The organism is Synechococcus sp. A15-62, assembly GCF_014280075.1.
In the GTDB taxonomy this organism is placed as follows: domain Bacteria; phylum Cyanobacteriota; class Cyanobacteriia; order PCC-6307; family Cyanobiaceae; genus Parasynechococcus.
The window spans coordinates 1296268-1350790 of record NZ_CP047950.1; the positions used below are offsets into that span (position 1 = coordinate 1296268).

A 54523-nucleotide genomic window follows, 5' to 3' on the forward strand; every position below is an offset into this window, starting at 1 on the left:
TGCTCACTGCTGAAACCCATTTGAGTTGCTGCAACAAACCAGTTGTGGCTCAAACCGCTCCCGGTTTCAACTGGACACCAAATCACTGCAGTGCTTTGCCGTACGCCCTGTTCCCATGCCGTTCCCCACTGGGGTATCGAGAAATGGTTTCAGGCTTGAAACGATTTCTCTTGTTGATGCAGCCAAACTGCGAGTTCAACTCGATACATACAAACGGTATCTAGACGAACCCACATCAATAACCATCACGCATCTTGGGGGTTTTGATTTGTGCCCACTAGCGTCATGCGGCTTGAAAAGACTTGTGCCTCTCAGGACATATCCACTCTCAGGGCCCTTCCGTGTGACCAATCCCAAACCCAAACGGTGGAGAACCGCCATCAAAGCCCGAGAGAATCAGCTGCTAACGCTTGCCAAAGAAGCTTTGCAAGAGAAGAAGGAAAGAAGAGTGATTCATTTTCTGGACTACATCGATCAAGACGTGGCTGCATAGCCAGCTTTCCGAGTGCCGCAACCCTTGGCAGGAGGTTCTGTACCTGAGTCAGAGAGGAACAAAAAAAGCCCTGGAGATCTCACCTCCAGGGGCCAGTGTCCCTCGTTTGACGACCATTCCACTTTCCTCCTTACGACCCGCGGAAGGGAGTGGGAGAACCGTCAGAAAAAGTCGTGGACACCGGCCATTGTTCGGTCGGCCACAGGCACAAAAAAGGCGGCAGGGAATGCCGCCCATCAACAAGGGGACGAATGCGTCAAAGGTGCTGATGTTCCAGCAAAACTACCCTCTTCAATGAGTCTGCGGGGCCGTGAGCATCGTTTACAAACCGCCAAAAAAAGGGTGTGTTCTGAGGGTGTCGGCTCGAAGGGCAGCTCTGAGCTCGCCCCCGACAAGAACCGTTATGCCCTGACGCTCGCTCTACATGACGCCCTCAATGCATCGTGCACTTGCTTTGGGCTGCCACTCCTGGATCAGAATGGATTCAAGTGCCGATGTGGTTCGGTGACTGCCGTAGGTGGCCCAAACGATCACTAGGTAGGTGATGGGTTCCATTGCGGGTGGATGCAGCGATCCAAATCATGCCGCGACGGTCAGCACGACACTCAGCTCACAGTCCCCACGACACCTCACCTCGGTATGGCGATCCTGCATATCGGATCAATTCGGCCCACCACCTGCGACTGAGCTGATCAAGATGAAGTCGGTCTCAGGGGGGTGTGCCTTGTGCAGAACGAGCGCCCCTTTGTTTCCACCTCTCAGGCTTATCTCAGAAAGCTTTCAGCAGTTTTCAACCTTGGCTTCAGGCTCTGCTCAATAGTTTTCTCCTGAGCCTTTGGCTCTGAGAGAGAAGGGGGCAACAACCTCTATGAGCTGCGGGTTGTTGTCCTTTTCCTTGAGCAGATCGATCGGTCACTCCTTTGTTCCCACCTCGTTGGCCAATTCAGGTCCATCCACATAGCAAATCGTCTGGTTTGGCCACATCGCGTGGACGACTCGATAGGTACCCAAGGTTGAAATTGCCTTGCGTCGAGCACCAATCAATGCTTTGAACTCAGTTTTGAAGTTCAATTCCCTGACCCATTGACGGTCAGCCCCTCGGCGTTCGATGAAGTACATGCCAAGGATGAGTCTCAGAGTCAAATCGGAGGGTAGATAGGTGCAGCAGCTGTGCTTCTCTCTTTCATCGATTCAGAACATCTCTCTCTCAATAGGTGTCAGGTGATGCGTTCTGCTCTGTCAAAGCAGGGTTACGACAGAAAAGCTCCAGTTGATTTGCAGAGCCGGAGCAACGGAACCACCATCGCTTGGTCGACTTGCCGGTGGTTTCGTTCGCCAAGAAAACAGAGCCCCCCAGCTCTGATGAAGGGGCCCCATGTCTATCGACCTTCTCAGACTGGCAATTGACAGACGAGGGGACAAGGCCGGTCAGTGAGCCCTCACGCTGCCACAGCTGGACCACACGCTGACTCTTATGGACCCGTTAGACGATGTGGAGCATCAAATCAACTGGAGGGTGGAACGCCCAAGGTGATTGACGCTGGATCACAGCTGGTAGCTGCAGGTTGTTTGCCACTGATCACGACCGCCATAACCGTCGTTTTCCAAGTAAGTCAAACGAACATCGACACCGTTGATTTCGTTCGCAACGTACATGTGGTCTACAAAGACATAGCTCCCTGGATCCCAGAGAGAAGACTTGATTGCTCGCTCACAGTTTTGAACCAAGCCCTGACGCGAAGCTGCCTTCAACCTCTCGACAGGCTCCACATAAGACTTGAGCTCTTCGCATTTGAAATGCACATCTCCTGTGCCCGGTTCAGCCTTGTTGAGCTGGGCACGAGTCCAGTGGCACCTCTTGAAGTCAGAAATGATCCCTGCGCTCTTGAAATCCAAGTGAGTATTGCCCCGCTTGGCGGTTACTGCTGAAGAAGCAACATCATTTCCAGCCGACTCTGTTGGGAGGAATGCGTCTGCATGGCTGTAATAGCCCCGTGCACCAAGGCCACCCACAGTCACAAGCAGTGCCGAAGGAATCCAGTGTCGCCTTCTCATTGGCCTATTAAGGCCGGAGTCAGGGATCTCAGCAGTAGCGATTCAAACCCTCGGCACGATCAGGCTCAGTAGTGGTGTTTCGCAGCTGGTGCATCAGCTGACAGGCTGCGTGTGCAGTCACCAGCGTTAGCACCGCCAATGAAAACAGCGAGGTACATGACCACAACGATAACGCCTCCACCGATGTAAGCCGGACTCAGAAGTTTCATACTGAAGAAGCTAACGACGTTGTTAAGCCTCAGGCACGTCATTTGATACGAAGTCAGCGTTGAACCAGTTGATGACCGCGGTATCCACGTCCGCCATCCTCAAGTCGTTGCCGTCCTCAACGATCACGGTCATCCCCGCACGGGCGTGGAGGAAGATCGGATCCGTCTTGGACATGGCGACGCCGCTGGCATGGTCAACCGACAGCCCTCTTGAGCGTGTACAGGCGTACGAGGACGGGCTGGATTTTGCTTTCTACCGACGGCCGCCTTAGGCAGCCATGGAGTTGAAATCTTGCCGATTCTTCAAAACTTGAACATTGATGTGCATCAAAACATTGTCTGCTTCCTGAATAAATTTTTCCCGGCACCATTCGTCAGACACCCTTCCAGCTGCTTCCATCAGAGTGATGTATTGATCCTCAAGCGTCACAACCTTCAAGCGAATAATTGATCTTCGCAGGACTAACTCAGGCTGCAGTAGTTGCTGATACCTGAGACCCGATAGAAACAACAAATTCTCTTCATGTTTGGGGAGCCAAAAAAGCCCTCCGCCAAAGGCAGAGGGCTTGAAACAATCTCAAGGATGCAACCTTGTTTCCATCCCATGAGGTGTTGTCCTCACAAATGAATCGTGTCTGCAGGAGAGGAAATCGGGAAGCCCGTCATGGACAACCTGTGGATTGTCCCTCTGCCTGAACACCCATCGGAAGACGGTGAGTCAGAAGACGGTGGGGCGGTATCCCTACGCCCCAGACAATGTTCCAAGTTTCGAGGACAAACCGTGAGCGGTACCAAAAAAAAGCCCCGAGGTTTCGCGTGCATCTCGGCCGACCACCCTGTAGCAGGTGCACGTCCAAGCTTGGTTCGACAGGGCTACGACGGAAATGCCCCGGGACGGCCCGAACCACTCAGGGGCGGCGAAACCAACTTCGAGCGGTCATCTGACCGTTGGTTTCGCCTGAGATGGATCTGCAGAACCTCTTAGCTCCGGCCAACGGCCTCGGCAAGGGACTTCTCCATGCGGACATACAAGGGAAGGAGCTTCGAGGGGACCTGCTTGAGGAACTCCCGTTCGGCTTTAACCGTCGCCAACGCATGGATCACTTGTCCCTTCTGGTCTTCGTAGCTGAAGACCTCAAGCCCTACTGGTGAGACTTCAGCCCCAACCTTGCTCCCGTCCCTGAGCAGAAATCGCGCCACGTTCATCTGAAGCTGGAAGTGATTGTCTGATGGTTTTTCCCTTGCAGAGCGGCTGTCTGCATTCCGAGACTTGAGCTGCCTCGTTCAGCACCAGCAGGGGCTTCAGACCCTTGGAACGATGTGGGTCACAAAATCGGCGTTGACCCAGTTGATAACGCCGGTGTCGACATCGGCCACTTGGAACAACGTTGGAGTATTGGGGTTCCTGGCACCGCCATCGACCCACATCACATCGGCCATCCGCCAAGCCCCATCCGTGTCAGTGACGATCACGGTCATTCCCGACTTGACATGCAGAAAGACCGGATCCGACGTGGGCGCCGAAACGCCGCTCCCATGATCAACCGCCATTCCCGTTGCGCTAGTACACGAGTACTAGCACAAAACATCGGTCATTGCTGTCATCGCATCGGTGGTTTGCACCTCCGCAAGCCCGTTCTGAGCATGGGCCGGGTGTGAGGTACCCGGCGTTTATGTGCCTATTGCCCTGAGGGTGTTCAGAGGACTCCCAGAGGACCTTTCTTCTTCTTGCAGTAGCCAGCACCAATGTTCACCCAACCTGACAGGCAAGCTTTGCCATTGGTTGGGGCTACTTCGTAATAGATCGGAGAGACGCACGTCGTCCCAAGGGTATTCACGTAACCCAGAGGGCACTGATCATGACCTTCAGCCTTGGGGATCTCCTTCTGAGCCAAGGCAGGAACAGATGTGGAGGCAAGCAGTAGGCAGCTAGCGAGAAGAGCCTTCATCGCAATCAGGAGAAGAGAACATTGCCACCTGGGGTTAGCCGATGTTCAAAGGCTTGCCTACTGCTCTTGAATCACAGCAGCCACCAGCCCAACAGCAAGCCAAGAATCAGGCCCTTCAACCAGACCAAGGCAGCCATCTGGTACTCAGACAGCCCGAACTTCCCCTTGATCCAGAAGAAGACCTTTTGATCTGCGAACAAGAGAGCACGCACAGGCTTCCAAACAACAAGGCCATCACGTCGCCAGTTCATCAGCTCTCCTGAGCAGTGGAGTGCACCTGACAGGTTTAGGAAGAGAGGAATCAGATTTCAACAACATTGGTGCGACTCAGATCGCTTCAAAGGCCGATGGCGGCATTGCATCCGTTTTCGTTCAACGAAATGCAACTTCGCCTGTTAAGCCAACCAAGGTTTTGTAACGAGAAGAACCTTTTGTCTCGTTTTCCCTGGACGCGACTCAATTCACGACCTACCTGTTGGATTAGCAGGGTTTGGTCCATGAAAGCGACAAAACTCACCACCGCTCCAGAGGGCTTCGAGTACTACAGGATCTGCGACCGAGAAGGTGTCTGCCAAGTCGTCAGAGGCATGTGGGCAGCTCAGCACCTCACAGAGGACATCCGTGAGCTGAGCGCCACCAAGACAAAGTATTCAGAGGATTGGGTTTAGAGCACTGAACCACAACAATCCTTGGCGCAGGCAATCCCGCCGCCTGAGCGGGACCGGCTCACCATTGGGCATCTCCCGACAATTTTTAACGGATCAGCCGACTTGTATCAAAAAAATCAAAACCAGCTTTTTAGCATCAAGCTATACCTTCGCTATGTAAATACCTGAGGCTAAAGAATAGAAATAGCGATTAACTTCCTGGGCCACTCTTCTGCAGCTATGGCATTGGATCCCGCCGGGAAAGCACGTATCGTCACGTCAGAAGAGCTGTCGGCCTGGTTCAACGAGCGGGTAGATCAACTCACAAAGGACAAGCGCTGGCTGGACGCCAAAGCACTCGTCAGGGAGTTCTTTCTTCAAGGACCTTCATGACCCTGAGGCTCTCGGCTGAGAGACAGAGGCCACTTGAGGAAAACAAGGAACTTCGGTAGACCGCGCAAACCGTGAGCGCATGTTGACCCTGCAGGCCTAAGGGGGATCTGCACTGAGGAGTCGAGTGCCACAAGGGCTCTTCCCCGCACCATCCGTTTGGACAGTGTGGGCTAGCGGTTTATAGCTCAGTCGTGACTGCCTCGAGTGTTCCCCGCTCTCCAGACTCCAGCGATGCCTGATAAGGGTCGCACCACCACCATTCAGATGAGGTGCTTAGCCCTGGCTCTGTGGTGTATCCCCGTAGATGATTTGAGCCACAACCAGAACAAGGCCAGTGATTGGCAGCACCAAATGATCCATGACAAGTGGCCCACCAGAAGGTCGAGGAGTGAAACAACGCTGGTCTGACTCCCTGCATCGCCAGAAGGAAGTCAGTGCAGTGACCAGCGCCCAATGGTCAACGGAACAACCACTGGAAAGAAGGAGCCTTCGTATGCGCCTTCGTGTTCCACCATGGCTTCGCTGAAAGAGGCCAGCGGGCACCAATGACGCGATGAGGCGGCACAAATGATTGACCCCAATGTTGCGGCACTGAATCAAACAGTCAGAGCACAGTCATCTCGGTCTCCCCGTTACTCAGTGGCCTGCATCAACCGCACAGCGCCATAGACGAGAACCAACACACCAACAATGGCCAGGCAGGCTGCAGCAGTCAGGAACAGTGTGTTGAGCATCAAACCCTCCCTGCATCTGACCTTGGTCTAAAGCTGAGGCGCATCAATATGGAGAGGGTCAACCGACCTGTTTCGTTCGCTTTCCCGCCGGGATGAAGAGGACGAATGTTGCCTTCGGTCAAGCCCACATCGCCACAGGCAAGGCATCAACGGAGTGATGCCACATCACAATCAGGCTGACCGGCCGAGGGGCATGGCTTCAGATCCACCAAGGGCTCTGCCTTTAGTCGCCAAGTCGTACATCTCTTGGTGAATATTGTCTGATTCGTTGCTGAACCAATTGACCAACTCTGGCTGCTCAATTTTTTTGACGCCAAGATCAACGAACGAATACTCCAGGGTGATGAAGTCACCACCAACTGTGCGGCAACCAAGCTCAAGAAGCATCTGACCGCTTGCAGAGGGAAGTTCAACCTGTGCTTGCGTTGCCTTGAGGCTGAGCTCCACCAACTTGCTCGCGACAGTGCCGTCTCCGGAGGCATCCCTGATTCTGATCATCAACACTGATCCCTTGCTTTGCCTCAGCAAGAGCTGAGTTTGCTTGCTCAGAAGCCATTGACATGCAATGGCATTGGAGTGAACCGAGGTCTTAAAAAATGAGAGATCTTCCTTCAGATCCGGGGTGTTTTTGTGCTGCTTGAGTAAACCGAGTTTCGAGAGCAGCCACTTCATCACATCTTTTTCAAACGAGACCGTAGATAGCCCATTTTTGGGCTGGCGCGAGAGATTCTTTTTAACGCTTAACCTGAGTATCTGTTGTTACCAAGAAGCTTGAGCGAATGACATTGTCGAAGTGTGAGCGTTGTAACGACCAAACGAAATCTATGAAAGCCATGACAGGGGAGATTTGCCAGCACGCTCCATGGCTCAAGCAGACTTGATTGCCCAGACCCCGCGCGGTTCATCCATCCAAAAAGTCGAGGCCGGCAAATTCCTGGTGTGTGACAGCGAAAACGTGTGCTTCTTCACGCGGAGCCTCTACCTCGCCGAAGAACAGCTGGAGGAAATGGAGCTTGGCTACCGATTCCCCTACTCAACCAATTTCCGCAAAGCACACGTCTGACAAGTGGGCTATTTGAGTAGCGGATTTCGCTGAAACGTCTGGTTCCAATGGCTTATCTGTTACTCGTCCTGGTCTCATGCACCTGGCCCGGGACGCGGACCCATGTCAGCGGCAACTGCTGGGTCCGTCTGTCTAGCGAATTCAGCCGTTCTTCCGAGGCCAATTGAGCATTTCGGTCGTCCGTATCAGTCGCGACCATTGCCTGCATCTACCGGAATTTTTGGCGGATCAGCACATCTTCAGAAATTCCCAGACAAGCCTGCTGAATGGGCTCATCATGAGACCCTCAGTTGCCCGCACACCAGATGTGGTGCTGAGCAGCACGGGGAGAGCGACCCTGGGGCTGGCAGACGAGTTTCCCCGTTGAGAGCGATCAACGGGGAAATTCTCTGTGTCTTAAAGCTGTAGAAATTCAGTGCATCAGGCACAAATCAGTGTGACGCGGCGAACGTGTTTATGCGGATACTGCATCGCTCGGGGAGGACTCGCTTCTCCTCGCGGTTCCGTGGCTCCACATCGTTAAGTCGCAGCTTGGTTGCAGGTCAGCCATCGCGGCAGAGGGAGCTGCTCAAAACTCGGATCAAATCGCTCACATCATTCGATTTCATGAGAACTTGATGAGCGGATCATGAAAGAAAAATAATTACCTATTTGCGATATTTAAAGCTTTGAAATTAAACAAACAAGCAAGTGCTTAAGTCGTTCCGTTATTTCAAGGAGGACAGTATGCACAGTCAGAAGAACTCCCCGGCCTGCTTTTTGCGCTGGTCTGTGAGCAAAATTGCTGACAGGCTCTATGCGGTTGCGGCAACGGTTGACGGAAAGGACTACGACTTTGTCGGCAATTTCAAGAGCGTTCGAGAAGCGCAACAAGCAGGCCGCCGCTACGCCGAAGACCTGGTTCACAACTCGATGGCTGGTGGTCGCTTATCACTGAAGCAACAGCCTTTAACCGCTTGATCGTCCCCATTAGAACGAGACTTAAGACAAGCATGGGTTCCCCTGGAGAGTGCACCTCCAGGGTTTTACAACCTGAATCCATGGAACACTTGGGCACCGCACGAGAGCCCATGGCCAACTTCGACAACTCCACACCGTTCATGTTGCTGGCGCGAATCCACGTCAAGCCCGGTTGTGTCGACCAGTACCTGGAGCTCGCCCGTGTCACCGACGAAGCCGTTCAGGCTTCTGAGCCAGGCATGATTCATCACACCTTTGATCAGGACCCAAACGATCCCCAGGCGTTCGTTTGGTCAGAGGTCTACGCCAACGACGAGGCGTTCAGCGCCCATGTGTCTAACCCTCCCGTTCAGGAGTATCTGCAAAAGCATGCGGAGCTTGGCGATGGTTTCAGCGTTGAGGTCTACGGCACGGTCGGCGATGACTGCCGGCAGCTGATGGAGTCGTTTGGGCTTCCACTCAAGATCTTCGAAACCAAGCTCGGATACAGCAGGGTCTGAACAACCTGGCGGGAAACATCCCTCGAGTTGTGGCAATCACGCCTACGGGGGGCTGTTCAGTTCCTCCTTGAGCTTGTCGAGACGGGTTTTGAGTTGCTCGGCGCGACGGGTCGTAGGTTTGTCGTCATGGCCCTTCAGCGCTGATTTGATCACTGCGATCTCCTTCTCAAGCTTCCGTCTCTTGGTGAAGGAAAGCGCTTCCTGAGCAAGACCGATCAGGAAATCACCCCGCGGGGCATAACAAGGAGCATCTTCAGCTGACTCGTTGTGTGCGGGCCCGTCCTCAGGATCAATCATGATCTAAGGCTTTCTCGGCAACATCGGCCGCCACAAGAAACACATAGGAGAGTGCATTCATGTGACTGGCCATATCTTTGATCGATTCAATAATCTCCTTTCGCGATAAACCACTCTCCCGCTGAAGTCGAATGATCTCGTGCGTTAGACGAGTCACATGGTCGCGACCGTAGTTGTAAGCCGTCCCAAAACAATCGTCACTCTCCTCATCAGTCCTGCAGGCTGCGGCAAAGTCTGAGGCAATTTTCTGGGAAAAATCTTCAACCTGACGGCAGGGCATCGTTCTTTGGATTTGCCGAAATGTATGCGAGAAAAGAATGAAGCCCTAATAACTTTTTGAACTAATAAGTTGAATTTCGCATTCTTGCTTATCGATCATCAAAGAAACTTCATGTTTTTTCTTGGAGAAACAAAAAATTGCTCAAAATCCTTTCCCAAGACCTCGATCGATGCATCGACTCATGCAAAAGTGTCTTGCCTTGGTTGGACTGTGGTCGCAAGCCAAGGCCACCAGAAGCTTCTCTCAAGCCTCTTTTTGACTGAGACGAGCTTCCTTTCCTCGAGGACAACAACTCATCCATCGATATTCCGTCGGACTCGTGAGCATCGTTTAGGCCTGACCAGCGTCCTGCTCGATGTGCCTCACCGTTCAATAAGCGAATTTGCCATCGTGAAGCCGGGGCATCGCCTCGGCAGCAGATACTTTGCAGAGCTGTTCTCTGTTGCCGTCGCCCCACCCTTTGCCCCGTCACCGCGCCACGCACGAACCGCCGGAACAGCCAAGCGGAGAGGGCTGGCTGGTGAGCGCCGAGCAGCAGAAGGTGGTGCAGTTCAAGCCAGATGCATCCACCGCCCATGCTCAGTGGGTGGTGGTACGCAGCTACAGCTGGATTCCACCCAATCCACCGGTGCCCCAAACCCGGCGACGGATGCTGCGTCACAACGCCATCGAAGCCTGGAACACGATGCTCAAAACGGGCTGGCGGCGCTGTTCACCACCGGTGCGCTGATGGCATTCAAAAACTTGGCTTGGTCTTAGCCCTTTCCGTTGGACTCCTCAGTTGTGGCTCAGGTGTACAAGGGAAACCATGAGCGCCATGGCGCATTGACGAAAGGGCGATCAGGCGTGGAGAAAGAAGATTCAATCAGTCTCCACCCATCCCGACGTCGGGATCGAGGCCGACATCATCGATACAGGCTTGTTTGTCCACTTGGCACAACAGCTGCATCAGGTTCTTTCGATCAAGAGCTGACAACTCACCGTTGATTTCCCACTTCAGACAGGTTCTGCGCTGGCAGCTGCCGGTATGACCCTTGAGGACCTCAAACATGACAGCCTCCTTTGGGCTGATGATTTGATCCCTACGACGGATTGACCGGGTAATGCCAGAGCAGCAATACCTAACAAGCCTTGGCGCTCGACAAGGCCCTCCAACCTTGAGCTGATGAATGTCAGTGACGACTGCTGGACCCCTGACACCTCTTTCGCCAACGTGATCGAAGTTGCGATAAACCGATGAACAACGGATCCGGCACCTGGGCCAACAATCAGCCCCCCGCAGCAGCCGAAAAACTCTGGAGAGGCCTGGCTCTGGTGGGAGCCTTCCACATCGGAGGAATGCTGATCAACGTCATCTTCCAGATGATGGGCAACCACAGCCTTGATGGCATTCCCGCCAAATTCCTCGGCCTCTGAAGCGATCAGCCAAAACAATCAATTTCTTCAACCCCTCGCCCATGGCAGGGGTTTTTTATTGGCTACATGAGACGCGCCAAGCGCCGCCCAGGAGCCAGAACAATCAAGGCGAGACGCAATCATCTCGAACTGAGCACAATTACTCATTGTTAAGGGAGATTGCGCAGCATTAAGTTCTCTTCGCATGCACGAGTCGTTCCCGAGGAGTGGGCTCTTCGGGAACCTTTTTTTGAGTAAGTTCCCTACAGGTGAGTGATGTATCCAGTAGGTGGGCCTGCGGATACATCTCCTCCTATTCGATGTCCGCTTCTCGCTAACAGCCGAGAAGAGAGAAGCAGGCGAGGGAACCTGCTCCTTATTCCCTCCAGAAGCGTTTGGAGTGGTGCTCGCGCCGGCAGGGTCTTCGACCATGCGGGAAAGATTCTTATCCAGCAGTAATGCCTATTCCACCTCCTGAGAATTCCCTGAGAAACGCTCCGATCGCACCTCGAACGGCCCTCTGCTGATCCACTCTTGAAGCGAAGGCTGTGGTGCCTTCAATGCGTCAAGCAAGAGCGGGCTGAGGGGCCGGCTCTTTTTTTTTGGATCAGAAGGCCAGCAAAGGCCAGCAGTCCGCCTCACCAGCCACAAGACTGAAACCAGCTGATCCAACGCCGTGCTCCACAAGCTCAAAGCGTTGCTGCTGGCGCTGAGCCTGTGGAGCCCCCTCTCCGCAGCGGCAGCCCCGATCAGCCGCGACGATCCGGAATCCACCGACCCCGGCCGCAAGGGCATCTCAACCGCCCGCGGATCCGCCGTGGTGGTCACCGCAAATCCTCTTGCCAGCACGGCAGCACTGGCTGCGTTGAAGAACGGCGGCAGCGCCATCGATGCGCTGGTCACAGCCCAGGCGGTGCTGGCGGTGGTGGAACCCCAGAGCTCCGGCCTGGCAGGTGGCGGTTTTCTGCTGCACTGGCAGTCCAAACAACGTCAGCTTTCAGTGCTGGATGGCCGTGAAGTTGCCCCCGAACGCAGCCGCCCGGGCGACCTGCTCGACAGCGCGGGGGATCCCCTCCCCTGGCGACAGGCCACCAGCCAAGCCAACGCCATGGGCATTCCCGGCACCGTGGCCCTGCTCTGGGAGGCCCATCAAAACCACGGCCGTTTGCCCTGGGCACAAGCCCTACAACCGGCGATCCGCCTGGCCAGCGATGGCTTTCTGCCGAGCCCGCGGCTGTTGCGCTCCATTCGCCTGGTCCAGCGTTTCGGCGTGGCCCACAGTCCTGAGTTTCAAGCGCTTTACCTGCCCGGCGGCCAGCCACCAGCAGCGGATCAACCCTTCCGCAACCCTTCCCTGGTACGCACCCTGAGGCTGCTGGCCAGGGAAGGGGGACCAGCCTTTTATCAAGGGCCTCTGGCGCAGCAGATCCTGGGAGAGGTCAATGCCCTGCGGGCCAGCGAGCCGAACTTCCGCGGCTGGAGCTCCGCCGATCTGAGCAGCTATGCCGTAATGCGGCGCAACCCCCTCTGCAGCCAGCAGCTGCAGCACCGGATCTGCACAATGCCGCCCCCCAGCAGCGGTGGCTTGGCGCTGCTGCAAACCCTGGCGCTGCTGAACCAGACCAGCAACCTGACCAGCTCCAGCGCAGCTGAGCCGCAGGTGTGGCGGCAGCTGGCCCGAGCCCAGGCCTGGGCTGATGCCGACCGCCTCTACTGGGTGCACGACCCCATCGATGGAGCAGTGCCCAGCGCAGCCCTGCTGGATCCGGCCTACATCAACAGCCGGACCAGAGCCATGCAGCGCGCCAACGGCGAAAGGCCAACGCCAGGGCTACCACCAGGCATCGATCGTTATCCCTACGGCCGGCCGAATCGGGGCATCGAACAGGGCACCAGCCAGATCACCATCGTGGATGCCAGCGGCAACATCGCCTCCTACACCTCATCGGTGGAGACGATTTTTGGGAGTCGGCACCTGGTGGGAGGCATGGTGATGAACAATCAGCTCACCGATTTCGCCTTCAAGCCCAGCCTTGGCGGCAAACCGGTCGCCAACCGCCGGCTGCCTGGACGGCGGCCGATGTCATCCATGGCGCCGACAGTGGTGTTCCGCAACGGTGAGCCAGTGCTGGCCCTCGGCAGCCCCGGCGGCCGCAGCATTCCGCATCTACTCAGCCGGGTGCTGCTGGCGTCATTGGTCTGGAACGAACCGCCGGCACGGGCGGTGGGGCTGCCCCATCTCTCACGCCGGGGCACAACACTGGTGCTGGAAAGCGATCCGCCGCTGTCCTGGCCGTTTCCGCTGCAACAGCTCACAAGCGAAGCAAGCCCGCGGCGTCAGAGCATCGGCAGCGGCACTGCTCTGCTGCAAAAAATCGGTGCTGGCTGGCAGGGAGCCGCTGATCCGCGCCGCGAAGGAACGGCCCTGGCCTTGCCCTGATCCAGCCAACCAGCGATCAACCCTTGGAGCGCAGGTTCGTGAAGCTAGGAACACTATTGCCCCAGGCACGGGTGATGGCCAGGATCAACGCCCCGATCAGGGCCAGGTTCATCGCAAAGCCGCTGTCCACCGGGAAGGTGTGGAAGATCAGCGTGGTGGGCACCAGGAAGAGCAACAGCAGCGAGGCCCCCAGCACCGTGTTGCTTCCGAACACCAGCAGGATCGATCCGGCGATCAGCACCACAATCGCCGCCACCAACAACACAGAAGCCAGGGGTTCGGGGATGCCCTTGGAGGCGATGAAGCCGGCGGTTTCAGCAAAGTTGGAGAACTTGGCCGGCAGGGCATTCACAAACACGGCCGCCATCAGCACCCGGCCAAGGAAATCGAACAGCTTCGACGCAGTCATGGAGATCAGTAGCCCGCAGGGGCAGAGGAGTCGTGACCAGCACCCTAGAGAGCAACTGTTCACCAAGAACATTCACAGGCCACCAGAGGATGAGCTGATCCAGGGATGGAGATCAGCCGTCAAAGGCGGTAAGACGGAGTTCAGCAGGGTCGGGATGGGCCGAGCTCGATGCTGGAAATCAGACCCTTCACCCCCGCCGACCTCGAGGTGGTCACTGCCCTGGCCCGTGAGCAGGATTTCGCCCCAGGAATCGGCGACATCGAGATCTACGCCAACACTGATCGCCAGGGGGTCTGGCTCGCTTGGCACGACAACACACCGGTGGGCTGCATCGCGGCGGTCACCTACAACCCCGACTACGCCTTCATCGGTCTGTTCGTGGTGAAGCCGGAGCATCGGGGGCAGGGGATCGGCCGTCGGCTCTGGCACCACGCCTTAAAAACCCTCCGCGGCGTGCAGTGCATCGGCCTAGAGGCCGCGGTGCAGATGGTGGGCTTCTACGAACGAGCTGGATTTCAGAAGGACTGCATCACCACACGCCGGCAGATGCTGTTCCGCAGCGAGGCATCACTCGACGCAAGCCCGAGCCAGCGCAGCGACGTTGCCGTCGTGCCTTTGCGCGAGGTGTCGCTGGAGGCAATTCAGCGCTACGACGAACGCCATGAGATCAGTCCAAGACCTCACTTCCTTGAACTATGGCTCCGCCACAGAGCCGGAGATGTATTCGCGGCGAGGGATGCCGAGGGTGAATGCCATGGCTATGTGCGCATTCGGCCTTGCCTGCTGCCGATCGGCGAGGGATGGCGGGTGGGTCCCTGGCTTGCCGAAGACCCCGGCATGGCGTCGCTTTTGCTGAACAACGCCCTGGACCACCACAACGGTGTCGTGCTGATCGACACCCCCGGCCACAACCCGAGCGCCAAAACCATCCTCAGCGCCCGGGGCTTCAAACCGATGACGTCAACGGTGCGGATGTACAGGGGCGTGATCCCCAGGGGGCACGACCGCAACGTTTACGGCCTGGCCTGCCTCGAGCTGGGTTGATCACTGAGCGATCACTCCACCAGGAATTCGCTGCGCAAGGCCCGCGCATCCTGAATCCGCTGCCCCACCGCGAGCTGCCGCAGGCGGGTGTTCAACCAGGCGCGCAGTCGCGTGGACGACACCGACTTGTTCAGAAGACCGTCCGAAGGCTCAGGCGTGCCGAAGGGAATCGTCATCAGCCACGAACGGCGGTTCAGGCTAATCAGATCGCAGCCACGCCAGCCTCACTTTCAGCTGGTTCTGCCCTGAAAGGCAATGCGTGTTCGTGCTGATTGCCAGGGCCTTGTCCAGCCCCAAGACTGTGTGAATCGAGATCGGAGGCGTCCATGCGAGACGACGGTCCAACCGAGCAGACGTCAGAAGCCAGCTGACTTTCAGGCCCCTGCTCCAACAGTTTTCACACCTCTTGTTGGGTGCGCCCTTCGACAAGCCTTGTGCGAAAGGCCAGGCCGATCGGCACTCCATCTGCACCGTGCCAGGTGCCCAAAGGAGCTCCCATCACCCGACCCCTTGGAACATGGCCCCAGGCGCCATAAGCCAGACGCTTCGACCTTCCTTCAGCCACTTCTGATGGATTGCGTCATGCACAAACGAGCGAGTTAGGCCGCCTGTTCACCGGAACGGGACGGCCACATCAACCCTGAACACCATCGTTCAGACACAGACCCCCGGCCCCCTCCGTCACAGGGACCGGGGGTCTGCTGCTGGATCAGGCCTTGCGCTTCTGGTCGGCCTGCCGCAGCTGCTCGCGCAGGATGATCGGATCATCACAGTGGGATCTGCGGTAGAGCGCTTTGATCTTGCGTGACTCCTCATCGAGCAGCTCCAGCTCAACCGCGTCAGCCATTCCCACCGTGAAATCTTCGATCTGGCGGTCTTCAAACTGATTCTCCAGAGCCATCAACTCTTTCAACGAATCACTCATATACAGACAACTCGACGCCATCAATTTGAGGTTTTCCCGAATCTTGATGTCGGCCTGCTCACGCACATCCCGCGCCTTTTCCAGCGTGGCAATCAGATCACCACTGGCCGATTCTTCAAGCGTTGCCGCAGATACCGTCGAGGTTGTTGTACATCCCAGCACCAGCACCAGCAGCAACGCCAGAACGGATTGCAGAACCTTCATCGGAGCCCCAGAAGACAAGTCACGTTAAGGGGAGACATCAGACACCGTCCCCTCAGATGAGGGAGACATTGCTTTGAATCACCACCCCACAACCCCTCGAGTGAGTGATGTGTGGCCCACAGGTTTTGCCGATGCTGATGAAACACGAGGCGAGGAGCAGCCAAAACCATGACCAACACAACCGCGAAAGCTCAATTGCTCGATCTGCTGATCGAACCGCTGAAGGGATGCAAAGGGCTTTATGCCCACCGGCAGAACCTGATGCAACGGGTGATGCGCATGCCCGATCTGGAAGTGCGCGATCACCTCAATCGGCTCAGGGCCAGCCATTTCCCAGGCACCTGAGGCCTACAGGCCACGGGAGCGCAATTCTTAAGGAATGCTGAGAGAAGCAAAGAAAGCCAAACCCGTATCGGTTGTCGCAGCCCAGTCCAATCACGAATCCGTAGGACGGCTCGAGTTTCAAGCGTGATCCCATGGCCGAGACCCTGCGTCTGCCCTACTCCGTTCAAGGCAATGGAACTGTGGAATCCATCGGCAATCACCTGTATCGGGTCTGCGGACCAGCCGGATGCACCGTTGTGATGGGGCTCAGCAACGCCCTCTACCTGAGCCGCAACGTGCCTGAAGTGGAACACAACCACCGCTCGTGTCGGTGACAAAAAAAATTCGCCCCAACCAATGGAGCGAATCATCAAGCCGGAGCAATCCCCATCACCCGGCTCACAGCACCAGATCTTGATGCGTTGGCTGGATGATACTCATCAGGCTCCAGATCTAGGGGGAGCACTATCACTTATGCAGAGCTCCTTGATCACACATCTACGCTGCATGTGGTGGCCATCAGAGTTATGTTGAGATACCCCATCACCCGGCCCGCCCTTTCGGCGGGCTTTTTTATGGCAACACCCCAGATGTAGCGCCGGGGCAAGGAGTGCAATGGGAGTCCACAAAAAAGGAGGGTTCCCTAGTCCCCCCAGTTCGACGCAGTTTCCCCCTGTTCTGAGCTGGGGGTTACCTGTTCATTCTGTATCCCGAGGAACCAAACGGCATCGGTGATTGCACCTAGCGAACGGTCGCATCAGCGATCCAGCAGGCCGGCATCGATCTTGGCGTCGGGATTGAGCTTGATCAGCATCCAAAGCAACATGGCCGAGCAATCGCGATCACTCACGCCGTAGTCATATTTCCAGTCAGCCACCATTCCCTTGAGCTCATGCTGAGCCTGGGTGATGAACTCATCGTTCCATTCCTGCACCAATCGATTCAGTCCTCTTCGAGATCCTCTTCCCTGACATAGAAGGGTTCATCAGAGCCTGGCTGATCGTTTTCCAGCACGAGAACTTTGAGCGAATCATCACTCTCAAACACAAAGAGGCCATCTTCATCGGGATGCACCCCGTTCATTTCGGGATGCTGGTTGACGAGGCGCTTGAGGCGGCGCTTCTCCTTCCAGAACGTGGTTCCCTTTTCGACCAAATAAACCGTCAAAGCCAAGTTCACCAGCACAAGGGCGAGGAACTCCAAGGCCTGCATAGATCAAAACCGGGTTCAGACGACCCTAGCGAGAGAAGCGGGGAGCGCCATAACAAGCGATACCAAGCATTCAAAGGCAAGGAGAGGACAGGACAGAGCGTCGGCGACGGCTCATAATGAGAATGATTCTCGGATTTCGAGGAGGATGCGATGGGCCAGGTGTGCCTGATTTCAGGCCCCCCGGGGTGCGGGAAAACAACCTGGGCGCTTCAAAGGCTCCAGCAGCATCAAGGCCCCTGCGCTTACCTGCGGCTGGAGGGAGAGAAGGCAGCGGGGCTTGAACAGGGGGAAGACAGCGGAATCGACCTGACCTGGCTCAAGGACCAGGTGCCCAGGCTTGAGGAACCGGCAACAGCCAACGCGACGGACCTGAAACAGGACAACGATGTGCTGACCCTGATCGAAGTGCAGCAGTTCCATCCCCCCAGCAAGGAGGGAATTGGAGGGCTCGGAGACGACGTTCGCTCCAAGCTTGAGGCCTTGCAGCTGCACCCCGACCAACTCCTTCACTTCGGGCGAGACCCTGAATTGCCTGCGAAGGACACCTTGGAGTTCAGCAAGCTTGAGGCCTGGCACACCTCTCTTTCGGGTTGTGTTTGGGATCCCAACAGCCTGAGCAGCTTCTGGTTCGAGCTCGTGAACGGTGCCTACGGCGATGTGTACCGCGCCAAAGGCCTGATGAATCTTCCTGACGGTCGAGCATTTTTCTGCAACTGGATGGTGAGCCAGGAGTCATCCCAGTTCCTCCCCTTGGACACCACAGCACCACCGCAGGGGCGCCCCAGTCGAACCTCGGAGCTCGTTGTTCAGGGCAAGGCACTCAACCCTGAAGGCATGCAAACCACCATCAACGACTGTCTGCTCGCGGATGACGTGCTCGCCATGCAGCAACAACAGCTCCAACAACAACCCACATCGCAAGGCTGATTGACATGAACCACGCCGTCATCTCCTGTTTGCACGCCAACCTTGCCGCCGTAGAGGCGGTGCTCGATGACATCGACTCCCAGGGCATCCAAACCATCACCTGTCTTGGAGACCTTGTGGGCTATGGACCACAGCCCAATGAAGTGGTGGAACTGATGCGTCAGCGCAAGATTCCCACCTGCCAGGGGTGCTGGGACGAAGACATCATTGACGGTCTGAATGCCTGTGAATGCAGCTATCCCTCCCAGCTGGCGGAACGACGAGGCCATCGCGCCCATCACTGGACGGCCGAGCTGCTGACGGAGGAGAACAAGGCCTTTCTGGCTGAACTACCAATGACCCTGCGACGCGACAAGCTGTTGTTTGTGCATGGCAGTCCGAACAGTCAGCACGAATATCTGTTGCCTGACATGAACGCTTTTGCGGCCCTTGAACGGGTGGAAACAGCAGGGGCGGAAACCTTGTTCTGCGGCCATACCCACCAGCCCTATGTGCGCGAATTACGCCAGGGGTCCATTCGGGTGAAGGTGCAACAACACGATCAAGGCGCACCAACAGAACAGGAGATGGAACTGCCGATGCGGCGGATCGTTAACGCTGGATCCGTTGGGGAACCGCGTCATGGCAGCACCAAGGCCACCTACGTCATTCATGACGACAACACCGGAGAAGTGACGATACGAGAGGTCGACTACGACATCACCAAAACCTGTCGAGCGATCGTTGATGCGGGCTTACCGGAAGTGTTTGCCTGGAGACTCAGCCATGGCTTCGAATACGCCGAGCGAGCTGAAGACGCCAGCCACGTGTGTGAGCGCTGATGGAACGCTGGGCCCTGGTGAGTGGTCTCCAAGGAGACCTGGATCTGTACGAACAGATTCAGAAGGAGTTGAAGCAACAACGGGGTGTTGCCAATCTCTTCGTTCTCGGTGATCTGATCGGATCACAACGCAAGTGCAATGCACTGCTCGAGAGGCTGAGGCAGCCGAAGCGCGCTGATCTTCAGCCCGACTGCATCTACGGCTGGTGGGAAGAGCAGCTTCTGGCGGAGTGCGGTTACCGCGGCGAACGCAAGGCTGAAAGCCTCAGAGCAGAACAAGGCGAGGCGGCGGTTGGAGAACTTCTCGCTGCAGTAGACGCCGACCATCTCAACTGGCTTGCATCGCTGCAGTTCGGCTTCATCGAACTCGACTGCGCTTTGATTCATGGAAGCTCCGCTGACGTCGGCGACCGGCTAGCGGAAGACACCTCAGCCCTGGTGCTGCTGGATCGGCTGACGCGGCTGGATGTGAACCGACTGTTTACGGCTCGCTGTCAGCGTCAATTCCGACTGGAGCTTTCCGGTGGATCCATCCAATCCCACATTAAAGACCATGCCGGTGAACAGCAGAGCGAACAGGCTGTGCCCAAGCGAAGCGTGATCGGCATTGGAGGGGGGAGGCACTACACCCTCTACGACCCCGCAACGGATCACATCGAATTTCGAATTGCGGGAGAACCTTCCAACGCTTCGGGGCGGGGCTTTGGCTGACTGCCACGTCTCGAGATGTTGTGTCGCAGCAACTGCTGAGTGAGTTGCTCGCCTGATCACAAGACCGTCGTTTCACAACCTTTGATCCCAAAGATCACCTCTGTTTTTCAGACCCAATGACCACCGCACCAGCCACCGCCAACGTCCCCGTCACCATTCTCAGCGGCTTCCTCGGTGCGGGAAAAACCACGCTGCTGAATCACATCCTGAGCAATCAGCAGGGGGTGAAGACAGCGGTGCTGGTGAACGAGTTCGGTGAAATCGGCATCGACAACGATCTAATCGTCACCACCGATGAAGACATGGTGGAGCTGAGCAACGGTTGCATCTGCTGCTCGATTAACGGCGAGCTGATGGAGGCGGTGGAACGGGTGATTGAACGCCCAGAGCCGCTGGATTACATCGTCGTCGAAACCACCGGTCTGGCCGATCCCCTGCCGGTGGCCATGACCTTCCTGGGCAGTGAGCTGCGGGACCAAACCCGCCTGGATTCGATCATCACGTTGATCGATGCAGAAAACTTCGACGACGTCGTGCTCGACACGGAAGTTGGCCGGGCCCAGGTGATTTACGGCGACATTCTGTTGCTGAACAAGTGCGACCTCGTCTCCGAGGAGCGGCTTGAGGCCGTCGAACAGCAACTCAGAGAAGTCAAGAACGATGCGCGGATCCTGCGGTCGGTGAAAGGAGACGTGCCCCTTGCCCTATTGCTGAGCGTCGGACTGTTCGAATCCGACAAGGTGAGTTCAGCCGACGACGGTCGCAGCCATGGGCACGATCACAGCCATGACCACGATCACGGTCATGACCACGATCACAGCCATGGACACGATCACGGTCATGACCACAGCCATGGGCACGATCACACCCATGACCACAGCCATGGGGAGGGTCATGACCACGGACACCATCACCACAGCCACAACCACGGTGACCATCAGGACATCGAGGGATTTACCTCCATGTCCTTCCAAAGTGATGGCCCCTTCTCTCTGCGCAAGTTCCAGAACTTCCTCGACAACCAGATGCCCCAGGAGGTGTTCCGGGCCAAAGGAGTCTTGTGGTTCAACGAAAGCGAACGCCGCCATGTGTTCCATTTGGCAGGCAAACGCTTTTCCATTGACGACACCAACTGGACCGGTGATCGCAAGAATCAATTGGTGCTGATCGGCCGCGACATCGACCACACCACCCTGCGGAAGCAACTCAAGGCCTGTGTGGCTGATTGAGTCAAAGGAACCCGCAACCCCTCCCAAACTCGCGTTGTGGTGGTTCCGTCTTGGCGCTGGTTCTCGTAGGTCCCGTGACAACGGAATCGCCTTTGCTCAGCACCCAGAGCGGTCATTTTTCAGTAATGAGATCGAGCTCGCGATGCGCGCTGATCAAAACCTCCGCGTTCTTCTGCTGTAACGCCAGATCAGCAACGTTGCTCAAGGCCAATCAACGCGCAAGGCTGTCCATACGTTGAAAACACTCACAAGCGACGCATGGACGACCACAACCAACAAAAGCTCACGGCTCGCGAGATGGTGCGAGCCCACGCCTACCCCGTACTGGCTGCCGTCAGCAGCCTCAGCCTGCTCAGCATCGCGATTCTGCTGATCCCGCAAGCGGTCAAAACCCATCGCTACAACCGCTGCATTGATGCACAGATCACCATGCGGGCCAGCATCAATCCCAAGGGAGGCACAGATCCCGGCAAAATGAATTACCTCAAAGCCGTTGAACACTGCGAAGGCTTCTGAACCGATGCGCGCCATCCAACCGTTAACGGCACTCAACTTCTGCGTTTTGGCCCTGGTGCTGAACCAAGCACCAGGGATGGCCCACGGCAAGGGGATCTACGACACCGAAGCCGAAGCCCAGCAACGGGCCGCTGAGATCGGTTGCACCACCGTTCACGAGAACAACGGCCGCTGGATGCCTTGCGCTGATGAACGGCAGCTTCACCGACAGCTTCGCAAGCAATGAGGCCCTCCGGCACAACCAGCCGACAGGCGCGGCGCATTCATCGCTGGCTGGTGCCTATCGCCGCTGCGCCGCTGTTGATCACCGCTGGAACCGGCTCCCTTTACAGCTTGCTGCTGGAGCAGAACATTGATGCCTTTTGGCTGCTCAAACTGCACACAGGACAGTTCGGCTGGCTCAACCTTCAGCCCGTGTACCCAATCCTGCTGGGGGGTCTCACCATTGTTGTGACCGTGTCTGGGCTGACGATGCTGCTCAGGCCAGCCCGCACAAAAGGGAGTTGAGATCAATCAGCGCAAGTGCAGCCGCAGGAGCCACTGCCATGGCAGGGCTCGTGGTTGGGATGGCCGGTGGCACAGGCCTCTGAACAGAAACTCTGGCCATCGCGAACAACAACCTGGGACGCCTGAACCTCACAGGTGCAACGCGAACAGGCACAGGGAGTAGCAGGAGCCATCACAACAAATCAACCAACTGCTGTATAGGCCTAAAAAAGATGACCACAGAAGAAACACACCATTTCCACACACAATTCATGTGGAAAAATTGATAGTGATTCTCACATTACTGAGCGATCGACAAGCAAAGAGCCACTTCCAGCAACAACAACAAAAAAGAGGATTCACAAGAAAAGGCCAACAATCACAGCGCAACAGACCAAATAGCACAAGCAAAAGCAATTAAATCCGCCGCAATGCAATCAGGGGGCAGAAAAATAATGAGAACAGCAACTCAAAGCAAATGAATAAAAATAGTCAACTGAGAAGCAAGACGCTTAGCGAAATCAATGCATGGTGCTATCAAAGAGCGTCCCACCTTTCACTCACAGGTCACGACAAGGAGGCACAGGCCTTAACAGAGGAGCACATGGAGTCGCTCCAGAATGCTAAGCCCGAAGAAACACTCTGGGTCGGGCATTAACAGGCACAGCTTCTTTATCGCGGCGGCGCAATGTGTCATATCTCACTTCGAAGAAAGCAAATATCACGAGAAGAGACAAAACCAAGAAACCACATCGTGCTATAAGAGACATTAAACACGCACGAAATCTTGGAATACCCGTTCATAAATAGCTAATAGATTCCATCAGGAAAATTAGGCACGACCCGGCGTATCAAAAAGCACAAGCCAGCCCATCAATGAACACTGAGCACCAGCATCGAAAAAAGGGAGGGAGGCCCATATCCTTAAATTCGTACGAAACAGTCCGCCTTGAAAGGCCTCAAGCTGGAGAAAATATAGAAATAACAGTTAAGAATGGTGTTATAAGGATTGCGGGGAACCAATCGAACAATGCAAAAGACATAACTTTAGCTTTTGCATGCAGAGCAGATGCTTTCAAATTCCATTATCCAGAAGACCTAGAAATCACAATAGAAGCCATAACAGACACAACTTACATAGTTAAATCAATAGGCAAAAAAGGATCCGACACAAGCGATGCAATTATGGAATGGATCATTCAACTGCATATAGTGAGGAACGAGACAAATCTAGAAAACAGGCTGATGACATTTTTTAGATTACTGATAACAAGACTAGGGAAAAGAACATCAGAAGGGCTACTGCTCGAGCACACACTGCCTCATGCACGTATTGCTGAAATAGTTGGATCTACGAGGTCAACCGTATCAAGAACGATTAGCACTCTTAGGAAGACCCAACAAATTTATATTGATGAACTAAAGGGACAGATTATTTTACCTGTGGATTAGCTAACGCCCACAACGACATGTTCCACCCTTCCACTTGGAGCACTTAGATTTCTTGCAACCCTTTTTCTTATTTACTGCAAGTCGGTTTTCGGAAGACTCGGCCAAGACCCTAGAAAATGTTTCCTTCAACAATACCGTCACTAGCGGAAATGGATCTAGACATGGGGAGTGACAAAAAGCACAAAATCGCGAGTCATCTGATCCGAGTCAAGGCATACCCAAGGCCTAAGAGCGCTTGCCTCTATTGAGGAAAAAGGCAATACCAGTATCAAATAAACCCTAGCATGTATAGAAAGCTACTTTTAATTGAAGTAAACGAGTAACAGGCGACACAGCAGAGCAGCAAAATATGTTTGCCCAAATTGGGCTTTCCTGTGTGAGGAATTCAATGAAGCTTTTCCAGCAACTGCTGGTGGCTCCCGCCGCCCTTGGCCTTCTGGCCACCGGCGCCAATGCCGCCGAGCTGAACATCAACGGCGTTTCTGATTACGCGGCTTCCGCTGATCAGGTCACTAGCGTCACCCAGTTCTCCGACGTTTATCCCACTGACTGGGCCTATCAGGCTCTGGCCAACCTGGTGGAGACCTACGGCTGCGTCGCCGGCTACCCCAACGGCACCTTCCGTGGCAACCGGGCCATGACCCGCTATGAAGCGGCTGCCCTGCTGAACGCTTGCCTCGACCGCGTCACCGAAGTGACCGACGAGCTGCGTCGTCTGCTCAAGGAATTCGAAACCGAGCTGGCCATCCTCAAGGGTCGCGTTGACGGCCTCGAAGCCCGCGTTGGCGAACTGGAAGCCACCCAGTTCTCCAGCACAACCAAACTGAAAGGTCAAGCTGACTTTTTCATGGGTGGTGTGACCTATGACGACCGAGATGAGTGCGTTGAGGAAGGTGGCGCATGCGATGACGACGCTTTCTCGTTCTCATATCGCTATACCCTCAACCTGAACACCTCCTTCACTGGTAAGGATCGGCTGTACACCCGTCTGCGCACGGGCAACATGAAGAACGTCTGGACGAACAAAAACTCTTATCTGAGTGATGCTAAGTCAGGAGATAGCACTCTAAAGATTGACAAACTCTGGTACAGCTTCCCCGTTGGTGACTTCAAGTTCACCGTGGGTGCTTTGGTAGAGAACTACTACATGGTAGAAACACCAACCCGTTACAAGCCCATTCTTAAGGCTTTTAAATTGGGTGGTTATGGCTCAGTTATGGGCGCAAGCACCGGACAGGGTTTTGGTGTTCAGTGGCGTCAAAACGTTGCACCAGGCGAAGCAGCATTAAACATTGCAGCCAACTACGTGGCTGACGGTGGCGAAGGTGCAAAGTCTGATGATGGATTAGGCATGTTCGGTGATGACACCGATGGCCTTTTCTTGAGCCAAGTCGGTTATGGCAACCGCAAATGGTATCTGTCTGCCTTGTACGCCTACAAGCACGGTAAAGATGGATCCACGCCTGCAATGGGCTATTCCACTCCCGCAGCCTCTAGCTACGACGAAGGTCTCCACGCTTTCGGATTCCGCGGCTACTGGACTCCTGAGGAGTATGGCTTTATTCCAACCATCAGTGCAGGCATCGATTTCGGCTTCTCTGATGCAGATATTGCTGGCAGCACAGAGGAAGTGTTTGGTTGGATGGTTGGCCTGAACTGGAAAAATGCCTTCATTGATGGCAACAAACTGGGTATCGCCTTTGGCTCCTACTCCAGCTATGCCACTGAAGTGAAAGGTGACAGTGATCCCAATGATGGTAACTTTGCCGTCGAGGGCTATTATGACTTCCAGGTCACGGATAACATCACTGTGACTCCGGCAGTGTTCTATATCCAGAATGCTGATGGTGATTCATCGGTTGACGGTTCCGACACATTCGGTGGTCTTGTCAAGACAACCTTCAAATTCTGATCTTCACAGAACAAATAAACAGGCGCCCCTCAGGGCGCTTTTTTATTGGCATAAAAAAAGGGGGCATTTGCACCCTTGGAAAAATCAGAATGCTGTCACCAGCAGTTCTCGCCCTCTCCAATAGGAACACAAATATCTTCTTGCTCTGCCTTTTTCTTTAGAGCAGCAGCATCGGAATCCAACACACTTTCCTCATTCACATCTTGATCAGTATTCCATTCCTTAAGACCGCCAGCACTCTGTGCGTGAACAGAAGGGGCCGATGAAACAAGAAGAGACGTGGCAGCAACGAAAACTGAGATAGCAGAGGGCTTTGGCATTGGGATAGCTCAACTAATCCAATTGTAAGCAAGAGCTACACTACAAAAATCACGCCGAAGCTATCAAAAGCTACAAATCAGCTCGACAGGCGTCGGACAGCGTTCGTATAGCTTTGAAAAATCAGATCAAGTTCATCCGATCGTCCATGGCGGGCCAACAAACCCCGGGCACCAGCATCGATATTGAATAACATTGAGCGATCGTCAGCTGCCTTGACATAACTCTCAATCCAGCCGACACATACATAACGCTCACCGCTCAAAACCGGTGTAACACAATGAAGCGTGGACGACGGATAGATAACAACTTGGCCAGGTGACAAGCGAAATTCCTTCGTGTCCTCACCACCAGTTTGAATCATTAAGGATCCGCCCTCATAGGAATCTTCATCACTGAGAAAGCAGGTGAAAGACAAATCCCGACGACCATGGCGGGAGAAAGGATTATCAACATGCCATCCATAAGATTCTCCAGCACTAGATCTAGAAACCAACAAACTATGGACCTTACGAACAAGTGAAAAACTTTTGACCAGGGGGTCACTCGTTAATGCTGTAGAAATGCAATTGCTAATCGCAAGTGTGAGCTCAGCATTCGGATCAAGCTGGAAGTTTTTCTTCACCAATGCAGCCTGGTCCCCTGCAGTCAATCGACCATCTCGCCAGGGAAGGTTGGGAGCACTGAGGCGCTGCTGAAGGTCACGAACTTCAAGAAGAGGCAAAAGAGAATGCGTCAGGAAGTCCATCGTTCAGAGAATCTCAGGAATAAAAGCGATTGACAAATGCTACGAAACGGAGAGTCAAAAACAGCTGACAACTGGAATCACTGACCTAGCATAGATGAAACTATGTCTAAAAGCATGCGTAGGTTCTTTGCAGCTCTTGGCCTGGTGGCATCATTTGCTGCTCTACCTTCAGTGGAAGCCAAGGAAGTAAGGGTTTACTCAGGCCGGCATTACAACACTGATCGAGCTGCCTACAAACAATTCAGTGAAGAAACTGGGATCAAAGTCAGACTGATCGAGGCCACAGGGATATCACTAGTTGAGCGTCTTAAACGAGAGGGTAAAAATTCAAACGCTGATGTGATTCTATTGGTTGATGCTGCAAGGATTAACAACGCTGCAGAGGCAGGTCTTCTGCAGCCGGTCTCCTCGAAACAACTCCAATCGAATGTTCCTTCACGCTATCGTGATCCATCAAATCGATGGTTTGGTTTCACGAGGCGCGTCAGAGCCATCATTGTAAATCCCAATGTCGTTGATCCAAATACGATTAAGACTTATTCCGATCTTGCCAATCCAGTTCTAAAAGGAAAACTCTGTTTGCGCAAAAGGAAAAACGTATACAACCAATCACTTGTAGCCGATCAAATCATAGCGAAGGGTCAAAGCGCAGCCTCAACTTGGGTCAAGGGGATGATCAAAAATGTAACCCAGCCGTATTTCGGAGGTGATGTATCACTGATTCGTGCAGTCGGACAAGGTAAATGCGGAGTGAGCCTTGTTAATCATTACTATCTTGCACGAATGCAGGCAGGAGCAAGTGGCAAAAGCGATCAGAAAGTGACATCCAATATTAAATTAGTCATGCCAAATCCAGCCCATGTGAACATCAGTGCCGCAGGAGTTGCTAAGTCCGCAGAAAACAAAGCTGAAGCAGTTCAATTTATTGAGTTCATTTCGTCACCAAAAGGTAGTCGACTCATTGCAGGCCCAACCTTCGAATATCCACTAAAAAATCTTGGTACATCGAAAGAATTGAAAGCCTTTGGAAAATTTACCCCAGACAATGTTTCTATTAGTGCTTTAGGCGCAACTCAGAAAACCGCAATCAAAGTAATGGCAGATGCTGGCTGGCGTTGAACCAAATAACTCAACAATCGACTGAAAAATTCAAGATTTCAGATGCTTTTGATAATGACTCTCATTTAACTTGGTGCAAATAACACACCTTGCGAGCAATTTGACTTGCATGTGCGTATCATTTGGACATCAACAAGTAAAAAAATGCTGAGCACAACCAATTCAATCTCCGCTTCATCTATCGCTTGCGGACCATCAGGTCGTGCAATCGCAGAAGCGATTGACTCTGATCTTCTAAGCGCGATCCAAGCCCACCTCAACATGGAGAGGCAAGCCCATGCTTCCTATTTCGCTGCAGCAATCTGGTTTGCCGAACGGGAGTTGAGGGGATTTTCCCGATTCTTCCGAGACGAATCCAACAGCGAGCATGAGCATGCTGCAAAATTCGCGGAATACATCATTGCTCGAGGGCAAAGCGTTGCACTACAAGTGGTCGATGCTCCCTTGCAGAACTGGGCATCCCCTGCAGATGTGATGGCAACCGCATTTCAAATGGAGGTTGACGTCACAGCTTCGTTGCAACAGCTGTATTCAATGGCAGAGAGAGCGAGCGATACGCGTACCACGGTGTTTCTCGACCCGATGGTGGAAATGCAAACCCAGTCAGAACATGAATTTGCGCACCTTCTTGGACGGGTGAAGTTTGCAGATAATCAAGCAGCGGCTTTATTGCTCATCGACAACGAGCTAGACCAAGGAAATAACAAACCTGCATCTCTTCAGGGTTAATTCACTCACGACCAGAAAGTTGATTAACACACATCAACTTTCTGATGTCACATATTTAGGCCTTGTGGGTCGATTACGTAACATTTTATATCCCGCATTAATGATTTAGGCGATACTTCCAGATATTCAGAAATAAGCCGATGCGACCAGCCTTGGCTTCTTAATGCCATTGCAATCTTCAGTCGTTTTTTACGCCAACCGTTAGGAGACCCTAAATAGTGTGAAACTCTTGATGTTGAGATTGAATTCATGGCATAAGCCCTTTATTTGAGAGATGATACAAATAAAGCACGCGAATCAATCAAACAACAATTGAATGATGTCTGCCAACATCATATAAGCAAGACTGGTGTATAGCTAACATCAATCTAGAACGTAGCCAATGATGCTCAAGCGAGATACATATACGAGCAGAGGAAACTAATTGAAGTTATTGTATGATTTTAATTGGAGTGATGACCTCATTCAAGGTCGAATTAAGGATGCCTGATGGAGTCAAACACTTCGAATGCCCTGATGATGAATACGTTCTAGAGGCAGCAGAGCAGGCTGGGATTGATATGAGTTATTCATGCAGAGCTGGAGCATGCAGCACTTGTGTAGGGAAGATCATCGAAGGAACAGTTGATCAATCTGATCAAAGTTTTCTGGATGATGAACAAATGCAAGACGGCTATTCACTTCTATGCGTAGCTTATGCAACATCAGATTTGATCGTAAAGACTGATTGCGAAGAAGAGCTTTGGTGACAATGGATGGAGCGATAAGATCATCTCAGAATGAAAGTACTTAGGGAGAACGAGATTAGTTTGGTTGATCAGTATCTCAATGCATCCTGTTTCAACAAAATAAGCGACAGAACCTATCAGAACATGCTGCGTTACGAATCAAAGGCCGATGCAATCGAAAAAAAATTGATTAAAAGGATCAAAGAACAAGTAAGGCACGGAAAGGTTGTGCTTTCTTCTGAATCAAAGGTGAAAGCTTGATCAGCCTGGATGTGATAAAGAATACAGCCAGTCGTCTTCTCTGAGAGAAAACATAATCAAAAGCATCAGAAAATAAGAAAAATAAAATCAGATGAGCACCAGTCAGATACTTTGGATTGATCTCCAGCCATCACTGTATTGCCTTTTCAAGCGGACAGCGCAAAGCTTGGGTCAGCATTTTGAAGTCAAAAGATGGTCATTCGAACATGATCTTGATGAATCATGTGATGTTGAAGTCGTTCACAGCCTAATGAGGCACACGATAGAAAACTCTTCAATTCCAGTTCATCTTGTAGGCCACGGTATAAGCGGTACAATTGCATATTTATTTGCTCAAAAATATCCCAACAACATATCATCAGTTTCCGTGCTATCAGTAGATACTCACTCGACAAATCAATGGACTAGTCATTATCAGAGTATGCGGAGCCAATTACCCTGCTCAAGATTTCATATTTTAAGCTATCTAAGCCGACTATTGGTCGACAGACAAACTGAAAAAGTTGTCAATATTATGGCGCGACTGTTAGCAAAATGTTTGGATAATGATTTAGTGTATGGATCGATTGTCAATAGCCAACCAATCACAAATCTAAACAAAGCTGAGGTTCCAATACTGGTGATTAATGGTGAAAAAGACTTTGTTGTTGATGAGCAGTGTGATATCAGATGGAGACACTGCCTAAAACCTGGAGACTGCTACCAAAAAATTTCTAACGGACGCCATTTCTTCCCATTTACAGAGTGGAGTAAAACTGCAAAAATGATCGAATCATTTGTAAAGATGGTGCCTGAGCAACATCAGAACCAAGTCCCTAATAGCTGCAAGAATCTGAGTATTAGTAAAACCAACTCATGAATCAAATGAATACCTTTGACGTCATCATCATTGGTGGAGGACCAGCTGGATGTTCTTGTGCATTGTATACAGCAAGGTCAAATCTATCGACAATTATCCTTGACAAAAATCCAGCTGTTGGTGCACTTGCTATCACTCACAAAATTGCAAACTATCCGGGTGTGGAAGGAGACACATCAGGTGAGCAATTATTAAAAACAATGAGGGAACAAGCAATTAACTATGGAGCGGAATACAAGCAGGCTCAAGTTTATGGAATCAGCATGACTGATTCAGAGAAGACTGTATATACACCAGAGGGAACATTTGTAGGCAAAACATTGGTTCTTGCAACAGGTGCAATGGGTAGAGCATCAACACTTCCCGGTGAGAACGAATTTCTTGGTAAGGGGGTTAGTTATTGTGCGACTTGTGACGGAGCTTTTTATAAGAACCAAGAAGTAGCTGTCTATGGTTCAAATCATGAAGCCATTGATGAGGCACTTGTACTCGCAAAATTTGCATCAACAGTACATTGGATAACCAATAATAAACCAAACGCAAAATCACAAGCAGTAGAAATCCTTCTCAATTCAAAAAATGTGAAGCACTGGAAGCGCACTAGGCTCGCCTCCATCCATGGAGATGATCAGGGAGTTAATGCTGTCAAAGTGCAATCATCTGCTGATCGTGAAGAGCAGATGATCCAAGTTCAGGGTGCTTTTGTTTACTCCACAGGCTCGCTTCCGATCACCGATTATCTACAAGAACAAGTACCAGTCAACTCTAATGGTGGAATTCGAGTGAACAGCGACATGATGACAGATCTCGAAGGAGTCTGGGCAATCGGCGATATCCGCAATACACCCTTTAAACAGGCTGTTGTTGCTTGCTCTGATGGATGCATTGCAGCGATGGCAATTGACAAGTATTTGAATAAACGGAAGGACGTCCGGGTGGATTGGGTGCATCGATAAAAAAAGCGCCCTCTCGGGCGCCTACAATTCAGTGATAAATTACATTCAGGCCTCAGCGTTTATTTGCTGAACCCAGGCCTGCAAACGTTGATCTGTCAATTCCGACTCATTGTCTTCATCGATTGCAAGTCCGCAGAACTTACCATCAATAATGCTCTTTGAGTCGTCATAGGTATACCCTTCTGTGGAAACCTTACCAATCAACTTGGCACCAGATTGAAGAAAAGCCGTATACAGTTCCTCCATGGCATCACAGAAAAAATCCGAATAACCGGAGGAGTCACCAAGACCTACGATTGCGACTGATTTACCGGCAAAATCCTTGTCAGGAATTTCCTGAACCAGATCATCCCAGGCTGTTCCTGACCGTGCTTCATCAGCGCCTGTATTCCAGGTTGGAACACAACAAATTAACGACTCAGCCGCAACCAACTCATCAATTGAGTCGATGTTGTCAACATCCTTCGCTTCTGTTCCAGGAAGAAGCTCTTTGAGTCGATCAGCCACATCCTCAGTTTTACCAGTAGATGTGGCAAAGAAAATAGTGAAAGTCATGCAAAAGAAATCACCAATCAAGAATCGCAAATCATCGCTCTCCCGAATTAACGCTTGTTTCAACTGCAGGTGAAATCAGTTACATCCAGATACCTCATCCACCTCGTTCTGCCAGACAAATTCTTATCTAAGACTGTCTAAGACGATTCAAAGACTCACGATACTCCGATAATGCTTGATCAAATCCTGTCTCACGGATACGTTTGAGCCAACGGAGACGAACCAAGTCATCCTGTTCAATGTGGTCAATGAATTCTTCGAGTATGGCTGATCCAACAAGCATGACAAACTCTAAAGATCAATGCCAAACTTTAATTAATTCTTTGAACGGCGGTCAGTCAAATGATTCTTTTGACTCGGTCTTAAGCAATACTCAATAAGAGCAAATAAGAGAAAAGAATGAGGTCTTGATAAAATCCATCAAGGGAATTTCATTCTATTTGCAGTAAAAGCCAAGCGCAATAAGTTAATTAAATCAAGAAGGCAAGCAAATAGCCACAGGAGCAAAACTTTTAAAATAAATTAAAGTAATAAATAATTAAAGAGGCAAACGTCAAGCCAGACAAAAAATCGTAAAATCAGTTCAAGAAAGGTGATATGACAGCTGTGCTGCTGACAGGCAACGAGACAGCAATTCTTCTAACAAACATTTCTGCATAGATTGAGAATCAAGAGATTGACTAATCACAGTCAGAGAGTCTTTTATAGCCAAACATCTGACACGGTAAAAAGATATTTCCGCAACAAGCCGATTTTTAAGCTTGGGATGCTGACAATGCTGTATTGAACGACTCGCACATTTAAGTCGCCGCCGCATCCATTCAGCCTCTCTGCAGAGATCGCCAAGAACACCAAAGGAATTCACGATCTTCAAAATTGGAGTGGTGAAGAATTGATGAGGTCAGGTGCAATGCGCATGGTGACATCACCAGTCGACATGGCGATCATGTCAGCTTGACGCCATTTCGATAGAAGGCGGGTTGTGGTCACCCGGGTAGCACCGATCAACTCACCAAAACGATCATGGGTTAGACGGAAGGGAAGCTGATAAGCATCGCTGCAACGAAGTCCAAGCCGGTTAACCAGGAGCGCTAGAAGAGCGTGAAGCCGCTGTTCCGCTTGACCCAGATGACGGACTCTTAGGAGCTGCAAGGTCCACTCATTGACTGCGTCGATTCCGAATTCGTCCGCGGAGACGGAGTCACGACGAAACTTCAGGGCCGTAAGTGCCTCGACACAAGCGCCGTCACTGCACATGCGATCGGTGCGAAGCCTGTCGCCTGACTGCAAAAACGCCAAAGTCATTCCCTCGGTTTCCTCACAAGGGCAATACACCCGGCAAACACCTTCCAACACCTCAAGAACGGTGGCCTGATCGCGACCGGCAGGATCCAGCAGAACGGTCTGAAGCCTTGGCATCGACAAAGGTGCCGCAGGATCATCCGGTAAGAACCGGTAGGAAGAGGTCGTCACGAACTATCGCGATTGAGAATTACTCGCAAGAGTACAGACTCCTTGTCGATATTGCAAGTCATTCTCAATAAGGCACTCAAATTGAGATTCTTTCTCAATACGCTGCAGGCCAACTCCATCCGTACTTAGAAGAAGTGAGCGGAGCAGCTGCGCATCGCCCTGGATTCGAAGCATCGGCTTGATGTAGTTATGGCCCAGTACACCTCGCTCACTGAGTGACCAATGGATCGCTTACGACGCTGAGGTGTTCTTATTGAGCGTTTGCGCTGTATTTCCTTGTCAAAACACAAGGAACGGAGCTTTTGTTGTGATCAGCCCCCCGGTGCTGCAATAGGAGAAAGCTCACCATTTGAGCGGTAAAGATACAAGCCAGTAAAAGAACGGCTGATGCTGCTGGGGTCCACGAAGGAGAACCACCACTTGGCTATTCGAGAGTTATCAGGTGTATGAACAGCACATTGGTCAATCCCATCGACGAACCAACCCATAACCATCTCTGGCTTGCCCTGAGGAAAGAAGGGTTTGTGGGGCAACTCTCCACGACCTTGCCACCTCTAGAGGGTCGCCAAGCTCTCCACATGAGCACAGAGATCAGCCAATCATCACTGAGATTATTCTCACGGAGCATCGAGTCCCCCATTAAGTGGTTCCTCCATTGACCATTGGGCGCTTGTTCAAGGTCTGAATGCTCTTCACAAGCGGGGGACTCGGTCAGCGATTTGGCTTGCGACAACATTCGGGTGACTCATTTAGCCATTGCCACCAACTCATCTGTATCGCGTCTTATTCCCAACAGGGGTGATTGTGTCTAAGGAGTCCACAAGACCTCCATCCCATGGTTTTTGTAGGGACCAATGGGCGCTGTCCAGAAAAGCTGACTCCTTTTCTTGGCGGACGGGGAGTCAGTTCAGCGTTTGACGGGTGACTTGACCTCGCAAAACAAAACCACTGAGATGCTTGAAGTAGTTGCTGCGATTATTGTCACAGCAGGTCTGGTTGCCGGAAACCTTCTACTGTTTTCGCCTTTGCGGATAGACAACAGGATTAAAGCTCCAGCCCTGGAAGACCAACCTGTGAACACAACTCGTCCAGTGTTTTGGTGAACAACTGTGCACGTTTGCGCGGCTCATAGGATCCCTGCTGTCTGTTCTTAAGAACAAGCAGTAGCCATGGTCGGTGAGATTGTCACTTTGGAGGACCTCAACCATCCAATGGAGTGATGACCGTTGGGCGCTGAGTATCAGCTGGCTCCTCTAGTCAACCGGGGGAGTCAGAAAAACGTGAGCCGTGACTAGTCAGCGAGCAAACGGCTGACTTTTCTTTTGAAGGAAAGGAGACAGTTCAGCATTTGGCTCCCAACTACCTTTCAAAGGTTAATTTGATTCACCAGTCAGCATCATCTGGAGCAGCAACATCCATATACCCATTCATAATGATCATGGATGTTCCGTCGCAGGAAACCTCCAACCAATGGTGGGGGCAATCACCATTGGGCGCTGATAACACCACTGACTCCCTTCTGACGATGCGGGGAGTCAGATCAGCGTAATTTCATTCTAAAAATGCCAAAGCTAATTTGACGAGCTTACTGAGATCACCTGGCGTGCAAATGGAATGGATTGAAGCTAGTCAAAGAAATCCACGCGTAACATCTGCTTGAAGGGTTGAATTCAGGCCCAATTCAAGCTGGTCACACCACTGACTCCTCCCCAATGAGTAGACAGGGGGTGAGACCAAAGGCACAGAGGAGAAGAAAACCAGTTATCGGTTCATTTGACAGATGAGATTAGACAGTTTGTACTCGCACTCTGAGAAAAACCAGCCAATATGCATTTGAAGGTTCTCGCGAGGCACCTTCATCCGATGGCTGATCCGGGTCATCGCGCTGGGGTTACAACTGGCTCCTCTACTCAACCAGGGGAGTCAGTCCAGTTGCTTACTCCCAGAAATACACTGAATTATTATGGCCAAAAGCAAAGGCGTTCGCATCATTGTCACACTCGAATGCACTGAATGCAGAACAGCAACTGCTGCTGAAAAACGAAGTCCTGGGGTCTCTCGCTATACAACAACTAAAAACCGAAGAAATAATCCTGAAAGGCTCGAACTGATGAAATTCAGCCCACAACTCAACAGGATGACTCTTCATCGTGAAATAAAATAGAAGAAAAATATAATACTTGCAAAACGGCACACACCAAATAATCTTGTCTCAAATAAAAATTGGTTATCAAAGCATAGACGAGTGCATGCCTTCAGCAATTCATTTTGGGCAAAAAACCAACAGCGAGAACCGCGTATAGACCAACGCATGAAACACACCACTGAGTCATCACTGATCAACACTAATCAATCAATACAAACATCGATCAGTAGAATTTAGGACACAGCCTGATTCAGCAGCAGCTAGTTTACGCAAAGCAGCGATCTATTCTTGACTAACATTGAAGCCTTCGCACACATCATTGACCTCGCTAACAGAACGACTGACACGGCCACTTATGAGTATTTAATGAGAGAAGCGCAGGAAATTATGCGCGACAAAAATACGGAAGACATAGATTATTGTGATTTTAGACAATTGGTGAAAGAGCGGCTCGAGAATCAAGCACTTAAAGCAAAAGAGCAAGGCTACAAATAAGTGAAGAATAGCAAGCATCAATTAGCATCATCCCCGCAGCCAACAAATACTGTTGACATATTCAGAATCGCAGCGATCGATAGGCTGAAAAACAATATCCAGAAAATACACTTATATCAGGCAATTAATGTGGCGCAATTCTTATAGATCGACCTCCTACCTATAATTAAAAACTTCGGGCTCTTTAAACTAGCATCACTTACACGAGAGTGCATCAATTAAAACGTGGTACTGCGGCATGTGAAAGACATGGACCTATTCACAACGCGAAAATCAGATTGGGCAGTTCACTCCAACCTGAGCTGTTCAAACAATGAATCTGATGATATCAGTTTCATTGGGTGTCATCTGGCTCTTCTTCCCTCCAGGTTCAAGAGCCAGTGTGTCGCTTCAACCAAACCAGAACAATTGATTGGTCTTATCTTTGCCCATCAATAACTGGCGTTGATGTTTTCTACTTCTCACCATCAACACAATGTCTCAAAAATCATCCCGGTTTTCAAAACTTGATGCATCGGTATTAGAAGCACAAATGCGCTGCGGAACGGAATGGCCGATAGGCCTTGTTGATGCAATTGCAGAAGCCCATGGGACCACAGTTCAAAATGTCATTGAGCGTCAACGTGTTTTAAGGTCAACGGGTCCACAGGATCATAAATATAACGTTTATTTTTGAGATTATTTTAGTTTTCCCATGTCCTTATCAGGATTTGAAATTTCTGTAGGTGGAATCACATCAATTCCACTAACAAGCAGCTTGGTTCTTCTTCTCTACAAAGCATTTGGCGAAAAACGACTGGATGCGAGCAAACTCAAACCAAAAAAAGTAGCAACCAAAGCAATGACTTCAGCTCCCAAAGAAGAAAAGGTTATCGACAAAAATCTAGATTCACTGAAAGTAAAATAAGCATTGCAAACACCAATCTCATGTCACATATTCTTATTCCATTGTTAACTGCATTGCTTTTGAGTGCATGCGGTCTGAATGGAGAAAGTGGTGCCTCCTCCAATGGTGGTCAGGCTGAAAACCCAGCGGACCAAAAAACTAAAACAGAAACCATTGGTCTAACTTCAGAACCGAGTAGTGAGAGATCAACGTTGCTGGATTCCATCAAGAATGGAGGCTATGTCATTTATTTTCGTCATGCAACGACGGAGAGGGATTACGCAGACCAAGCTGATCCTCTGATGAGCCTCGATGATTGCAGTTCTCAGAGGAAGCTGAGCACTCAGGGAATCAAAGAATCCCACGAAATTGGCGTGGCCTTTGCTTCAAAAGGAATCCCAATCGGTGAAATTATTGTTAGTGAGTATTGCAGGTCTTGGAAAACAGCAAACCTCGCGTTTGGGGAATGGACCAAAAAAGACTCCCGATTAAATTTTTTACCTTATAAAGATTACACCGAGGATCACATTGCACTGATGAAAAAGAATGCCATGCCTTTATTAACACGCCCACCTCTGCCAGGAACCAACACAATCATTATCGGACATGATGATCCTTTTGAAGCCGCAACAGGAATTTATCCTGAACCGCAAGGAATCGCATTTATCCTCCAGCCCGATGGGGGAAAAAGCTTCAAGATCATCGGTAGTGTGTTGCCTTCTGAGTGGGCAACACTCTGAGCAAGACAGCCACTCTGATCCTTGATTATTTGACTTGAAAGATGTTCAGGATCTAACATTCGCTTGATAAGTTTCGAACACTCAAGGGAATACATAGCAGGATAATTGAATTGTCGACCTTGGACGGGTTTCGACAAAAATCAAAGTGATCTATCTCTCGTTAGGAATTTCGGGAGGTAGATTTTTTTTGACAGTAGATCTTTAAAGAACAAGAGATGTGTGGCTAAAGCAGGTACTGCCAAACCTGCAAATCATGCAAACTCGGACATAATCTAGAGAGCACTGCATTCTTTAAGCGGGTATATTTGATACGAGTTCTGCGCTCAATTGGCTACAATCAGACATCAAATTGGCCCCTTGCCAGAGCCAAAATTTTTTATTTAGCAGCTCATAGCATTCAATCCAAAGCATCAAATAATCCAAATAAGTTACCCAAGCAATTAAACAAAAAATTCTTAGATCAAATGACTCATTGAGCGGTTAAATATGACTTACCCCTGCAAAGCTATGTAAAAGCAGATTTATTCGACAGACAGCACTCATTATGTTTTTTATGCCGCATCTTTTTGAAAATGCAGTCTTACGGAAGTTCATCAGTCAGTTATGACTGGTGGGCTGGAAATGCAGGAGTCGCGAAGCGCAGCGGTTCTTTCATTGCAGCCCACGCTGCCCATGCAGGTTTAATCATGTTTTGGGCAGGTGCATTCACCTTGTTTGAGTTGGCCCGTTATGACGGAACACTGCCAATGGGAGAACAAGGGCTGATTTTGATTCCACATCTCGCCGGCCTTGGCTTCGGCGTAGGGGAAAGCTCTGTAATCGTTGACCAACAACCCCTCATCGCGATCGCAGCATTCCATCTGGTTTCATCTGCTGTTCTTGGAGCAGCTGGAATCTGGCATACACTTCGAGCGCCCAAGGACCTTTCAGAGGCTAAAGGCCGCGCCCAAAAGTTTCACTTTGAATGGAGTGATAGCAAAAAGCTCACGTTCATCCTGGGGCATCACCTGATTTTTCTCGGCCTCGGAGCCATTGCCTTCGTTGAATGGGCAAAGCGCCATGGAATTTACGACAGCGCTATCGGAGCTGTTCGACAGGTTGAACCAAATATTGACCTCGGCATGGTGTGGGGTTATCAGGCTAATTTTCTCTCCATCAGTAGTCTTGAAGACGTGATGGGTGGTCATGCTGTTTTGGCCTTCATTCTCACGATTGGTGGTGTTTGGCATATCATATCCAGCCCTTTCGGACCCTTCAAAAAGGTCTTGATCTACAACGGCGAATCGATCCTTTCTTACTCGCTTGCTGGTGTAGCTCTGATGGGATTTGTGACCGCAATTTGGTGTGCTCAAAACACGACAATTTACCCCGTTGAGTTGTATGGAGATCCATTGAAATTGAACTTCGCCTTCTCTCCCTACTTCAGCGACACAACTGCTCTTGATGGTGGTGCCCACTCAGCCCGAGCATGGCTGGCCAATACGCACTTCTACCTTGCATTCTTTTTCCTGCAAGGACATTTTTGGCATGCCTTGCGCGGTATGGGCTTTAACTTCAAGCGCGTTTCTGAGGCGCTTGACAACATGGGAAATTCCAAGGTCAGTGCCTGATTGATCTGCCTTTTCTGATTTACCCCTCATCTCATTGAGATGGGGGGTTTTTTATTGGTTTCGTCATTCAGGTCAATAAACCCTTACATCAGCGCTGATTCAAAAATGACGGCAAGAACGCAGATAAAGATGCCGTTAGCAATGGTCAGCCTCGGTTGACCTCGAATCAAATGGAGGGACCCTCGGCTCAGAACACAAATGTCGTTTTGATCAGGCCACCCAGTTGCTGAAAGGTTGAGCCGTCCGGTGTGAGCTCACCCATGGGTCGCGACAGGTAGAACAGCGCCGGGGTGACGCTGATGTTGTCGGTCACTTGGAACTGATACCACCACTCCCAGATGAACTGGCCATCAGCAGGGGTGTCACCACCACGCAGATCAGTCGCAAAAACAGGCTGGCCCACAGCCATTCCGGCGTTGCCCCCCCCCATCAACACATCATTCCACTGCAGCCCAGCCCTCCAGGACTGACTGGTGCTGACCTGGCCTTTGCGCTGGGTGTCGGATTGATTGATGCCCCAACCGAGCGACAGCGATGGAAGCCAACCGCTCTCCAACGGCTGCCAGAAACCACCGAGGGCATAGGCGTGGGTCACGCCCCGATCACTGAACCGATGCTTGACGAAGGGCGTGGCGTACACGATCAGGTCTTGACCGTTCTGAACCTTGGAATACAGGGCAGCAACGCCCCAGTTCTCACCCTCCCAACCCAACTGGAGGGTGCCGGTGCCGCCCGCCTCGTCGGTGACGAAACCACCGGAACGGGTGTCGCTTGATGCACCATTGGCCGCCACATAGTTGGCCGATGCGCGGGCTCCGCTTTCCGCAGCCCAGCTGATGCCCACGCCCGCACCTTTGTTTTTGTTGTAGGCCCCCGGCGCTCCATTCACCGTGAGCACATCGAGGATCGGATCACTGGGATAGACGCTCGGCCAGATCGCGAGCATGTCTTCCTGGCCAACAATCGGGCCAGTGGTGATGGTGATCTCATCCCCCAACGGGAAGGAATAAAAGAGTTTGTCGATCGCCACCAGATTGGGGCGATCACCCTCCTGAAACGCAGTTTCCAGTGTGGCCAGACCTGACGGCCCTCCACTGCCGAAAACGTTGCCGTCTCCGTCGAAGTTGCCGCCACGCAACACCGTGGTCAATTGATCCTTGCCGGTGAAGGAGGTCTCCAACCCCAGCTGAAGGTCGTAGTTGAACGTCGTGCCGCCCAACGCTTCATTGCTCTCCGAACGCTGCCGGGATGCGGACCCTTTGAAGCGGCTGGCTCCGAACACCCAGGTGGCTTGCCCCTTGAGTTTGGTGGTGGTGGAGAACTGGGTGGCTTCCAGTTCGCCGACGCGGGCCTCGAGGCCGTCAACGCGACCCTTAAGGATGGCCAGCTCGGTTTCGAATTCCTTGAGCAGACGACGCAGCTCGTCGGTCACTTCAGTGATCCGGTCGAGGCAGGCGTTCAGCAGGGCAGCCGCTTCATAGCGGGTCATGCCCCGGTTGCCACGGAAGGTGCCGTTGGGGTAACCGGCGACGCAGCCGTAGGTTTCCACCAGGTTGGCCAGAGCCTGATAGGCCCAGTCGGTGGGATAAACGTCGGAGAATTGTGTGACGCTGGTGACCTGATCAAGGCTGTTGCCACTGGCAGTAGCCGCGTAATCAGAAACGCCGTTGATGTTCAGCTCGGCGGCATTGGCACCACTCGCCAGAAGGCCAAGGGCGGCGGGAGCCACCAGCAGTTGACGGACAAGCGTCATGGGTCAAGAGCGATGTGCCCATGACGCAACATCCGTTTCTAGGCGTCAAGCCATCTGGGCAAGACGCAACAAGAGGTTTCAGTCGATCAGGGCAACCCAGGCAAAGGCCATTCCGATGCCCATCCAGATGCCGGCACCAAGCCGTTGCCCCTGGGAGCCGAGGCGCTCAACCAGAGACTTAGACCAGTTGCTCACCACCAGCAGCAGCGCGCCTTGGCCAATCAGCAGGCCCAGGAAATAGGTGAACAGCGGGGTGGGTTCCGCACCAACGATGGTGCTGCCCAGCAGAAAACCATGCAGGGCCACCAGCGGCAGCAACCAACGGGTGGAGGCCACGGTGAGGGCCATCAAACCCTCCACCACCAGGCTGAGGGAGACCATGGCCTCCGCCCAGGGAGCAACGGCATCCGGCAGGGGGATGAACTGGGACAGAACACTGCCGCCCAGGCCTGCAGCCAGCAGAGGAATCACCCAGGCGCGGGGACGTTGCAGGCCGATGAAGGCGATGGCCAGCAGAAACAGGAGATGGTCAGGACCCAGCAGCGGATGACCAACGCCACTGAGCAATCCCTGCAGGGGGGTGAGGGCAGCGCTGTCGCCCATGCCAAAGGGGTGGTGGGCGAACGCCGGACTGGCCAGGAGAAGAACCGCCAGAAGCGAAGGGCCGGCGATCTGCAGCGGCCTGCGCAGGGCCAGTGGCAAAGAATTCAAAAGTCGATCCTCGTCGGTTTGATCTGGCGGGCGTTCTGACTGACGTGGGCGGAGAGCCGACGCTTCACAGCTGCGGGACAGCGGCAGATTTTCACTGCTCTTTCCCCGTTTCCTTCAGCGGCTGTTCCCCGCTGAAACCAGCACCCCACCCTACCGGCGCCACCACAGAGCGTCAGTTCCACATCAAAAAGCCCCTGACCGGTGCACCAGCCAGGGGACGGTTGGAGAGCGTTGGGCTCAGATTTGCGATGTGGTCAAGACAGTTGAATCAAGACCAGCCTTTGACCGATTGGGATTCGACGTAAGCAGCAACATCAGCAATATCTGCATCGCTCAGTTTTGGGCCGAAAGCAGGCATACCGTTCTTGCCATTGGTCACCTGATACGCAATGGCTTCTTCATGGCCGTCGTTGTAGTTGGCGAGATACGCCTTGAGATCGTCCTGTTGGAGCGTGCGCTGACCGTTCACAACGTTGCCGCCTCCGACGTGGCAGGCCGCGCAATTGGACGAGAACACCTGCTCACCATGAGCCACATCTGCAGCGGAAACCATGGAAGGCGCGAACAACGCGATCAAAGCGGCCAGCGCGAGAGAAAGAAGGTGACGCATGAATAGGTGTTTTGACTCACGAAGCTTGGTCTTGAAGCCCCAGCAATCGATTCAAAGCACATGATTCTTCAGTTGTCTTTAGGAAAAGAAGAAGACAGGCTCTGCAGAATGGGCACAACGCATCACAGGGCATAACCAACAGTGAGATCACTCCTGATTGCCCTGATGGCAGTGGTTGTGTTGTTCCTTCATGGGACCCCAGCCTCAGCCTGCGTGGAAGGTTTGGCTTGGGGAATGCCTCTGGAACAAGTCCATAGTCATCTTGGTCCGGTCCAACCGATCGGAGATCAAACCCACCAAAGATTTGAAGCGCACGACGTGTTTCTGGATCAATTGCCGGTCTCCCGGGTCACCTTTGAATTAAGCCAGACCAAGGGCTTGCAATGGCTGGCCTACGAGTTCGCCATCGACGACATGACGGAGGTGCTAGCCGGTTTGCGGGCCCGCCATGGTTCACCGCTCAGCACAAGCATTGAAGAAGCAGACAGCAGCGATCAGATCTGGGTCTGGAACACCGGGGAAGACCTGATCACGGCCGTTAAACGCAAGGCCAATGAAGAGCAGAAATTCCTGCTCTCCTATCGCCCCAGTCGCTTGCGTCCGCAAACGCTCTAGCGGGTCGGCTCACTCGGCCAGATCTGCTGCATGGAAGTTCCAGGAGTCGCCGTCTTCAAGCCATAGCTCCCAGGCCAGGCGTCGGCCGCTGCGTTTCAAGCGCAGCTGGCCGCCAAAACCAGCCGGAGACGGCTGATAGAGCTCAGTGATGTCATCAACAGGGGCTCCATCCCGGCTGAACACCTGCTCCACCTGCTCACCAAGCCGGGCCGTCAGGTCGTTCCGCAAATCATCAACTGTCACGCCTGCTGGCTCGTGAAATCGAGCACCAGATCGCCGACGTCATCACGACTGATCCGAAATCCGAAGCCATCAACGGTTCCGGTCCACAGGCCTGCATCGAAATCCGCCTCGAGCCCCTCCAACTGCTTCACCTTGTGATCGAAGAGCAGGCCAAAGCAATGGGCGGCGACCTGCGCGGCCTGAGACGCATCCATTTCATCAAGTTCGTGGGCCTCCACCGGACACCCATCGAGCAGTTCGGCATCGATGACGTTGCCGGACCCGACGTCCTCCACAAGAGCTTGCAATCCAGCCAGATCGTTCATTGCCGTCGCCGTTGAAGCAACACACGCAACACCATCATCCCAGGGCCAGAGCGGTGGTGAGGGCCGTGTCCACGCTCAAGGTGCGCGATCCCAGATGCACGGGCTGCGCGATCACCGCATGGGCCAACTCCAGTTCAAACGGAACAAAACCGCCCTCCGGCCCCACCATCACAACGGCAGCCCCTGCTGGGGTGTCGCGCAAGGGAAGGGAGGCCCCAATCTGGGCCATCCAGCAGGGCCGTCCGGCACAAAGCTCCTTGAGCTGGTCTTCGACAAAGGGGCGAAAGCGCCGGTGCTGATGCACCCGAGGCGCCACCGTGTCGCTGGCGCGCTCCATCCCCGCAAGCAGCGCCTCATGCACCTTCTCGGGTGCAAGCAAAGGCGATTGCCAATAGCTCTTTTCAACCCGGGCGCAGTTGATCAGGTGAAGGTTTGCCACCCCGTATTCGGCCACGGTGCGGAACAGGCGGCGCAGCACCTTGGGCCTCGGCAAGGCCAGAACAATGTCGAACCGATGGCGGGGCGGCGGTGGCTGGTTGAGGTCCACCTCCAGCACCACGGCATCAGCATCCAGGGCACAGATGCGGCCCTGGCCCAGATCGCCATTCAGCTCACCAACCCGGATGCTGTCGCCCACTGCGGCCCGCAGCACCGAACGGATGTGATCGGCCCGCCGATCCACAAGACGAACCTTCCGTTCATCCAGCCAATCCGAACGGTTGAGAACAACGATGTTCATGGCTGGATCTCTGGGATCAACAGCACGCCGTCACCAACAGATCCGTCAGTTCAGCACAACCATCCCCGCGGCCCACGATCCTCAGCAGTGTTCGAACACCCCTGGGATCAACTCACGCTCGCGGCGCGCCTGAAACTCAGCGTCGGCAGCACGCAGCGCCCCAGGATGATCCTGGAACCAGCAGCCATAGAGAAGATTCAGGATCCGATCAACATCGAGATCACGATCAGCCACGTCCTGCCAAAGGCGTTGGCTCAATTCGGCATCAGCCAGCTGAAATTGAGCCTGGGCCAGACGTCGGGCTGCGTCGAAATGGGCCTGTTGCAACTGCCGCGACGGTGAGTCGTACTGAAGCAACCGTCCCTGGATCGTTTGAAGCAAACCCATGCCATCAGCTTTGCTGCATTCAGATTGAATCCGCAGATGCCGATCGACAATGGGTCGTCATGCTGATTCTCAAAAACCGGGCCTAAGTTCGCTTCAGAAGCCTTGCCGTTATGTCCCCGGAGCGTCAGAGGCAAGTTGCAGCAGCCCTGCTGATATTGGGTGCCGTAGCTGCGATCCTTCTGCCGTTCATTTCGGCGACGCTGCTAACCCTTGCGCTTGGTGAGATTGCCTTCTCCGCAGGGGTGAGTCAACTGCTGTGACACGGCCAAGACCAGGCCAGCGGCAAGTTGTTCCGTCTGCTTTCCGCCCTGCTTTACATCGGCGGTGCGCTGTTCATCCTGATTGACCCCATCGAAGGAGAAATCAGCCTGACCCTCTTCGCCGGGGTTGTGGTGTTGGTGGAGGGAATCATGGAACTGGCGGCGGGGGCCAGTTCAAAAGCGCCGATGGCCGGACTTGTGCTGCTCGATGGCTTGCTCTCCGCAGGCATCGGCCTGCTGTTGGTGCTCGAGTGGCCCAGTGACAGCGTCTGGGCTCTGGGAACACTCTTCGGCATCACCCTGTTCTCATCAGCCCTGAAACTTCTGCAGAAGGCCAGTGGAGCAATTGTCTGAATCAGACTGATGATCTGCGCAACAGGGAAACTTGAACCGTGGGGTGGGGTTGATCCATACCAACAACGCTCAAAGAGCATTCAACAAGCATCAAATCCCAACAGGATCCTGTCCTGCAAGGCAGCGTGATTGAGGCCAGGACGCTGCGATTGCAGGGCCGGAAGCAGATCGAGCACAAGATTGTTGGCCCGGCGGGATTCAACGCAAACGCCAACGAGATCCCCCATGGACCGCGCCAGACGGATCTGATCCATCACCAGCTGCAACTGGAACACCTGCTGGTCGAGGCTTCTGGCATGGGCAGCCCCGCTGAGGCTGCAGCCCAGTAGTAAGGCCAACCACCAGCCCTTTGATCGCATCGGCATCGCACCACCAGAAGGCATCCCCCCTCAACGTCCCATGCCGCCGCCCCCTGGAGTGAGCATGCGAATGGCTTCGCCCGCCTGGAGCTCCAGCTGCACGGCACCGGGCAGGGGATGGGCCACCCCCTCAAGGTCCAGCCGCAGGTTCTCGCCACAGGCACCACTGGCACCACCGTTGAGACCGAACGGGGGCACCTGCCGCGAGCCACTGATCAGCGACACACTCATCGGCTCGAGGAAACGGATCGTGCGCTCCAAGCCATCGCCCCCGGGCCATCGGCCCTGACCGCCACTGCCGGAGCGCACCGCGAAGGATTCCAAACGCACCGGATAACGACTCTCGAGTACCTCGGGATCCGTCAGCCTCGAGTTGGTCATGTGCGACTGCAGCCCCACCGATCCAGCAAAGCCCTCACCCGCGCCGCCACCTCCGGCCACCGTTTCGTAGTACTGGCAGCGGCCATTGCCGAAGCTGACGTTGTTCATCGTTCCCTGGCCGGCCGCCTGGGCCCCAAAAGCCGCGAACAGCAGATTGCAGAGGGCCTGAGACACCTCCACGTTGCCAGCCACCACAGCGGCGGGGGGCCGCGGATTCAACAGACAGTCCTCCGGCACCACCAGATCGAGCGGAGCAAAACAGCCCTCGTTCAAGGGGATGTCGCTGTGGAGGAGACAACGGATCACGTACAGCACAGCCGCCCGCGTCACCGCCAGAGGGGCATTGAAATTGCCCGGCCGTTGGGGCGATGTTTCGCTGAAATCCAAACGCAACCGTTGGCGTTGCGGGTCGAGGTTCACCTGCACCACCAGGCAGGAACCGTCATCCAGGGCCAGCTGATGCCGGGCGTCCGTCAGGCGCAACAGCAGCCGCTGAACACTGCGGGCTGCGTCCTGCTGCAGCAGGGTCATCTGCCGTTGCACCAGGGTCTGCCCCTCCCGCTCCACGAGGGATTGCAGCGCCACAATCCCCGCCCGATTGGCCGCCACCTGAGCCTGCAGATCGGCCAGCAGTTCCGGAGGGTTGCGGGGCGGGGTCGCCATTTCGCTCCACACCGCTTTCAGATCAGCGGCGAGAACCCGGCCCTGGCGCACGAACAGCTGGTTGCGCAGCAGCAGGCCCTCATCGGCAATGGTGCGACTGAAGGACGGCATCGACCCGGGAGAGATACCACCCACATCAGCGTGATGGCCGCGGCTGGCCACAAAGAAGCTGGGCTGATCCCCGTTGCAGAACACCGGCGAGATGGCGGTGATATCGGGCAGGTGGGTGCCGCCGTGGAAAGGGTCGTTGCTGAGCAGCGTGTCGCCGGGCTGCAGCGGCGCCACATCGCCGGTCGCCACCTGGGCCAGCAGGTCGCGAACGCTGTCGCCCATTGATCCGAGGTGCACCGGAATGTGGGGGGCATTGGCCACAAGGGCCCCCGTGGCATCAAACAACGCACAGGAGAAATCCAGGCGCTCGCGGATGTTCACGGAGCGACTGCTCTGCCGCAGCTGTTCCCCCATCTGTTCAGCGATCGCCATGAAGCGGTGGCGAAACAGTTCTGCTTGCAACGGTTCGTGGTCACCGGCCTGAGCCAGCAGCGGTGATCCGTCTGCGGGATGTGAGCGCTCCACCAACAGAGTGCCCCCCTCCGCCACCCGGGCCTGCCAGCCCGGCTCCAGCACCGTGCAGCCCGTGGCTTCAGCGATCAGGGCCGGGCCGGCAATCCGCTGATTCAGGCGCAGGGCACTGCGGTTCAGCAACGGCACCTGCGTCCAACCGCTCGACTCCAGGTGCATCGACACCTGCGGCGATGGCTCCGCCTCTGGCGTTGGTTCGGCCATTTCAGCTGTTGCTGTTGCTGTGGCTGAGGCATCGAACTGTTGGGGTGCTGTGACCTCAACATTGAGCTGTTCGACGATCAGGGCCTGATCGGCATCAATGCAGTAGCCGTAGCGTTGCTGATGGCTCGCCTGGAAAGCCGAGATCACGGCATCAACGCCTTGCTCGGCGGACCATGTGAGCACCAGGGTCTGCTCAGCAGAGGGATAACGCAGGGCCAGGCTGACCCAGACCTCCGGCGCCCCCGCATCGGCATCAGCGCGATCCCCCTGGCGACGCAAGGTCTCCTGCGCTTCACCCATCAGCCGCTCCACCTGATCCGGCAGGGCCGCCAACAGATCAGGCGAGAGGGCAGTGCCGAGATGCACCTGCCGCCGACAGCGCTGACGGGCCTGACCCATGCCGAAAGCGGAGAGAACGCCGGCCATGGGATGCAACAGCACTGTGTTCAGCCCCAGTTCATCCGCGAGGCGACAGGCGTGCTGACCACCAGCCCCTCCGTAGGCCACCAACACCCCGCCGCGAATGTCCTCACCGCGATGCAGCGACACCCGGCGAATCGCAGCGGCCATGGTTTCCACCGCCAGTTGCAACGCACCGGATGCCACCCGCTCCGGGGTCTGCCCCAGCGCTGCCGCTAGCTCGGCGAAGCGATGCCGCACCACCTCCACATCCGGGGGTAGATCCCCAGACGGGCCGAACACCGCCGGGAAGCGGTCCACCTGCAGCCGCCCGAGCAGCAGGTTGGCGTCGGTGATGGTGAGCGGTCCGCCGGCGCGATAACAGGCCGGGCCCGGTTGCGCTCCAGCGGAGCGGGGCCCCACCCGCAGCCGCTCCCCCTGGAGCTCCAGCACCGATCCGCCACCAGCCGCCACGGTTTCAATCGGCAGGCGTGGGGCCAGCAACTGCAGGCCGGCGATCTCGGTCTGCTCCTTCACTTGCCGCAAAGCCTGCGCATCGGCGCAAGCCACACAGAACACATCCGTCGACGTGCCCCCCATGTCGAAGCCAAGCACCGGCACCCCGTCAAAGCCGGCTATCCGCGCTGCAGCGATCGCCCCGACCATTCCCGCCGCCGGCCCCGAAAGGATGGTGTCTTTGGCCTGCAGCCTGTCTGGAGCCTGCAACGCTCCACTGGAAGTCATCACCCGCAGTGGCGTGGCGGCGCCCAACGCCCCCTGCACCTGCTGCAGGTAGCCATCCAGCACCGGATGCACGGCCCCCTCCACCAAGGCCGTCTGCCCCCGCGGCACCAGGCGGGGCATCACGCTCACCTGGTGGGAGCAGACCACAGTGCGAAAGCCAAATTCCCGCAGCAATGCGGCGCAGCGCTGCTCATGGGCTGGGTTGCGTTGGGCGTGCAACAACGCCACCACGGCGACATCCAGGCCGGAACAGCGCAGCTCCTCGAGACGCCGCCGCAGCGGCTGATCCAGCACCAGGGGCTCCACCTCCTCACCCCGGGCATCGAGCCGGCCGGCCAGCTCCAGCACTGTTTGCGCCAGGAAAGGGCGCTGGGGCTGCTCAAGCGCGAACAGATCGTCGCGATGTTGATCGCCGATCCAAAGCTGATCCCTCAGCCCGGCATTGGTGAGCAACAGCAGCGGCGCACCAGCCCCCTCCAGCAGCGCATTGGTGGCCACGGTGGTGCCGAGACGCACGTCGTCGACGTCCCCCAGCTCCACGGGTGGAGACGCCGACGCCAACATCGCTTGCATGGCCAACACAGCAGGGTCTCCATGACCGGCCTGCTCCGAGAGCACCTTGCGCACGTGCAGCTGGCCTTCTGGATCGCGACCGATCAGATCGGTGAAAGTGCCACCGCGATCAATCCAGAAGCACCACCCCATCTCATGCCCTGGCCAACGTCGCCCCAGCCTGCCGCGCAGGCCGATCAACAAACCATGTCGACGCCTCCCGATGGGCGAGCTGAACTGAGAACGTTGAGAGGCAACTGCCGCCCAAACGCTTGGACAAGCTCGCCACGGCCTGGGCGATCTTTCAGGGGTTACTGCTGGAAGCCGTTCCGTTTCTGCTGCTCGGCGTTGCCATCGCAGGGCTGGCCCGATGGGCCGTGCCACCGGGTGCCTGGATCGAGCGGCTGCCCAAGAACCCTCTGCTGGCTCCGATCATCGGGGCCCTGATGGGTTTTGCCCTACCAGCCTGCGAATGCGGCAACGTCCCCGTCGCCCGCCGTCTGCTGGCCAGCGGTGCACCGATGGGCACGGCCTTCGGCTTTCTGTTTGCAGCCCCGGTGCTGAATCCCATCGTGCTGGCCAGCACCTGGGCCGCGTTTCCTGATCAGCCCTGGCTGCTGGTGGCCCGGCCATTGGGGGCTTTTCTGCTAGCGATCCTGCTGAGTTTGTTGCTGGTGCAACTGCCTGAGACGCAGCTCCTTGCAACGGCTCTGCTGGAGGAACGCCGCATGAGCCAGCCCCTCAGCAACCTGGGGCTGCTGCAGCGCAGCAGTGGTGTGATCGGCGGATCACCCAGCCCCCCCCGATCCATGGGCGGCAGGCGCCTCAAGGGCTGGCAGGTGCTGGACCAGAGCTGCCGAGAATTTCTCGATCTGCTGGCTCTGCTGGTGCTGGGGTGCGTGATTGCGGCCCTGGTGCAGACCTGGCTGCCGCGCAGTTGGCTGTTGGCCGTGGGGGGCGCGCCGACAGCATCGATCCTGGCCTTGATGCTGCTGGCCGTGGTGGTGTCGGTCTGCTCCAGCGTGGATGCCTTTCTTGCCCTGGGGTTTGCCGCTCAGATCACCCCAGGAGCCCTGCTGGCCTTCCTTTTGCTGGGGCCCGTTGTAGATCTCAAACTCGCGGGCCTGTTCACCGTGCTGATGCGGCCAAGGGCGATCCTGATCACGGCGATCGGTGCCAGTCTTGGCGTGCTGCTGATCGGTCAGTGGATCAACCTGTGGCTGCTGTGAGGGGCCGTTCGAGTTGAAGCGCGCAACCCTGCTGCTGCTCTGGGGCCTGACGCTGTTGTGGAGCTTCCACAGCGGACGCCTCGATCTGCTGCTTCGCGGGGTCTTCCATGGCCTGGTGGGGGTCACCGGCCTTGTCTTGCTGATGCTGGGCGTGGCCGTTCTTCTGAAACGAGAGAAGCAAAACGATCGCTGGCGCTGGCCCTGGCTGCTCAGTGGCGTGATGGCTCCGCTGGTGCTGATCCTTCCGCCCAGCCCCTCCTTCAGCGATCTGGCCAGCAACCGCCCCCAGGGCCTGCCCGATCCACCGGAGTTGGCCTTTGTTCTGCCCCCCGAGCAACGCAGCCTCACGGAATGGGTGCGCTGGCTGCGCAGCCAGCCCGACCCTGATCTTGTGGCTGGCAATCCCGTACGCATCAGCGGTTTTGTCTGGAGGCAACCCCAGGGCCCGCCGCTGATCGCCAGGCTCACGGTGCGCTGTTGCCTGGCCGACGCCACGCCCGCTGGTCTGGCGGTGGAGTGGCCGGAGTCGTTCAGCCCCCAAACCAACCAGTGGTTGGCCATCGAGGGAACGATGAGCGTGCAAACCCGCAACGAACGACGCATCCCCGTCGTGATTCCTGAAAACATCACGCCAATTGCCAGGCCCGAACGGCCCCTGGAACCATGACGCGGCGGCCCTTGCTGCTGATGCTGATGGCCTGCGCCGCTGTTCTGGCGCAGCAACAACTGCTGTTGCGACAGCCTCCGCGGCTGCTGCGCCTGGTGCCCCAACAGGTACAAAGCGGCAGCGCGGCCCTGGATCTGCAGTTCAGTCGCCCGATGGATCGGCCCCGGGTCAGCGAGGCCACTCGAATCACTCCATCCGTGCCCCATCAGTGGCTGGGGGAGACGACAGCACTGCGGATGGTGATCGATGCGGATGTCGTGCTCACGGCTCCGCTCGAGCTATCGATCGCAGGGAAGGACCAACGCGGGCTAGATCTGGGGCAGCAGCAATGGTGGTGGGACCCGAGACCCTGGCTGATCGCAACACGTCCCGTGCAGGGGGGTGAGCAGGTTCAACTGCAGACGCGATCAGGAGCATGGATACCGATCAGTCGGGTCTGGCCCGCCATCCCAAGCGTCGTCCCCCTCGGAAATGGCCGGGGTATCGCCCTGGTGGGACGCGATCAGAGCGGCATCGAACAAGTTTGGTGGGATCAACTGACGCCCCGCAGCACCGCCAACCGTCTGGCGGCCTTGGGGCCACCAACGCTGAGCCGTACGGAACCCCTGCTGAAAGGGGAGGTGCTCTTCGCTCATCTCAGCAGCAATCTCAATGGTGATCTGCTGGTGCAGAGCGGTGGATTCCAACCCGGCAGCGACCAAGCCCTGTTGCTGCAGGCCGATGGCAAACGCAAGGCTCTGGCCCTGAAACCCTCCGGGCCGATGCAGTTGCTTCCGGCTGGAGGGGGGGTGGTGATGCCCACCTATGACGGTCTGAGCCTTCGGCCCCTCCAAGCAACCGAGCAAAAGCCGCAGATGCTGCCGGGCAGCCGGGAGCTGGGGGCCTTCTGCGGTGCCTCAGGACGAGCCGTGCTGATCCGGCACTGGCCGGATTACAGGCGCTCGATCGAGCTGGTGGTTCCTGGGCAAGCACCGAAGCAACTGCACCTCGGTGATCAGGCGGTGCTGGGGGTGGCCTGCGACAACCGCGGCAAACGGATCTGGGCTGTGCTGGGGCGATGGGAACAGCAACGGGGCAATCACGAACTGGTGCTGATCAGCGAAGCGGGAGAGGTGAGACAACGCAGGGCCCTGGAGCCATGGACGCTCAAAGCGGGCAGCCCCATCCAGTGGAACCCGGTGACCAACCAGCTGTTGATGACGCTGACGCGAGCGAACCAAACCCATGCCCGTGCCGGCCTGATCGATGGCGACAGCTTGAAGCTCATCAAGGTGATCAACACACCCATCAGCGAAGCCCAGTGGCTCAATGCAGGCTGAGCAACAAAAAAGGAGGGCAAAGCTGCCCTCCTGATCAAACAAAGCTCAAACGATTGTTGAAACCTAGAAGGTGAACGTCACGCCAGTGCCGACATGGTGCTGCCAACCTTCACCCCAGCCAGGCGCATCTTCCCAGCTGTAGGTCTGCTGCCAGTGCAGGAACAACGTGGCATCACCGATGGGAACCGAAAGTTCGATTTCACCGGCCAAATCTGTGCGCGGATCCAATCCTGCGTAGCTGCCGGGAACATAGAAACGAGGGCCCGCTTCAATCATCAAGGAGATCTCATCACCACCAAATGTGAAGCCCAGGCCCACACGAGGATCGGTGTAGTTGCCCACATACATCCCGTCGGATTCCCAACCCTGACGGTGATCAACTGACAGATAAACACCATTCACAAGATCCTCGATACCATCGCCAAGGGCGAAATTCACATCTCCATCACCCAAAGCCCAGATCGCCTTGGCGCCAAGCTCATTCTTCAAGCCCTGAATGTCCTCACCCTGGTCTTTGGTGACGTAATAGGGGTTCCAGGACAGCTCAAAACTTAAGCGATCATTGGGTGCATAACGGGCCTGAAGAAAGCCCTTGATATCGGTGCGCTTGAAGTCGGTGTCGTGGCTGTGGTCATGACCGTGATCATGTCCTTCATGATCATCATGATCGTCTTCATGTTCATCATGATCTTCGTCGTGATCATCATGATCGTCTTCGTGATCATGATCGCCATGATCTTCTTCATGATCATGATCGTCATGTTCTTCTTCATGATCATCGTCGTGATCATCAACGTGAACCTTGCCGTAAAAGTGTTCTGCTTCTCCCCAAACCAAAGCAGGCCCAATGGCAGCTTCGATCGCAAAAGAACCGCCATTTGCGAGGCCCCACTCAAAGACGCCACCAAACATGCCATCGATGGCGTAGTGCTTGGGATCACCCTCAAGGTTGGTGTCAAATCCACCATGGCCTTCGATGGTGATGATGGGCGTGAAATCGAATTCACCGGCCTCGAGAGACTCTCCACCACCACCATGGGAGCCATGGGCCTCGGCAGGCGAAATGGAGGCGAACGGGCTCAACAGAAGAGCCAGCAGGGCAAGGCGTGAACGGAACATGAGACGAGACGGAAGAAAAAAGAAGACTGAAGAGGAAAAGGGCGTTACGTCACCGGATCGATGACCACTGCGTGTTCAAGGCATTAGCGCCAGCGGTGTCACAGGACCCGCCCTGGCCCTTGACGATCGTGCAGACGTTGAGGGTCGCCGTCGAAACAGCATTTCGACCAGCAGCAACGCCCTCCCCATACAGCGGTGTGGACGCGATCGGCAATCCCGTGGCCTTGCTGATGCGCCTCAGGGTTTTGTTGGGAGTAGCCGCAGGGGAAAAGATGGTTTTGGCACCGGATGCTTTCACCTCCTGAGTGATTGATTTGAGGCTGGAAGGCCGCAAAACTCCTCCGGTGGTGTGGCTGTCCAACATCGCAATCTCAACAAGTCCAAAGCGATTGGCGAGATGGCTGTAGGTCCTGTGATCGGTCACCAGAACCCGCTGGGCCGGGGGCAAAGAACTGAACTGCTTGGCTTCCCAGCTCTGCAAAGCCTGTAAAACAGCAACGGCACGAGCCGTGCGTTGCTGCAAGGCAGCACGATCACTGGCTGGCAGAACGGGGGCCAGAGAACTTGAGATCACCCGCACCATTGCTGCGGAATTGGCCGGGTCGTGCCAGACATGGGGGTCGCTGCCGCCATAGGACGGAAGAGCGACTTCACCGACGGCCACCAGCGTTCCTGGTGACTTGAGCTTTTTGGCCGACGGGGTCAGCCCAAAACCGATGTGCAAAACCAGATCACTCTTGGCGATCTGGCTGCGATCACTGGGCTTCAAGCGATAGGAATGGGGATCACCACCAGGAGGGATCAGGCACGTGACCGAGGCAGCACCGGCAGCCAGGGTCTTGGTGAGATCACAGAGCGTGCCGTCGACGGCCACCACCACAGGTTGAGCCGCATGGGCCGGAACTAGGGCAGCTCCAATGGCCAAAGCCAGGCTGACCCCAGCCGATCGAGCCAAAACAGGACGCATGGACGCCTTGGTGAGAATGATTATCATTTTGCTGAGCACTTGATCCCTCGCCAACATGGGGTGTGCAAAACATCAAGAGGCCCAAGTCCGGCCACCGAAGAGTTGATGAGCCAATCGTCGTGCGTGCTGAGCACAACAGAGCTGTGCTTCAG

Annotated in this window: 67 protein-coding genes, 1 pseudogene and 1 riboswitch (2 of these 69 running past the window's edge); of the genes and pseudogenes, 34 read left to right on the forward strand and 34 right to left on the reverse strand. The window is 54.6% G+C overall.

Annotated features, from left to right (window positions below; genetic code table 11):
* The 8 genes from SynA1562_RS07455 to SynA1562_RS07485 form a co-directional block, all read right to left on the reverse strand.
* On the reverse strand, positions 1-20 hold the start of the coding sequence (locus SynA1562_RS07455; RefSeq protein ID WP_186493351.1) for a hypothetical protein. It extends 169 nt beyond the left edge of the window; 20 of the gene's 189 nt are visible here — the first part of the coding sequence; the start codon lies at positions 18-20; its stop codon lies beyond the left edge, outside the window.
* Positions 21-2038: 2018 nt separating this feature from the next.
* The gene (locus tag SynA1562_RS07460) at positions 2039-2506 is read right to left on the reverse strand and encodes a hypothetical protein (protein WP_255445590.1); all 468 of its coding nucleotides are present in this window, start codon (positions 2504-2506) and stop codon (positions 2039-2041) included.
* 273 nt (positions 2507-2779) lie between these two features.
* Complete coding sequence (locus SynA1562_RS07465) at positions 2780-2932, reverse strand: hypothetical protein (protein WP_370593170.1); 153 nt, start codon at positions 2930-2932, stop codon at positions 2780-2782.
* A 93-nt stretch (positions 2933-3025) separates the two neighbouring features.
* The gene (locus SynA1562_RS07470) at positions 3026-3187 is read right to left on the reverse strand and encodes a hypothetical protein (protein ID WP_186493353.1); all 162 of its coding nucleotides are present in this window, start codon (positions 3185-3187) and stop codon (positions 3026-3028) included.
* 551 nt (positions 3188-3738) lie between these two features.
* Entirely contained in the window at positions 3739-3963 is a 225-nt protein-coding gene (locus SynA1562_RS07475; protein ID WP_186493354.1) for a hypothetical protein, read from the reverse strand.
* 96 nt (positions 3964-4059) lie between these two features.
* A complete protein-coding gene (locus tag SynA1562_RS07480; protein WP_186493355.1) occupies positions 4060-4308 on the reverse strand; it encodes a DUF3104 domain-containing protein in 249 nt (82 codons plus the stop codon).
* A 146-nt stretch (positions 4309-4454) separates the two neighbouring features.
* Positions 4455-4706, reverse strand: coding sequence for a hypothetical protein (locus tag SynA1562_RS13025; RefSeq protein ID WP_255445591.1), 252 nt, complete (start codon positions 4704-4706; stop codon positions 4455-4457).
* A gap of 71 nt (positions 4707-4777) precedes the next feature.
* Entirely contained in the window at positions 4778-4957 is a 180-nt protein-coding gene (locus SynA1562_RS07485) for a hypothetical protein (RefSeq protein WP_186493356.1), read from the reverse strand.
* A 636-nt stretch (positions 4958-5593) separates the two neighbouring features.
* Between SynA1562_RS07485 and SynA1562_RS07490 the strand changes: the two genes are divergently transcribed.
* Positions 5594-5746 (forward strand): hypothetical protein, encoded by a 153-nt coding sequence (locus SynA1562_RS07490; RefSeq protein WP_186493357.1) that lies wholly within the window; start codon positions 5594-5596, stop codon positions 5744-5746.
* Positions 5747-6651: 905 nt separating this feature from the next.
* Here the strand turns inward: SynA1562_RS07490 and SynA1562_RS07495 are convergent.
* On the reverse strand, positions 6652-7152 hold the full coding sequence (locus SynA1562_RS07495; RefSeq protein WP_186493358.1) for a hypothetical protein: 501 nt from the start codon (positions 7150-7152) through the stop codon (positions 6652-6654).
* A 190-nt stretch (positions 7153-7342) separates the two neighbouring features.
* Here SynA1562_RS07495 and SynA1562_RS07500 point away from each other — a divergent pair, with 190 nt between their 5' ends.
* From SynA1562_RS07500 to SynA1562_RS07510, 3 genes are all read left to right on the forward strand, one after another.
* The gene (locus SynA1562_RS07500) at positions 7343-7543 is read left to right on the forward strand and encodes a hypothetical protein (RefSeq protein WP_186493359.1); all 201 of its coding nucleotides are present in this window, start codon (positions 7343-7345) and stop codon (positions 7541-7543) included.
* Positions 7544-8233: 690 nt separating this feature from the next.
* On the forward strand, positions 8234-8503 hold the full coding sequence (locus tag SynA1562_RS07505; protein WP_255445592.1) for a hypothetical protein: 270 nt from the start codon (positions 8234-8236) through the stop codon (positions 8501-8503).
* Between the two features lie 110 nt (positions 8504-8613).
* Positions 8614-9003: a putative quinol monooxygenase gene (locus SynA1562_RS07510; RefSeq protein WP_186495357.1), complete on the forward strand. Its 390-nt coding sequence runs from the start codon at positions 8614-8616 to the stop codon at positions 9001-9003.
* A gap of 42 nt (positions 9004-9045) precedes the next feature.
* On the opposite strand, the gene SynA1562_RS07515 is transcribed toward SynA1562_RS07510, so the two are convergent.
* Together SynA1562_RS07515 and SynA1562_RS07520 are read right to left on the reverse strand one after the other, a co-directional pair.
* Positions 9046-9300 carry a hypothetical protein gene (locus SynA1562_RS07515; RefSeq protein ID WP_186493360.1) on the reverse strand — a complete coding sequence of 85 codons (255 nt, stop codon included), beginning with the start codon at positions 9298-9300 and terminating at the stop codon, positions 9046-9048.
* On the reverse strand, positions 9293-9580 hold the full coding sequence (locus SynA1562_RS07520) for a hypothetical protein (RefSeq protein ID WP_115082438.1): 288 nt from the start codon (positions 9578-9580) through the stop codon (positions 9293-9295). The genes SynA1562_RS07515 and SynA1562_RS07520 overlap by 8 nt, the downstream gene beginning before the upstream one ends.
* Before the next feature lie 442 nt (positions 9581-10022).
* Here SynA1562_RS07520 and SynA1562_RS07525 point away from each other — a divergent pair, with 442 nt between their 5' ends.
* Complete coding sequence (locus tag SynA1562_RS07525; RefSeq protein WP_255445593.1) at positions 10023-10310, forward strand: DUF1651 domain-containing protein; 288 nt, start codon at positions 10023-10025, stop codon at positions 10308-10310.
* A 135-nt stretch (positions 10311-10445) separates the two neighbouring features.
* On the opposite strand, the gene SynA1562_RS07530 is transcribed toward SynA1562_RS07525, so the two are convergent.
* A complete protein-coding gene (locus tag SynA1562_RS07530; protein ID WP_186493361.1) occupies positions 10446-10631 on the reverse strand; it encodes a hypothetical protein in 186 nt (61 codons plus the stop codon).
* A 185-nt stretch (positions 10632-10816) separates the two neighbouring features.
* Here SynA1562_RS07530 and SynA1562_RS07535 point away from each other — a divergent pair, with 185 nt between their 5' ends.
* Positions 10817-10996: a hypothetical protein gene (locus tag SynA1562_RS07535; RefSeq protein WP_186493362.1), complete on the forward strand. Its 180-nt coding sequence runs from the start codon at positions 10817-10819 to the stop codon at positions 10994-10996.
* A gap of 655 nt (positions 10997-11651) precedes the next feature.
* Positions 11652-13415, forward strand: coding sequence for a gamma-glutamyltransferase family protein (locus SynA1562_RS07540; protein ID WP_186493363.1), 1764 nt, complete (start codon positions 11652-11654; stop codon positions 13413-13415).
* 16 nt (positions 13416-13431) lie between these two features.
* On the opposite strand, the gene SynA1562_RS07545 is transcribed toward SynA1562_RS07540, so the two are convergent.
* Positions 13432-13824 carry a DoxX family protein gene (locus tag SynA1562_RS07545; protein ID WP_255445594.1) on the reverse strand — a complete coding sequence of 131 codons (393 nt, stop codon included), beginning with the start codon at positions 13822-13824 and terminating at the stop codon, positions 13432-13434.
* A 168-nt stretch (positions 13825-13992) separates the two neighbouring features.
* On the opposite strand from SynA1562_RS07545, the gene SynA1562_RS07550 reads away from it, so the two are divergent.
* Positions 13993-14868, forward strand: a complete 876-nt coding sequence (locus SynA1562_RS07550) for a GNAT family N-acetyltransferase (RefSeq protein WP_186493365.1) — start codon at positions 13993-13995, stop codon at positions 14866-14868.
* 11 nt (positions 14869-14879) lie between these two features.
* On the opposite strand, the gene SynA1562_RS07555 is transcribed toward SynA1562_RS07550, so the two are convergent.
* The 3 genes from SynA1562_RS07555 to SynA1562_RS07565 all read right to left on the reverse strand — a co-directional run bounded on the left by SynA1562_RS07555 (position 14880) and on the right by SynA1562_RS07565 (position 15997).
* On the reverse strand, positions 14880-15044 hold the full coding sequence (locus tag SynA1562_RS07555; RefSeq protein WP_011364523.1) for a hypothetical protein: 165 nt from the start codon (positions 15042-15044) through the stop codon (positions 14880-14882).
* A 221-nt stretch (positions 15045-15265) separates the two neighbouring features.
* Entirely contained in the window at positions 15266-15433 is a 168-nt protein-coding gene (locus tag SynA1562_RS07560; protein ID WP_186493366.1) for a hypothetical protein, read from the reverse strand.
* 144 nt (positions 15434-15577) lie between these two features.
* Positions 15578-15997: a hypothetical protein gene (locus SynA1562_RS07565; RefSeq protein WP_186493367.1), complete on the reverse strand. Its 420-nt coding sequence runs from the start codon at positions 15995-15997 to the stop codon at positions 15578-15580.
* Between the two features lie 168 nt (positions 15998-16165).
* Here SynA1562_RS07565 and SynA1562_RS07570 point away from each other — a divergent pair, with 168 nt between their 5' ends.
* A complete protein-coding gene (locus tag SynA1562_RS07570; protein WP_186493368.1) occupies positions 16166-16342 on the forward strand; it encodes a hypothetical protein in 177 nt (58 codons plus the stop codon).
* 131 nt (positions 16343-16473) lie between these two features.
* On the forward strand, positions 16474-16656 hold the full coding sequence (locus SynA1562_RS07575) for a hypothetical protein (protein ID WP_186493369.1): 183 nt from the start codon (positions 16474-16476) through the stop codon (positions 16654-16656).
* 422 nt (positions 16657-17078) lie between these two features.
* On the opposite strand, the gene SynA1562_RS07580 is transcribed toward SynA1562_RS07575, so the two are convergent.
* Both SynA1562_RS07580 and SynA1562_RS07585 read right to left on the reverse strand, forming a co-directional pair.
* A complete protein-coding gene (locus SynA1562_RS07580; RefSeq protein ID WP_255441738.1) occupies positions 17079-17255 on the reverse strand; it encodes a hypothetical protein in 177 nt (58 codons plus the stop codon).
* An 8-nt stretch (positions 17256-17263) separates the two neighbouring features.
* Positions 17264-17500 carry a hypothetical protein gene (locus tag SynA1562_RS07585; protein ID WP_255445779.1) on the reverse strand — a complete coding sequence of 79 codons (237 nt, stop codon included), beginning with the start codon at positions 17498-17500 and terminating at the stop codon, positions 17264-17266.
* A gap of 183 nt (positions 17501-17683) precedes the next feature.
* Here SynA1562_RS07585 and SynA1562_RS07590 point away from each other — a divergent pair, with 183 nt between their 5' ends.
* From SynA1562_RS07590 to SynA1562_RS07620, 7 genes are all read left to right on the forward strand, one after another.
* Positions 17684-18460, forward strand: a complete 777-nt coding sequence (locus SynA1562_RS07590; protein WP_186493372.1) for a GTP-binding protein — start codon at positions 17684-17686, stop codon at positions 18458-18460.
* A gap of 5 nt (positions 18461-18465) precedes the next feature.
* Positions 18466-19281 carry a metallophosphoesterase gene (locus tag SynA1562_RS07595; protein WP_186493373.1) on the forward strand — a complete coding sequence of 272 codons (816 nt, stop codon included), beginning with the start codon at positions 18466-18468 and terminating at the stop codon, positions 19279-19281.
* Entirely contained in the window at positions 19281-19991 is a 711-nt protein-coding gene (locus tag SynA1562_RS07600; protein ID WP_186493374.1) for a phosphoesterase, read from the forward strand. The genes SynA1562_RS07595 and SynA1562_RS07600 overlap by 1 nt, the downstream gene beginning before the upstream one ends.
* Positions 19992-20107: 116 nt before the next feature.
* Positions 20108-21220: a GTP-binding protein gene (locus SynA1562_RS07605; RefSeq protein ID WP_186493375.1), complete on the forward strand. Its 1113-nt coding sequence runs from the start codon at positions 20108-20110 to the stop codon at positions 21218-21220.
* Between the two features lie 258 nt (positions 21221-21478).
* Positions 21479-21736 carry a hypothetical protein gene (locus tag SynA1562_RS07610; protein WP_186493376.1) on the forward strand — a complete coding sequence of 86 codons (258 nt, stop codon included), beginning with the start codon at positions 21479-21481 and terminating at the stop codon, positions 21734-21736.
* Positions 21737-21740: 4 nt separating this feature from the next.
* Positions 21741-21962, forward strand: a complete 222-nt coding sequence (locus SynA1562_RS07615; protein WP_186493377.1) for a DUF3721 domain-containing protein — start codon at positions 21741-21743, stop codon at positions 21960-21962.
* The gene (locus SynA1562_RS07620; protein WP_186493378.1) at positions 21959-22243 is read left to right on the forward strand and encodes a hypothetical protein; all 285 of its coding nucleotides are present in this window, start codon (positions 21959-21961) and stop codon (positions 22241-22243) included. The genes SynA1562_RS07615 and SynA1562_RS07620 overlap by 4 nt, the downstream gene beginning before the upstream one ends.
* 2 nt (positions 22244-22245) lie before the next feature.
* Here the strand turns inward: SynA1562_RS07620 and SynA1562_RS07625 are convergent, their stop codons facing one another.
* Positions 22246-22416 (reverse strand): conjugal transfer protein TrbI, encoded by a 171-nt coding sequence (locus SynA1562_RS07625; protein ID WP_186493379.1) that lies wholly within the window; start codon positions 22414-22416, stop codon positions 22246-22248.
* 682 nt (positions 22417-23098) lie between these two features.
* On the opposite strand from SynA1562_RS07625, the gene SynA1562_RS07630 reads away from it, so the two are divergent.
* Together SynA1562_RS07630 and SynA1562_RS07635 are read left to right on the forward strand one after the other, a co-directional pair.
* Positions 23099-23674, forward strand: coding sequence for a helix-turn-helix domain-containing protein (locus SynA1562_RS07630; protein ID WP_186493380.1), 576 nt, complete (start codon positions 23099-23101; stop codon positions 23672-23674).
* Positions 23675-24062: 388 nt separating this feature from the next.
* A complete protein-coding gene (locus SynA1562_RS07635; RefSeq protein WP_186493381.1) occupies positions 24063-25586 on the forward strand; it encodes an iron uptake porin in 1524 nt (507 codons plus the stop codon).
* 95 nt (positions 25587-25681) lie between these two features.
* On the opposite strand, the gene SynA1562_RS07640 is transcribed toward SynA1562_RS07635, so the two are convergent.
* Together SynA1562_RS07640 and SynA1562_RS07645 are read right to left on the reverse strand one after the other, a co-directional pair.
* Positions 25682-25906: a hypothetical protein gene (locus tag SynA1562_RS07640; RefSeq protein ID WP_186493382.1), complete on the reverse strand. Its 225-nt coding sequence runs from the start codon at positions 25904-25906 to the stop codon at positions 25682-25684.
* 77 nt (positions 25907-25983) lie between these two features.
* Positions 25984-26652 carry a Fe2+-dependent dioxygenase gene (locus tag SynA1562_RS07645; RefSeq protein ID WP_186493383.1) on the reverse strand — a complete coding sequence of 223 codons (669 nt, stop codon included), beginning with the start codon at positions 26650-26652 and terminating at the stop codon, positions 25984-25986.
* 114 nt (positions 26653-26766) lie between these two features.
* Here SynA1562_RS07645 and SynA1562_RS07650 point away from each other — a divergent pair, with 114 nt between their 5' ends.
* The 5 genes from SynA1562_RS07650 (at position 26767) to SynA1562_RS07670 (ending at position 31304) form a co-directional block, all read left to right on the forward strand.
* The gene (locus tag SynA1562_RS07650) at positions 26767-27771 is read left to right on the forward strand and encodes an extracellular solute-binding protein (protein ID WP_186493384.1); all 1005 of its coding nucleotides are present in this window, start codon (positions 26767-26769) and stop codon (positions 27769-27771) included.
* A gap of 144 nt (positions 27772-27915) precedes the next feature.
* Positions 27916-28500, forward strand: coding sequence for a ferritin (locus tag SynA1562_RS07655; RefSeq protein WP_186495359.1), 585 nt, complete (start codon positions 27916-27918; stop codon positions 28498-28500).
* Positions 28501-28955: 455 nt separating this feature from the next.
* A complete protein-coding gene (locus SynA1562_RS07660) occupies positions 28956-29249 on the forward strand; it encodes a 2Fe-2S iron-sulfur cluster-binding protein (RefSeq protein ID WP_186493385.1) in 294 nt (97 codons plus the stop codon).
* Positions 29250-29580: 331 nt separating this feature from the next.
* Positions 29581-30348, forward strand: a complete 768-nt coding sequence (locus tag SynA1562_RS07665) for an alpha/beta fold hydrolase (RefSeq protein ID WP_186493386.1) — start codon at positions 29581-29583, stop codon at positions 30346-30348.
* Positions 30349-30353: 5 nt separating this feature from the next.
* Positions 30354-31304, forward strand: coding sequence for an NAD(P)/FAD-dependent oxidoreductase (locus SynA1562_RS07670; protein ID WP_255445595.1), 951 nt, complete (start codon positions 30354-30356; stop codon positions 31302-31304).
* A 45-nt stretch (positions 31305-31349) separates the two neighbouring features.
* Here SynA1562_RS07670 and fldA read toward each other — a convergent pair whose 3' ends face one another.
* Both fldA and SynA1562_RS07680 read right to left on the reverse strand, forming a co-directional pair.
* Positions 31350-31859 carry a flavodoxin FldA gene (gene fldA / locus SynA1562_RS07675; protein ID WP_025362216.1) on the reverse strand — a complete coding sequence of 170 codons (510 nt, stop codon included), beginning with the start codon at positions 31857-31859 and terminating at the stop codon, positions 31350-31352.
* A gap of 870 nt (positions 31860-32729) precedes the next feature.
* Positions 32730-33278: a Crp/Fnr family transcriptional regulator gene (locus SynA1562_RS07680; RefSeq protein WP_186493388.1), complete on the reverse strand. Its 549-nt coding sequence runs from the start codon at positions 33276-33278 to the stop codon at positions 32730-32732.
* Positions 33279-35295: 2017 nt separating this feature from the next.
* Between SynA1562_RS07680 and rpmG the strand changes: the two genes are divergently transcribed.
* The 4 genes from rpmG to SynA1562_RS07700 all read left to right on the forward strand — a co-directional run bounded on the left by rpmG (position 35296) and on the right by SynA1562_RS07700 (position 39209).
* Positions 35296-35496 carry a 50S ribosomal protein L33 gene (gene rpmG / locus SynA1562_RS07685; protein WP_186493389.1) on the forward strand — a complete coding sequence of 67 codons (201 nt, stop codon included), beginning with the start codon at positions 35296-35298 and terminating at the stop codon, positions 35494-35496.
* A 1171-nt stretch (positions 35497-36667) separates the two neighbouring features.
* Entirely contained in the window at positions 36668-36880 is a 213-nt protein-coding gene (locus tag SynA1562_RS07690) for a hypothetical protein (RefSeq protein WP_186493390.1), read from the forward strand.
* 20 nt (positions 36881-36900) lie between these two features.
* Positions 36901-37599: a histidine phosphatase family protein gene (locus SynA1562_RS07695; RefSeq protein WP_186493391.1), complete on the forward strand. Its 699-nt coding sequence runs from the start codon at positions 36901-36903 to the stop codon at positions 37597-37599.
* A 572-nt stretch (positions 37600-38171) separates the two neighbouring features.
* Positions 38172-39209, forward strand: a complete 1038-nt coding sequence (locus SynA1562_RS07700) for a chlorophyll a/b binding light-harvesting protein (RefSeq protein WP_186493392.1) — start codon at positions 38172-38174, stop codon at positions 39207-39209.
* A 187-nt stretch (positions 39210-39396) separates the two neighbouring features.
* Here the strand turns inward: SynA1562_RS07700 and SynA1562_RS07705 are convergent, their stop codons facing one another.
* The 3 genes from SynA1562_RS07705 to SynA1562_RS07715 form a co-directional block, all read right to left on the reverse strand.
* The gene (locus SynA1562_RS07705; RefSeq protein WP_186493393.1) at positions 39397-40962 is read right to left on the reverse strand and encodes an iron uptake porin; all 1566 of its coding nucleotides are present in this window, start codon (positions 40960-40962) and stop codon (positions 39397-39399) included.
* Between the two features lie 78 nt (positions 40963-41040).
* Positions 41041-41673 (reverse strand): HupE/UreJ family protein, encoded by a 633-nt coding sequence (locus SynA1562_RS07710; protein WP_226424142.1) that lies wholly within the window; start codon positions 41671-41673, stop codon positions 41041-41043.
* Positions 41674-41680: 7 nt separating this feature from the next.
* Positions 41681-41830, reverse strand: a riboswitch (cobalamin riboswitch).
* 111 nt (positions 41831-41941) lie between these two features.
* Positions 41942-42283 carry a c-type cytochrome gene (locus SynA1562_RS07715; RefSeq protein ID WP_186493394.1) on the reverse strand — a complete coding sequence of 114 codons (342 nt, stop codon included), beginning with the start codon at positions 42281-42283 and terminating at the stop codon, positions 41942-41944.
* A gap of 318 nt (positions 42284-42601) precedes the next feature.
* Between SynA1562_RS07715 and SynA1562_RS07720 the strand changes: the two genes are divergently transcribed.
* Positions 42602-42898, forward strand: a complete 297-nt coding sequence (locus SynA1562_RS07720) for a hypothetical protein (RefSeq protein ID WP_255445596.1) — start codon at positions 42602-42604, stop codon at positions 42896-42898.
* A 9-nt stretch (positions 42899-42907) separates the two neighbouring features.
* Here the strand turns inward: SynA1562_RS07720 and SynA1562_RS07725 are convergent, their stop codons facing one another.
* From SynA1562_RS07725 to SynA1562_RS07740, 4 genes are all read right to left on the reverse strand, one after another.
* Positions 42908-43141: a hypothetical protein gene (locus SynA1562_RS07725; RefSeq protein ID WP_186493396.1), complete on the reverse strand. Its 234-nt coding sequence runs from the start codon at positions 43139-43141 to the stop codon at positions 42908-42910.
* On the reverse strand, positions 43138-43446 hold the full coding sequence (locus SynA1562_RS07730; protein ID WP_186493397.1) for a hypothetical protein: 309 nt from the start codon (positions 43444-43446) through the stop codon (positions 43138-43140). The genes SynA1562_RS07725 and SynA1562_RS07730 overlap by 4 nt, the downstream gene beginning before the upstream one ends.
* Before the next feature lie 34 nt (positions 43447-43480).
* Complete coding sequence (locus tag SynA1562_RS07735) at positions 43481-44185, reverse strand: 16S rRNA (uracil(1498)-N(3))-methyltransferase (protein ID WP_186493398.1); 705 nt, start codon at positions 44183-44185, stop codon at positions 43481-43483.
* An 81-nt stretch (positions 44186-44266) separates the two neighbouring features.
* Positions 44267-44572, reverse strand: coding sequence for a hypothetical protein (locus SynA1562_RS07740; protein WP_186493399.1), 306 nt, complete (start codon positions 44570-44572; stop codon positions 44267-44269).
* Positions 44573-44682: 110 nt separating this feature from the next.
* Between SynA1562_RS07740 and SynA1562_RS07745 the strand changes: the two are divergent.
* A pseudogene (locus SynA1562_RS07745) lies at positions 44683-45186 on the forward strand (HdeD family acid-resistance protein).
* An 80-nt stretch (positions 45187-45266) separates the two neighbouring features.
* Here the strand turns inward: SynA1562_RS07745 and SynA1562_RS07750 are convergent.
* Together SynA1562_RS07750 and SynA1562_RS07755 are read right to left on the reverse strand one after the other, a co-directional pair.
* Positions 45267-45551, reverse strand: a complete 285-nt coding sequence (locus tag SynA1562_RS07750) for a hypothetical protein (RefSeq protein WP_255445597.1) — start codon at positions 45549-45551, stop codon at positions 45267-45269.
* 24 nt (positions 45552-45575) lie between these two features.
* On the reverse strand, positions 45576-49223 hold the full coding sequence (locus tag SynA1562_RS07755) for a hydantoinase B/oxoprolinase family protein (RefSeq protein ID WP_186493401.1): 3648 nt from the start codon (positions 49221-49223) through the stop codon (positions 45576-45578).
* Between the two features lie 119 nt (positions 49224-49342).
* Between SynA1562_RS07755 and SynA1562_RS07760 the strand changes: the two genes are divergently transcribed.
* From SynA1562_RS07760 to SynA1562_RS07770, 3 genes are read left to right on the forward strand one after another with little or no spacing between them, the layout of a single operon-like run.
* A complete protein-coding gene (locus tag SynA1562_RS07760) occupies positions 49343-50299 on the forward strand; it encodes a permease (protein ID WP_186493402.1) in 957 nt (318 codons plus the stop codon).
* Between the two features lie 13 nt (positions 50300-50312).
* A complete protein-coding gene (locus tag SynA1562_RS07765) occupies positions 50313-50966 on the forward strand; it encodes a TIGR03943 family protein (protein ID WP_186493403.1) in 654 nt (217 codons plus the stop codon).
* A complete protein-coding gene (locus SynA1562_RS07770; protein WP_186493404.1) occupies positions 50963-52285 on the forward strand; it encodes a hypothetical protein in 1323 nt (440 codons plus the stop codon). The genes SynA1562_RS07765 and SynA1562_RS07770 overlap by 4 nt, the downstream gene beginning before the upstream one ends.
* Positions 52286-52348: 63 nt before the next feature.
* On the opposite strand, the gene SynA1562_RS07775 is transcribed toward SynA1562_RS07770, so the two are convergent.
* Positions 52349-53404: a hypothetical protein gene (locus SynA1562_RS07775; protein ID WP_186493405.1), complete on the reverse strand. Its 1056-nt coding sequence runs from the start codon at positions 53402-53404 to the stop codon at positions 52349-52351.
* 49 nt (positions 53405-53453) lie between these two features.
* A complete protein-coding gene (locus SynA1562_RS07780; protein WP_255445598.1) occupies positions 53454-54371 on the reverse strand; it encodes a metal ABC transporter substrate-binding protein in 918 nt (305 codons plus the stop codon).
* A 105-nt stretch (positions 54372-54476) separates the two neighbouring features.
* On the opposite strand from SynA1562_RS07780, the gene SynA1562_RS07785 reads away from it, so the two are divergent.
* Positions 54477-54523: the 5' end (the start) of a metal ABC transporter ATP-binding protein gene (locus SynA1562_RS07785; protein WP_186493407.1), read on the forward strand. 643 nt of this gene lie beyond the right edge of the window; 47 of the gene's 690 nt are visible here — the first part of the coding sequence; it begins with the start codon at positions 54477-54479; its stop codon lies beyond the right edge, outside the window.

Coding starts and splice junctions, on each gene's coding strand:
- SynA1562_RS07465 (WP_370593170.1), bottom strand. CDS start 2,932: ATGTCCAAGACGGATCCGATCTTCCTCCACGCCCGTGCGGGGATGACC.
- SynA1562_RS07475 (WP_186493354.1), bottom strand. CDS start 3,963: ATGAACGTGGCGCGATTTCTGCTCAGGGACGGGAGCAAGGTTGGGGCT.
- SynA1562_RS07480 (WP_186493355.1), bottom strand. CDS start 4,308: ATGGCGGTTGATCATGGGAGCGGCGTTTCGGCGCCCACGTCGGATCCG.
- SynA1562_RS13025 (WP_255445591.1), bottom strand. CDS start 4,706: ATGAAGGCTCTTCTCGCTAGCTGCCTACTGCTTGCCTCCACATCTGTT.
- SynA1562_RS07485 (WP_186493356.1), bottom strand. CDS start 4,957: ATGAACTGGCGACGTGATGGCCTTGTTGTTTGGAAGCCTGTGCGTGCT.
- SynA1562_RS07490 (WP_186493357.1), top strand. CDS start 5,594: ATGGCATTGGATCCCGCCGGGAAAGCACGTATCGTCACGTCAGAAGAG.
- SynA1562_RS07495 (WP_186493358.1), bottom strand. CDS start 7,152: ATGAAGTGGCTGCTCTCGAAACTCGGTTTACTCAAGCAGCACAAAAAC.
- SynA1562_RS07500 (WP_186493359.1), top strand. CDS start 7,343: ATGGCTCAAGCAGACTTGATTGCCCAGACCCCGCGCGGTTCATCCATC.
- SynA1562_RS07510 (WP_186495357.1), top strand. CDS start 8,614: ATGGCCAACTTCGACAACTCCACACCGTTCATGTTGCTGGCGCGAATC.
- SynA1562_RS07515 (WP_186493360.1), bottom strand. CDS start 9,300: ATGATTGATCCTGAGGACGGGCCCGCACACAACGAGTCAGCTGAAGAT.
- SynA1562_RS07520 (WP_115082438.1), bottom strand. CDS start 9,580: ATGCCCTGCCGTCAGGTTGAAGATTTTTCCCAGAAAATTGCCTCAGAC.
- SynA1562_RS07530 (WP_186493361.1), bottom strand. CDS start 10,631: ATGTTTGAGGTCCTCAAGGGTCATACCGGCAGCTGCCAGCGCAGAACC.
- SynA1562_RS07535 (WP_186493362.1), top strand. CDS start 10,817: ATGAACAACGGATCCGGCACCTGGGCCAACAATCAGCCCCCCGCAGCA.
- SynA1562_RS07545 (WP_255445594.1), bottom strand. CDS start 13,824: ATGACTGCGTCGAAGCTGTTCGATTTCCTTGGCCGGGTGCTGATGGCG.
- SynA1562_RS07550 (WP_186493365.1), top strand. CDS start 13,993: ATGCTGGAAATCAGACCCTTCACCCCCGCCGACCTCGAGGTGGTCACT.
- SynA1562_RS07555 (WP_011364523.1), bottom strand. CDS start 15,044: ATGACGATTCCCTTCGGCACGCCTGAGCCTTCGGACGGTCTTCTGAAC.
- SynA1562_RS07565 (WP_186493367.1), bottom strand. CDS start 15,997: ATGAAGGTTCTGCAATCCGTTCTGGCGTTGCTGCTGGTGCTGGTGCTG.
- SynA1562_RS07570 (WP_186493368.1), top strand. CDS start 16,166: ATGACCAACACAACCGCGAAAGCTCAATTGCTCGATCTGCTGATCGAA.
- SynA1562_RS07575 (WP_186493369.1), top strand. CDS start 16,474: ATGGCCGAGACCCTGCGTCTGCCCTACTCCGTTCAAGGCAATGGAACT.
- SynA1562_RS07590 (WP_186493372.1), top strand. CDS start 17,684: ATGGGCCAGGTGTGCCTGATTTCAGGCCCCCCGGGGTGCGGGAAAACA.
- SynA1562_RS07595 (WP_186493373.1), top strand. CDS start 18,466: ATGAACCACGCCGTCATCTCCTGTTTGCACGCCAACCTTGCCGCCGTA.
- SynA1562_RS07600 (WP_186493374.1), top strand. CDS start 19,281: ATGGAACGCTGGGCCCTGGTGAGTGGTCTCCAAGGAGACCTGGATCTG.
- SynA1562_RS07605 (WP_186493375.1), top strand. CDS start 20,108: ATGACCACCGCACCAGCCACCGCCAACGTCCCCGTCACCATTCTCAGC.
- SynA1562_RS07610 (WP_186493376.1), top strand. CDS start 21,479: ATGGACGACCACAACCAACAAAAGCTCACGGCTCGCGAGATGGTGCGA.
- SynA1562_RS07615 (WP_186493377.1), top strand. CDS start 21,741: ATGCGCGCCATCCAACCGTTAACGGCACTCAACTTCTGCGTTTTGGCC.
- SynA1562_RS07620 (WP_186493378.1), top strand. CDS start 21,959: ATGAGGCCCTCCGGCACAACCAGCCGACAGGCGCGGCGCATTCATCGC.
- SynA1562_RS07625 (WP_186493379.1), bottom strand. CDS start 22,416: ATGGCTCCTGCTACTCCCTGTGCCTGTTCGCGTTGCACCTGTGAGGTT.
- SynA1562_RS07630 (WP_186493380.1), top strand. CDS start 23,099: ATGAACACTGAGCACCAGCATCGAAAAAAGGGAGGGAGGCCCATATCC.
- SynA1562_RS07635 (WP_186493381.1), top strand. CDS start 24,063: ATGAAGCTTTTCCAGCAACTGCTGGTGGCTCCCGCCGCCCTTGGCCTT.
- SynA1562_RS07640 (WP_186493382.1), bottom strand. CDS start 25,906: ATGCCAAAGCCCTCTGCTATCTCAGTTTTCGTTGCTGCCACGTCTCTT.
- SynA1562_RS07645 (WP_186493383.1), bottom strand. CDS start 26,652: ATGGACTTCCTGACGCATTCTCTTTTGCCTCTTCTTGAAGTTCGTGAC.
- SynA1562_RS07650 (WP_186493384.1), top strand. CDS start 26,767: ATGCGTAGGTTCTTTGCAGCTCTTGGCCTGGTGGCATCATTTGCTGCT.
- SynA1562_RS07655 (WP_186495359.1), top strand. CDS start 27,916: ATGCTGAGCACAACCAATTCAATCTCCGCTTCATCTATCGCTTGCGGA.
- SynA1562_RS07660 (WP_186493385.1), top strand. CDS start 28,956: ATGACCTCATTCAAGGTCGAATTAAGGATGCCTGATGGAGTCAAACAC.
- SynA1562_RS07665 (WP_186493386.1), top strand. CDS start 29,581: ATGAGCACCAGTCAGATACTTTGGATTGATCTCCAGCCATCACTGTAT.
- SynA1562_RS07670 (WP_255445595.1), top strand. CDS start 30,354: ATGAATACCTTTGACGTCATCATCATTGGTGGAGGACCAGCTGGATGT.
- fldA (WP_025362216.1), bottom strand. CDS start 31,859: ATGACTTTCACTATTTTCTTTGCCACATCTACTGGTAAAACTGAGGAT.
- SynA1562_RS07680 (WP_186493388.1), bottom strand. CDS start 33,278: ATGCCAAGGCTTCAGACCGTTCTGCTGGATCCTGCCGGTCGCGATCAG.
- rpmG (WP_186493389.1), top strand. CDS start 35,296: ATGGCCAAAAGCAAAGGCGTTCGCATCATTGTCACACTCGAATGCACT.
- SynA1562_RS07690 (WP_186493390.1), top strand. CDS start 36,668: ATGTCCTTATCAGGATTTGAAATTTCTGTAGGTGGAATCACATCAATT.
- SynA1562_RS07695 (WP_186493391.1), top strand. CDS start 36,901: ATGTCACATATTCTTATTCCATTGTTAACTGCATTGCTTTTGAGTGCA.
- SynA1562_RS07700 (WP_186493392.1), top strand. CDS start 38,172: ATGCAGTCTTACGGAAGTTCATCAGTCAGTTATGACTGGTGGGCTGGA.
- SynA1562_RS07705 (WP_186493393.1), bottom strand. CDS start 40,962: ATGACGCTTGTCCGTCAACTGCTGGTGGCTCCCGCCGCCCTTGGCCTT.
- SynA1562_RS07715 (WP_186493394.1), bottom strand. CDS start 42,283: ATGCGTCACCTTCTTTCTCTCGCGCTGGCCGCTTTGATCGCGTTGTTC.
- SynA1562_RS07730 (WP_186493397.1), bottom strand. CDS start 43,446: ATGAACGATCTGGCTGGATTGCAAGCTCTTGTGGAGGACGTCGGGTCC.
- SynA1562_RS07735 (WP_186493398.1), bottom strand. CDS start 44,185: ATGAACATCGTTGTTCTCAACCGTTCGGATTGGCTGGATGAACGGAAG.
- SynA1562_RS07740 (WP_186493399.1), bottom strand. CDS start 44,572: ATGGGTTTGCTTCAAACGATCCAGGGACGGTTGCTTCAGTACGACTCA.
- SynA1562_RS07750 (WP_255445597.1), bottom strand. CDS start 45,551: ATGCCGATGCGATCAAAGGGCTGGTGGTTGGCCTTACTACTGGGCTGC.
- SynA1562_RS07755 (WP_186493401.1), bottom strand. CDS start 49,223: ATGGGGTGGTGCTTCTGGATTGATCGCGGTGGCACTTTCACCGATCTG.
- SynA1562_RS07770 (WP_186493404.1), top strand. CDS start 50,963: ATGACGCGGCGGCCCTTGCTGCTGATGCTGATGGCCTGCGCCGCTGTT.
- SynA1562_RS07775 (WP_186493405.1), bottom strand. CDS start 53,404: ATGTTCCGTTCACGCCTTGCCCTGCTGGCTCTTCTGTTGAGCCCGTTC.
- SynA1562_RS07780 (WP_255445598.1), bottom strand. CDS start 54,371: ATGCGTCCTGTTTTGGCTCGATCGGCTGGGGTCAGCCTGGCTTTGGCC.